The 57,671-nt window shown below is 39.5% G+C and carries 46 protein-coding genes, 3 tRNA genes, 3 rRNA genes and 1 pseudogene (2 of these 53 only partly in view); 31 read left to right on the top strand and 22 right to left on the bottom strand.

What is annotated here, in order from left to right; genetic code table 11:
* The 5 genes from DQN49_RS01785 to DQN49_RS01765 all read left to right on the top strand — a co-directional run.
* Positions 1 to 1,910: the 3' portion of a class I adenylate cyclase gene (locus tag DQN49_RS01785; RefSeq protein WP_006995371.1), read on the top strand. 622 nt of this gene lie to the left of the window's left edge; 1,910 of the gene's 2,532 nt are visible here — the last part of the coding sequence; the start codon falls outside the window, past its left edge; the stop codon is at positions 1,908 to 1,910.
* A 73-nt stretch (positions 1,911 to 1,983) separates the two neighbouring features.
* On the top strand, positions 1,984 to 2,991 hold the full coding sequence (gene gpsA / locus DQN49_RS01780) for an NAD(P)H-dependent glycerol-3-phosphate dehydrogenase (RefSeq protein ID WP_006995372.1): 1,008 nt from the start codon (positions 1,984 to 1,986) through the stop codon (positions 2,989 to 2,991).
* Positions 2,992 to 3,007: 16 nt separating this feature from the next.
* On the top strand, positions 3,008 to 3,811 hold the full coding sequence (gene cysE, locus DQN49_RS01775) for a serine O-acetyltransferase (RefSeq protein ID WP_005694542.1): 804 nt from the start codon (positions 3,008 to 3,010) through the stop codon (positions 3,809 to 3,811).
* A gap of 9 nt (positions 3,812 to 3,820) precedes the next feature.
* On the top strand, positions 3,821 to 4,636 hold the full coding sequence (locus tag DQN49_RS01770) for a shikimate 5-dehydrogenase (protein WP_006995373.1): 816 nt from the start codon (positions 3,821 to 3,823) through the stop codon (positions 4,634 to 4,636).
* Positions 4,637 to 4,774: 138 nt separating this feature from the next.
* A complete protein-coding gene (locus tag DQN49_RS01765) occupies positions 4,775 to 6,160 on the top strand; it encodes a DASS family sodium-coupled anion symporter (RefSeq protein WP_006995374.1) in 1,386 nt (461 codons plus the stop codon).
* Positions 6,161 to 6,297: 137 nt separating this feature from the next.
* Here the strand turns inward: DQN49_RS01765 and folD are convergent, their stop codons facing one another.
* Complete coding sequence (gene folD / locus DQN49_RS01760; protein ID WP_006995375.1) at positions 6,298 to 7,146, bottom strand: bifunctional methylenetetrahydrofolate dehydrogenase/methenyltetrahydrofolate cyclohydrolase FolD; 849 nt, start codon at positions 7,144 to 7,146, stop codon at positions 6,298 to 6,300.
* A gap of 181 nt (positions 7,147 to 7,327) precedes the next feature.
* On the opposite strand from folD, the gene DQN49_RS01755 reads away from it, so the two are divergent.
* Both DQN49_RS01755 and DQN49_RS01750 read left to right on the top strand, forming a co-directional pair.
* Positions 7,328 to 7,404 (top strand) — tRNA-Pro (locus DQN49_RS01755).
* A gap of 47 nt (positions 7,405 to 7,451) precedes the next feature.
* Positions 7,452 to 7,528: transfer RNA gene (locus DQN49_RS01750), tRNA-Arg, on the top strand.
* 145 nt (positions 7,529 to 7,673) lie between these two features.
* Here DQN49_RS01750 and fucP read toward each other — a convergent pair.
* The 6 genes from fucP to DQN49_RS01720 all read right to left on the bottom strand — a co-directional run bounded on the left by fucP (position 7,674) and on the right by DQN49_RS01720 (position 14,350).
* The gene (fucP, locus tag DQN49_RS01745) at positions 7,674 to 8,960 is read right to left on the bottom strand and encodes an L-fucose:H+ symporter permease (protein ID WP_005668621.1); all 1,287 of its coding nucleotides are present in this window, start codon (positions 8,958 to 8,960) and stop codon (positions 7,674 to 7,676) included.
* A gap of 38 nt (positions 8,961 to 8,998) precedes the next feature.
* Positions 8,999 to 9,649: an L-fuculose-phosphate aldolase gene (fucA, locus tag DQN49_RS01740; RefSeq protein WP_006995376.1), complete on the bottom strand. Its 651-nt coding sequence runs from the start codon at positions 9,647 to 9,649 to the stop codon at positions 8,999 to 9,001.
* 19 nt (positions 9,650 to 9,668) lie between these two features.
* Positions 9,669 to 10,103 (bottom strand): L-fucose mutarotase, encoded by a 435-nt coding sequence (gene fucU / locus DQN49_RS01735; protein WP_005648572.1) that lies wholly within the window; start codon positions 10,101 to 10,103, stop codon positions 9,669 to 9,671.
* 13 nt (positions 10,104 to 10,116) lie between these two features.
* A complete protein-coding gene (gene fucK / locus DQN49_RS01730; RefSeq protein ID WP_006995377.1) occupies positions 10,117 to 11,529 on the bottom strand; it encodes an L-fuculokinase in 1,413 nt (470 codons plus the stop codon).
* A gap of 72 nt (positions 11,530 to 11,601) precedes the next feature.
* On the bottom strand, positions 11,602 to 13,371 hold the full coding sequence (fucI, locus tag DQN49_RS01725; protein ID WP_006995378.1) for an L-fucose isomerase: 1,770 nt from the start codon (positions 13,369 to 13,371) through the stop codon (positions 11,602 to 11,604).
* Positions 13,372 to 13,600: 229 nt separating this feature from the next.
* Complete coding sequence (locus DQN49_RS01720; protein ID WP_005661551.1) at positions 13,601 to 14,350, bottom strand: DeoR/GlpR family DNA-binding transcription regulator; 750 nt, start codon at positions 14,348 to 14,350, stop codon at positions 13,601 to 13,603.
* 185 nt (positions 14,351 to 14,535) lie between these two features.
* On the opposite strand from DQN49_RS01720, the gene rapA reads away from it, so the two are divergent.
* From rapA to DQN49_RS01700, 4 genes are read left to right on the top strand one after another with little or no spacing between them, the layout of a single operon-like run.
* A complete protein-coding gene (gene rapA / locus DQN49_RS01715; protein WP_006995379.1) occupies positions 14,536 to 17,307 on the top strand; it encodes an RNA polymerase-associated protein RapA in 2,772 nt (923 codons plus the stop codon).
* A gap of 2 nt (positions 17,308 to 17,309) precedes the next feature.
* Positions 17,310 to 17,969 carry a bifunctional tRNA pseudouridine(32) synthase/23S rRNA pseudouridine(746) synthase RluA gene (gene rluA, locus DQN49_RS01710; protein WP_006995380.1) on the top strand — a complete coding sequence of 220 codons (660 nt, stop codon included), beginning with the start codon at positions 17,310 to 17,312 and terminating at the stop codon, positions 17,967 to 17,969.
* A gap of 26 nt (positions 17,970 to 17,995) precedes the next feature.
* Entirely contained in the window at positions 17,996 to 18,574 is a 579-nt protein-coding gene (locus DQN49_RS01705) for a rhomboid family intramembrane serine protease (protein WP_006995381.1), read from the top strand.
* Between the two features lie 29 nt (positions 18,575 to 18,603).
* Entirely contained in the window at positions 18,604 to 19,371 is a 768-nt protein-coding gene (locus tag DQN49_RS01700; protein WP_005672324.1) for a DeoR/GlpR family transcriptional regulator, read from the top strand.
* A 301-nt stretch (positions 19,372 to 19,672) separates the two neighbouring features.
* On the opposite strand, the gene DQN49_RS01695 is transcribed toward DQN49_RS01700, so the two are convergent.
* The 3 genes from DQN49_RS01695 to metN are packed head-to-tail and all read right to left on the bottom strand — an operon-like array spanning position 19,673 to position 22,249.
* Positions 19,673 to 20,494 (bottom strand): MetQ/NlpA family lipoprotein, encoded by an 822-nt coding sequence (locus DQN49_RS01695; RefSeq protein WP_006995383.1) that lies wholly within the window; start codon positions 20,492 to 20,494, stop codon positions 19,673 to 19,675.
* Between the two features lie 38 nt (positions 20,495 to 20,532).
* Positions 20,533 to 21,222, bottom strand: a complete 690-nt coding sequence (locus DQN49_RS01690; RefSeq protein ID WP_006995384.1) for a methionine ABC transporter permease — start codon at positions 21,220 to 21,222, stop codon at positions 20,533 to 20,535.
* The gene (metN, locus tag DQN49_RS01685; protein ID WP_013527340.1) at positions 21,212 to 22,249 is read right to left on the bottom strand and encodes a methionine ABC transporter ATP-binding protein MetN; all 1,038 of its coding nucleotides are present in this window, start codon (positions 22,247 to 22,249) and stop codon (positions 21,212 to 21,214) included. Before metN ends, DQN49_RS01690 begins: the two co-directional genes overlap by 11 nt.
* Positions 22,250 to 22,424: 175 nt before the next feature.
* Here metN and gmhB point away from each other — a divergent pair, with 175 nt between their 5' ends.
* The 9 genes from gmhB (at position 22,425) to DQN49_RS01645 (ending at position 30,558) form a co-directional block, all read left to right on the top strand.
* On the top strand, positions 22,425 to 22,979 hold the full coding sequence (gmhB, locus tag DQN49_RS01680) for a D-glycero-beta-D-manno-heptose 1,7-bisphosphate 7-phosphatase (protein ID WP_006996628.1): 555 nt from the start codon (positions 22,425 to 22,427) through the stop codon (positions 22,977 to 22,979).
* Between the two features lie 340 nt (positions 22,980 to 23,319).
* A 16S ribosomal RNA gene (locus DQN49_RS01675) occupies positions 23,320 to 24,859 on the top strand.
* A gap of 131 nt (positions 24,860 to 24,990) precedes the next feature.
* Positions 24,991 to 25,066: transfer RNA gene (locus DQN49_RS01670), tRNA-Glu, on the top strand.
* Between the two features lie 272 nt (positions 25,067 to 25,338).
* Positions 25,339 to 28,348, top strand: a 23S ribosomal RNA gene (locus tag DQN49_RS01665).
* A 242-nt stretch (positions 28,349 to 28,590) separates the two neighbouring features.
* Positions 28,591 to 28,706: ribosomal RNA gene (gene rrf / locus DQN49_RS01660) — 5S ribosomal RNA — on the top strand.
* Together the 16S, 23S and 5S rRNA genes with 1 tRNA gene alongside form the textbook arrangement of a ribosomal RNA operon.
* Before the next feature lie 249 nt (positions 28,707 to 28,955).
* Positions 28,956 to 29,129: a hypothetical protein gene (locus DQN49_RS10165; protein WP_006995386.1), complete on the top strand. Its 174-nt coding sequence runs from the start codon at positions 28,956 to 28,958 to the stop codon at positions 29,127 to 29,129.
* A gap of 32 nt (positions 29,130 to 29,161) precedes the next feature.
* Positions 29,162 to 29,440 carry a hypothetical protein gene (locus DQN49_RS01655; RefSeq protein WP_006995387.1) on the top strand — a complete coding sequence of 93 codons (279 nt, stop codon included), beginning with the start codon at positions 29,162 to 29,164 and terminating at the stop codon, positions 29,438 to 29,440.
* A 113-nt stretch (positions 29,441 to 29,553) separates the two neighbouring features.
* Positions 29,554 to 30,114 carry a Der GTPase-activating protein YihI gene (gene yihI, locus DQN49_RS01650; RefSeq protein ID WP_006995388.1) on the top strand — a complete coding sequence of 187 codons (561 nt, stop codon included), beginning with the start codon at positions 29,554 to 29,556 and terminating at the stop codon, positions 30,112 to 30,114.
* Positions 30,115 to 30,117: 3 nt separating this feature from the next.
* Positions 30,118 to 30,558 (top strand): DUF2489 domain-containing protein, encoded by a 441-nt coding sequence (locus tag DQN49_RS01645; RefSeq protein ID WP_005648547.1) that lies wholly within the window; start codon positions 30,118 to 30,120, stop codon positions 30,556 to 30,558.
* Between the two features lie 61 nt (positions 30,559 to 30,619).
* Here the strand turns inward: DQN49_RS01645 and DQN49_RS01640 are convergent, their stop codons facing one another.
* From DQN49_RS01640 to lptM, 3 genes are all read right to left on the bottom strand, one after another.
* Positions 30,620 to 31,246, bottom strand: a complete 627-nt coding sequence (locus DQN49_RS01640; RefSeq protein ID WP_005652269.1) for a response regulator — start codon at positions 31,244 to 31,246, stop codon at positions 30,620 to 30,622.
* A 205-nt stretch (positions 31,247 to 31,451) separates the two neighbouring features.
* Positions 31,452 to 32,699 (bottom strand): diaminopimelate decarboxylase, encoded by a 1,248-nt coding sequence (gene lysA / locus DQN49_RS01635; RefSeq protein WP_006995389.1) that lies wholly within the window; start codon positions 32,697 to 32,699, stop codon positions 31,452 to 31,454.
* A gap of 47 nt (positions 32,700 to 32,746) precedes the next feature.
* The gene (gene lptM / locus DQN49_RS10340; protein WP_012055197.1) at positions 32,747 to 32,863 is read right to left on the bottom strand and encodes an LPS translocon maturation chaperone LptM; all 117 of its coding nucleotides are present in this window, start codon (positions 32,861 to 32,863) and stop codon (positions 32,747 to 32,749) included.
* Between the two features lie 96 nt (positions 32,864 to 32,959).
* On the opposite strand from lptM, the gene cyaY reads away from it, so the two are divergent.
* The 3 genes from cyaY to proS all read left to right on the top strand — a co-directional run bounded on the left by cyaY (position 32,960) and on the right by proS (position 36,929).
* A complete protein-coding gene (gene cyaY / locus DQN49_RS01630; RefSeq protein ID WP_005655473.1) occupies positions 32,960 to 33,265 on the top strand; it encodes an iron donor protein CyaY in 306 nt (101 codons plus the stop codon).
* Position 33,266: 1 nt separating this feature from the next.
* On the top strand, positions 33,267 to 35,126 hold the full coding sequence (recQ, locus tag DQN49_RS01625; RefSeq protein WP_006995390.1) for a DNA helicase RecQ: 1,860 nt from the start codon (positions 33,267 to 33,269) through the stop codon (positions 35,124 to 35,126).
* A gap of 84 nt (positions 35,127 to 35,210) precedes the next feature.
* Complete coding sequence (gene proS / locus DQN49_RS01620) at positions 35,211 to 36,929, top strand: proline--tRNA ligase (RefSeq protein ID WP_006995391.1); 1,719 nt, start codon at positions 35,211 to 35,213, stop codon at positions 36,927 to 36,929.
* An 87-nt stretch (positions 36,930 to 37,016) separates the two neighbouring features.
* Here proS and lptD read toward each other — a convergent pair whose 3' ends face one another.
* From lptD to DQN49_RS01605, 3 genes are all read right to left on the bottom strand, one after another.
* Positions 37,017 to 39,365 carry an LPS assembly protein LptD gene (gene lptD / locus DQN49_RS01615; protein WP_006995392.1) on the bottom strand — a complete coding sequence of 783 codons (2,349 nt, stop codon included), beginning with the start codon at positions 39,363 to 39,365 and terminating at the stop codon, positions 37,017 to 37,019.
* A 119-nt stretch (positions 39,366 to 39,484) separates the two neighbouring features.
* Complete coding sequence (locus tag DQN49_RS01610; RefSeq protein WP_006995393.1) at positions 39,485 to 40,894, bottom strand: multicopper oxidase domain-containing protein; 1,410 nt, start codon at positions 40,892 to 40,894, stop codon at positions 39,485 to 39,487.
* 1 nt (position 40,895) lies between these two features.
* Positions 40,896 to 41,618 carry a 1-acylglycerol-3-phosphate O-acyltransferase gene (locus DQN49_RS01605; RefSeq protein WP_005652291.1) on the bottom strand — a complete coding sequence of 241 codons (723 nt, stop codon included), beginning with the start codon at positions 41,616 to 41,618 and terminating at the stop codon, positions 40,896 to 40,898.
* A gap of 85 nt (positions 41,619 to 41,703) precedes the next feature.
* Between DQN49_RS01605 and lpxH the strand changes: the two genes are divergently transcribed.
* Complete coding sequence (lpxH, locus tag DQN49_RS01600) at positions 41,704 to 42,417, top strand: UDP-2,3-diacylglucosamine diphosphatase (RefSeq protein ID WP_006995394.1); 714 nt, start codon at positions 41,704 to 41,706, stop codon at positions 42,415 to 42,417.
* A gap of 132 nt (positions 42,418 to 42,549) precedes the next feature.
* Here the strand turns inward: lpxH and DQN49_RS01595 are convergent, their stop codons facing one another.
* Both DQN49_RS01595 and DQN49_RS01590 read right to left on the bottom strand, forming a co-directional pair.
* The gene (locus tag DQN49_RS01595) at positions 42,550 to 42,645 is read right to left on the bottom strand and encodes a methionine/alanine import family NSS transporter small subunit (RefSeq protein ID WP_005648534.1); all 96 of its coding nucleotides are present in this window, start codon (positions 42,643 to 42,645) and stop codon (positions 42,550 to 42,552) included.
* A 1-nt stretch (position 42,646) separates the two neighbouring features.
* A complete protein-coding gene (locus tag DQN49_RS01590; RefSeq protein ID WP_006995395.1) occupies positions 42,647 to 44,173 on the bottom strand; it encodes a sodium-dependent transporter in 1,527 nt (508 codons plus the stop codon).
* Between the two features lie 245 nt (positions 44,174 to 44,418).
* On the opposite strand from DQN49_RS01590, the gene DQN49_RS01585 reads away from it, so the two are divergent.
* From DQN49_RS01585 to ilvA, 3 genes are all read left to right on the top strand, one after another.
* Positions 44,419 to 45,087 (top strand): ACT domain-containing protein, encoded by a 669-nt coding sequence (locus tag DQN49_RS01585; RefSeq protein ID WP_006995396.1) that lies wholly within the window; start codon positions 44,419 to 44,421, stop codon positions 45,085 to 45,087.
* 41 nt (positions 45,088 to 45,128) lie between these two features.
* A complete protein-coding gene (ilvD, locus tag DQN49_RS01580) occupies positions 45,129 to 46,967 on the top strand; it encodes a dihydroxy-acid dehydratase (RefSeq protein WP_006995397.1) in 1,839 nt (612 codons plus the stop codon).
* A 78-nt stretch (positions 46,968 to 47,045) separates the two neighbouring features.
* Positions 47,046 to 48,587 carry a threonine ammonia-lyase, biosynthetic gene (ilvA, locus tag DQN49_RS01575; RefSeq protein WP_006995398.1) on the top strand — a complete coding sequence of 514 codons (1,542 nt, stop codon included), beginning with the start codon at positions 47,046 to 47,048 and terminating at the stop codon, positions 48,585 to 48,587.
* A 38-nt stretch (positions 48,588 to 48,625) separates the two neighbouring features.
* On the opposite strand, the gene dnaE is transcribed toward ilvA, so the two are convergent.
* The gene (dnaE, locus tag DQN49_RS01570; RefSeq protein WP_006995399.1) at positions 48,626 to 52,105 is read right to left on the bottom strand and encodes a DNA polymerase III subunit alpha; all 3,480 of its coding nucleotides are present in this window, start codon (positions 52,103 to 52,105) and stop codon (positions 48,626 to 48,628) included.
* A gap of 238 nt (positions 52,106 to 52,343) precedes the next feature.
* Here dnaE and DQN49_RS01565 point away from each other — a divergent pair, with 238 nt between their 5' ends.
* Complete coding sequence (locus DQN49_RS01565) at positions 52,344 to 53,996, top strand: phospho-sugar mutase (protein ID WP_006995400.1); 1,653 nt, start codon at positions 52,344 to 52,346, stop codon at positions 53,994 to 53,996.
* A gap of 50 nt (positions 53,997 to 54,046) precedes the next feature.
* Here DQN49_RS01565 and DQN49_RS01560 read toward each other — a convergent pair.
* A pseudogene (locus DQN49_RS01560) lies at positions 54,047 to 54,193 on the bottom strand (winged helix-turn-helix transcriptional regulator); the annotation flags it as partial.
* Here DQN49_RS01560 and DQN49_RS01555 point away from each other — a divergent pair.
* Positions 54,145 to 54,474: a hypothetical protein gene (locus DQN49_RS01555; protein WP_032826253.1), complete on the top strand. Its 330-nt coding sequence runs from the start codon at positions 54,145 to 54,147 to the stop codon at positions 54,472 to 54,474. The pseudogene DQN49_RS01560 and the gene DQN49_RS01555 overlap by 49 nt on opposite strands.
* Positions 54,475 to 54,540: 66 nt before the next feature.
* Here DQN49_RS01555 and secB read toward each other — a convergent pair whose 3' ends face one another.
* On the bottom strand, positions 54,541 to 55,050 hold the full coding sequence (secB, locus tag DQN49_RS01550; RefSeq protein WP_005630575.1) for a protein-export chaperone SecB: 510 nt from the start codon (positions 55,048 to 55,050) through the stop codon (positions 54,541 to 54,543).
* 13 nt (positions 55,051 to 55,063) lie between these two features.
* On the bottom strand, positions 55,064 to 55,510 hold the full coding sequence (locus tag DQN49_RS01545; RefSeq protein ID WP_005648518.1) for a rhodanese-like domain-containing protein: 447 nt from the start codon (positions 55,508 to 55,510) through the stop codon (positions 55,064 to 55,066).
* Positions 55,511 to 55,756: 246 nt separating this feature from the next.
* Between DQN49_RS01545 and DQN49_RS01540 the strand changes: the two genes are divergently transcribed.
* Positions 55,757 to 57,079, top strand: a complete 1,323-nt coding sequence (locus DQN49_RS01540) for an anaerobic C4-dicarboxylate transporter (RefSeq protein WP_006995402.1) — start codon at positions 55,757 to 55,759, stop codon at positions 57,077 to 57,079.
* 203 nt (positions 57,080 to 57,282) lie between these two features.
* Positions 57,283 to 57,671 carry the start of an NAD(P)/FAD-dependent oxidoreductase gene (locus DQN49_RS01535; RefSeq protein ID WP_005693148.1) on the top strand. Its footprint extends 946 nt past the window's final position, so the window shows 389 of its 1,335 coding nt (coding positions 1–389); the start codon lies at positions 57,283 to 57,285; the stop codon falls past the right edge of the window.

The raw sequence follows: 57,671 nt of genomic DNA, 5'->3' as shown, positions 1-57,671 counted from the left end.
GGTTGCATTTATGGGTGGAAAATGAAAAAGACTATGAAAAAGAGGTGGCGCGTTTAATTACGGAAGGGGAAATTGATCCAAATGATTGGGTGGATTTCGGCGGTTTAGGACAATTTTCTGCAAACGAATATTTCGGGGCCAGTTTATGGCATCTTTATAAAGGGATTGATTCACCTTATAAATCTGTGCTCAAAATTTTGTTGTTGGAAGCCTATTCCAAGGAATACCCAAACACTTGCTTAATTGCCCGCACTTTTAAGCAAGATTTACTTTCAGGCAATACCAATCCTGATCACCATTTTGATCCTTACATTGCCATTCTTGCAAAAGTAACCCAATATTTAACCGCACTTTCTGAATTTAAACGTTTGGATTTTGTGCACCGTTGTTTCTATGTGAAAGCAACGGAAGATTTTGCGCGTTACCAAGCCAATAATTGGCGTATTCGTTATATGGAAATACTTGCGCAAGAATGGGGATGGTCTGCAGAAACGGTAAAACATCTCAATAAGCGTCCATTTTGGAAAATTAAGGCAGTAAAAGAAAACCACGATAACATAATGAAATTTTTAATGTTGAGTTATCGTAATTTAGTGGAATTTGCTCGAAAGCATCACATTCACTCGAGCGTCGTGCCACAAGATATCAACATTCTTTCTCGTAAACTTTATACTGCTTTTGAAGAACTTCCCGGCAAAGTGTCCTTACTCAACACACAGATATCTCACAATTTATCAGAAGCACACCTGACTTTTGTGGAAGTTCGTGGCAATAAACATTTTAAAGATGGTTGGTACCTTATCAATCAACCAATACACCATATTATGTTCTCCAAAGAACGGGTAATCGAATACGGAGAAAGCCTGAATAAATTAGTTTCTTGGGCTTATTTCAATCATTTACTCACAGAAAAAACCAAATTGTCAATTTTTAGCAAGAATGTGACTTTAAGCACATTACAACGCTTTGTCACTAACTTACGTCAGTCTTTTCCAAGCACCATTGCCAAACAACCTAAAAATAGCGATTTATTGAATCAATGTGAAATTCGTAGCTTGTTTATTGCCATAAATCTCACCACCGATCCAACATCCAAAATAGAAGAAGTATTAACGGGTATTTCATCGCGAGATTTATTTAGTTTTGGATCGCTTGAGCAAAGCCTTGTGGGCAGTATCGATTTTACTTATCGTAACGTATGGAACGAAATCCGAACGCTCCATTTTGAAGGGCAAAATGCCATTTTGCTTGCGCTAAAAGTACTTTCTAACAAAATTTATCGTGGCGTTAATCGCCCAGATTCCATCCAAGTCTATTGTTATAGTGAACGTTATCGCCAAGATTTACGTCAATTAGTGATGGGATTAGTCAATCGATGCGTTAGCATCCAAGTCGGCGATATTAAACAACCTTGCCAAACGTCACGTTTACGCGTAGCGGGTAAAAACTGGCAATTATTTTTTGAAGATCGAGGGATTAGCTTACAAGAAATCGGAAATGAATCGGTCTGTAATGAAGCTGAAAGTGCGGTGGATTTTGACGAAGTTTTACAAACCCCAATTGAAGATGGCGAGACAAACCAAGAAAGTCGTCGCTATCCACCAGAAATGGATGCCTTCGCAAGTGAAGGATTCCTACAATTCTTTTTTGAAGATAATTCTGATCACAGCTTCAATGTTTATATTTTAGATGAATCTAATCATCTCGAAATCTATCGCCACTGCGATGGTGAAAAAGATGAAAAAGTGCGGGAGATTAATCAACTTTATCAAAACGCCAAACAGGAAGGCGATAAAAATCCTTACAATATCGTTCAACATAATTTTAACTACCCTCAATTTTATCAACTACAAAATGGAAAAAATGGCATATCCATCGTGCCGTTTAAATTCCGCCAAATGAATAAGTAATATTTTCCTGTGGTTGATAGGTTACCGAAAGATATCTATACTTATTTCCTCTTTTACTAGATAAATTGTAGATATGATAACTTCGCAAACACCAATCACTGTGCTAGGTGCGGGATCTTATGGAACTGCGCTGGCAATTACCTTTTCTCGCAATGGTTCTCCCACTCACTTATGGGGGCACAATCCCGTCCATATCGCACAAATGCAGACAGAACGACAAAATTATCGTTTTTTGCCGGATGTCATCTTTCCTGAGGATCTTCATTTAGAAAGTAATCTTGCACAAGCAATGGAATATTCTCAAGATATTTTAATCGTGGTGCCAAGCCATGCTTTCGGTGAAATTCTTATAAAAATTAAACCGCACTTAAAAGCCCATCACCGATTAATTTGGGCAACAAAAGGTCTGGAACGTAACACAGGGCGTTTACTACAAACCGTAGTTGAAGAACAACTCGGAACGCAATATCCACTAGCTGTACTTTCTGGCCCAACTTTTGCAAAAGAATTAGCGCAAGGTCTACCATCAGCTATTACGCTTGCTGCCAATAACGAGCAATTCGCACGGGAATTTCAGTCTCGTATTCATTGTAGTAAAGGTTTCCGAGTTTATATAAATTCGGATATGACTGGCGTTCAACTTGGTGGAGCAATTAAAAATGTGATCGCAATTGGTGCGGGTATTTCAGACGGTATGGGATTTGGTGCAAATGCTCGCACAGCACTGATTACTCGAGGTATTGCAGAAATTACCCGCTTAGGTATCTCGCTCGGTGCAAATACCAATACATTTATGGGAATGTCTGGATTGGGCGATTTAGTGCTAACTTGCACCGATAATCAATCGCGCAATCGACGTTTTGGATTAATGCTAGGTAAAGGATTAGATGCCCAAATGGCTATGGAAAATATCGGGCAAGTCGTAGAAGGTTTTTATAATACAAAAGAAGCCTATTTGCTTGCACAAAGACAAGGTGTGGAAATGCCGATTACAGAACAAATTTATCAAATGCTGTTTTGTGGCAAAAGCGCACAAGATGTAGCCATCAGCCTTTTGGGGCGAGCATGTAAAGGCGAATAAAATAAAAGGAGAAATTATGACATTAGATGTGTGGCAACATATTCGCCAAGAAGCTAAAGAACTTGCCGAAAACGAACCTATGCTTGCCAGTTTTTTTCATTCTACGATTTTAAAACATCAAAATCTGGGCGGTGCACTAAGTTATTTATTGGCGAATAAATTAGCCAATCCTATTATGCCAGCTATTTCTCTCCGTGAAATTATCGAGGAAGCCTATCAATCTAATCCTTCGATTATTGATTGCGCTGCTTGCGATATCCAAGCTGTCCGCCACCGAGACCCTGCTGTGGAGTTATGGTCTACTCCATTGCTTTATTTAAAAGGTTTCCATGCGATTCAAAGTTATCGAATTACCCATTATTTATGGAATCAAAATCGTAAATCCCTTGCCCTTTATTTACAAAACCAAATTTCAGTAGCTTTCGATGTAGATATTCACCCAGCGGCGAAAATTGGCCACGGAATCATGTTCGACCATGCAACAGGTATTGTTGTGGGTGAAACATCTGTAATCGAAAATGATGTTTCAATTTTGCAAGGGGTAACGCTTGGCGGTACGGGAAAAGAATCAGGCGATCGTCATCCCAAAGTACGCGAGGGTGTTATGATTGGGGCGGGTGCAAAAATTCTCGGTAATATTGAAGTAGGTAAATACGCCAAAATTGGGGCAAACTCTGTTGTGCTTAACCCTGTGCCGGAATATGCCACAGCGGCTGGCGTGCCTGCTCGTATTGTAAGTCAAGATAAAGCAGCAAAACCTGCTTTTGATATGAACCAATATTTTATCGGCATTGATGATGGAATGAATTTAAATATATAAGGAGACACCATGATCAACAAAGATACCCAACTCTGCATGTCTTTATCAGGTCGTCCGAGTAATTTCGGTACTACCTTTCACAATTATTTGTACGACAAGCTAGGATTGAATTTCATTTATAAAGCATTCACCACGCAAGATATTGAGCACGCCATCAAAGGCGTTCGCGCATTAGGCATCCGTGGTTGTGCTGTTTCAATGCCATTCAAAGAAACTTGTATGCCATTTTTAGATGAAATTCATCCGTCAGCACAAGCTATTGAATCCGTAAATACCATCGTGAACGATGATGGCTTTTTGCGAGCATATAACACTGATTACATTGCCATCGTAAAATTAATTGAAAAATATCACTTAAATAAAAATGCTAAAGTCATTGTTCATGGCAGTGGTGGTATGGCAAAAGCCGTTGTGGCTGCCTTTAAAAATTCAGGTTTTGAGAAATTAAAAATTTACGCACGCAACGTAAAAACAGGTCAATATCTCGCCGCACTTTATGGCTACGCATACATCAATTCTTTAGAAAACCAACAGGCAGATATTTTAGTCAATGTTACGCCAATCGGCATGAAAGGGGGCAAGGAAGAAATGGATTTAGCCTTTCCAAAAGCGTTCATTGATAATGCTAGTGTCGCGTTTGATGTAGTGGCTATGCCTGTTGAAACGCCCTTTATTCGTTATGCTCAAGCACGAGGAAAACAAACTATTTCTGGTGCAGAAGTGATTGTACTTCAGGCTGTAGAACAATTTGAACTTTATACGCATCAACGCCCAAGCGATGAATTCATCGCTGAAGCTGCGGCGTTTGCTCGAACAAAATTTTGAAATAAAGATATGGTACATTGTGTTTTTTATTAAAATTTGTTGCTCTCGATCACATTTCTGAATATTGCTCGTTGCATCTTTATAACATTCATTTAACATTGAACCCTATTTAAGTGATAGCCTTAACGGAGGAACTTTATGGGTGAGATGGCATCTTTAAAAAGTCATAAAAATGGCATTATTTTTATTTTAGATATTGTGCTGTTTTTTGTGTTATTAAATGTATTACCTTTTGAACCAAAAGCTAATTCTGGTTTGGCATTATTAGCTTTTATCGCAGTGCTTTGGTTAAGTGAAGCATTACACGTTACTATTACTGCATTATTAGTTCCACTTTTGGCTGTGGCATTAGGATTAGTTAGCACCAAACAAGCTTTAGTTGGTTTTGCTGATCCGACAATATTTTTATTTTTTGGTGGCTTTTCCTTGGCGACGGCATTGCATATTCAAAAACTTGATAAATTGATTGCCAATAAGATTATGGCACTAGCACGCGGTAATTTATTTATCGCAGTTATTTATCTCTTTTTGATTACAGCCTTTCTTTCTATGTGGATGAGTAACACGGCAACTGCAGCTATGATGTTACCCCTCGCCATGGGTATTTTAAGCCAGCTTGATCGCAAAAAAGATCATAATACCTATGTGTTTGTGCTGTTAGGGATTGCTTATAGTGCATCAATTGGTGGTATGGGAACCCTTGTAGGAAGCCCACCAAATGCAATTGTAGCAAGTAATTTAAATTTAACTTTTTCTGATTGGTTATGGTATGGCTTACCAATAATGATTATTTTGTTGCCGTTGATGATTGGGATTCTTTATATTATTTTCAAACCAAAACTTCATCTCAATTTTGAACAGACCTTTGAAAATATTGAAATGAATCCTATGCGTATATTGACGTTTATTATTTTTTCAGTCATTGCTTTAACGTGGATATTTAGCGGTAAAATTAATCCGTTTATTTCAGGATTACTAGGATTACAAAAAAACATTGCAAGTTTTGATAGTATCGTAGCCTTATTGGCGGCAATTCTTATTTGTTCAACAGGCGTTGCAAGTTGGAAACAAATTCAATCAAATGCCGATTGGGGCGTATTAATGCTTTTCGGTGGTGGATTAACATTAAGTGCGGTGTTGAAGGATTCTGGTGCAAGTAAAATTTTAGCGGATAGTATTGTTTTTATGATTGATGGACAACATTTCTATCTTATTGGTTTATTAGTTGCGGCGTTCATTATTTTCTTAACTGAATTTACTTCTAATACAGCGAGTGCGGCGTTACTTGTACCTATCTTTATTTCTATTGCTCAATCATTGGGTATGCCAGAAATTGGTTTAGCATTAATTATTGGTATTGGTGCATCCTGTGCCTTTATGCTACCAGTAGCGACACCACCAAATGCGATTGTATTTGGCTCTGGTCAAGTAAAACAAAGTGAAATGGTCAAAGTTGGTTTCTTACTGAATTTAGTCTGTGTTGTAGTTATTGCCACTATGGGTTATATGTTCTGGCTTAAATAATATAGAATTGTTTACTTTTAATAAATGATGATTGAAGATCATAAATTTAAACGTAAGAAGTACAATAAAGCCATTTAAATAAATGGGTTAAAGCAAATGAAGCTTTAACCCATTTTTCATAACCGTTCTATACAAAGCTATTTATTGTGTTCATAAGCATAAAGCGTATTGCTCATCAACATTGCAACGGTCATTGGCCCAACGCCACCAGGGACTGGTGTAATGTAAGCCGCTTTTTCGGCTGCTTTATCAAACTCTATATCGCCTACTAATTTTCCATCTACTCGGTTAATTCCAACATCAATTACTACCGCACTTTCTTTGATCCAATCGCCAGAAATTAAATTTGGTTTACCTACCGCAACGACAAGTATATCTGCTTGGCGAACGTGGTTTTCCAAATTTTTAGTGAATCTATGTGTTACTGTGACGGTTGCCCCTGCTAATAATAATTCTAAAGACATTGGGCGGCCAACAATATTGGATGCGCCTACAATTACTGCGTGCTTGCCGTGTAAATCAATACCCGTTGTTTCTAATAGTTTCATCACACCATAAGGTGTACAAGCACGTAAAGTTGGAATACGTTGGCATAACCGCCCAACATTATAAGGATGAAAGCCATCTACATCTTTTTTAGGATCGATACGTTCAATAATAGCTTCCGCATTAATTTGTTTTGGCAAGGGGAGTTGCACCAAAATACCGTCAATATTTTTATCTGCGTTAAGTTGGTCAATAATCGCTAATAATTCATTTTGCGTGGTTGTTTCAGGGAGGTCATAAGATTTAGAGAGAATACCGACTTCCTCGCAACTTTTACGTTTATTGCCCACATAAATTTGCGAAGCAGGATCAGCACCAACTAGGATTACAGCAAGTCCTGGAGCGCGTTTTCCTTGTTCAATATAATGGGTTATTTTATCTGCTAAATTAGCTTTAATTTGTTTTGAAAGTTCAGTACCAGAGATGATTTTTGCGGCCATTGAGCTATCCTTGATATTATGTGATGAAAAAGAAAGCGTTTGCTATTTTAACGAACAATGATTTTTTTACAATGAAAAAGGGGGATATTTCTTAAAGTGGAATAATTTTGAACAATTAAGTTGAAAAATCAAAAATTTCATTGACTGAAATAAAAACAAACTTATAATTGACCGCACTTATCGGCGAGTAGCGCAGCTTGGTAGCGCAACTGGTTTGGGACCAGTGGGTCGTAGGTTCAAATCCTATCTCGCCGACCACTTCTTTCGTATTTTCTTGAAATTTTTATAAAAGAAATCCTTTGAATGCGCCCTTAGCTCAGCTGGATAGAGCAACGCCCTTCTAAGGCGTGGGTCAAAGGTTCGAATCCTTTAGGGCGTGCCATTCGTTATCTGTTTAACTAGATCCTGTTTAGTTTTTTCAAATATAAGTACTTTCAGTCTGTTAGATTTTATGCTCATAATCTGCATCATTTGAGTGAAGAAGCTTAAATACACTCTTAATGATGCAGATAAAAACAATATTTTGGCTATTTAAGTATTTTCCAAGCTCTGAAGCCATAAATGGCAATTACTACAAAACAGATTAATGGTAGGATAAAGGAGAAATTTACTGCTGGAAGTCCCATAACTTCGCCTTGGTCAATAATCATTCCTTGTAGTGGTGGCATTAATGCGCCGCCTACAATAGCCATTACTAAACCTGCAGCTCCTAATGTCGATTCCTCTTTTAAGCCATAGAGGGCAATACCATAAATGGTAGGGAACATTAAAGACATAAAACCTGAGGTTAAAATTAGGCAGTATAGACCCCATACACCGTCAATAAAGATAACTCCGAGAATACTTAAAAAACCACCAATAGCAAAGAGCATCAGCATAAATTCTGCTTTTAAATATTTCATTAATGCTGTGCTAATAAAGCGACTGCTAATAAAAATAGCCATAGCAATGATGTTAAAGTTTTGCCCTTCAGCTTTAGTAAAACCTAAACGTTCAGCGTATTGTACGATAAATGTCCAACACATGATTTGAACACCTACGTAAAAGGCTTGTGCGATCACGCCTTCACGATATTTGGCTTTTTGAGCCAGTCTACTTACTGCTGTTTTAAAGCTGATTTGTCCGGACTCTTCTATTTTTACGGCTGGCATTTTTTTCAATCCAATGATAATAAACACTGCAACCACGACAAAACCGAGTGCTATGTAAGGATCGCGAATTTCAGCTAAATCATGGGTGCGAATACTCATTTTTTCTGCTTCAGACAGGGTGTGGAAAATCAAATTACCTGCAGCATCACGTTTGTCAGATTCAAGATTAGTTAGGACTAACTGGGAAGCAACAAACATACCTGTAATTGAACCAAGTGGATTAAATGATTGTGCGAAATTTAAACGTCGAGTAGCTGTTTGAGGATCTCCCATTGCGAGAATATAAGGATTGGCAGTGGTTTCCAAAAAAGCGAGCCCAAAGGTTAAAATATAAAGAGAGACTAAAAAGAAATTAAATATTTCATATTGCGCAGCTGGCCAAAATAAAAATGCACCTATTGCATAAAGAGCAAGCCCCAGAAGAATCCCCGCTTTGTAGCTATAGCGACTGGCAAATAATGCCGCAGGAATAGCCATTGTGCCGTATCCTCCATAAAAAGCTAATTGTACCAATGCCGCTTCTGAGGCTGGAATTTCCATTACTGTTTGAAATACCGCAACCATCGGATTGGTAATGTCGTTGGCAAATCCCCAAAGAGCAAATAAGCTAGTAATAAGCACAAAGGGGACGATGAATTTCTTTTCTAAAACTTTGGCGTTCATAATGTTTTCCTCATGTAAGTGATGGGGTATAACAAGGTTTAGGATTCTTCAATACGTAATCCATAGGTGTGGAATTTACCTAACACTACCTGCATTTGCTCTTTGCTGAGCAGTGGAATTTCTAAGCCTGTAGAGAGTAATTTCAAATACCAAGACGCTAATACTTCTACTTCTTGTGCGAGCCATAAGGCTTTATCTAGGTTTTCTCCGCAAGTGATTAAACCATGGTGTGCTAGTAAAATGGCTTTGCTTTCTTTGATTCCCGTTGCGACATAACTAGCTAATTCGTGACTACCAAATGTTGCATAAGGTATACAAGGAATATGATCTGTGCCGCTTACGGCTACCATGTAATGAATTGCAGGAATAGGTTTTTCGAGAATGGATAAGCCTGCACAGTGAATGGAATGATTGTGGACAACGGCATTTGCTTCAGGGCGAGTATGATAAACACTCAAGTGAAATTGCCATTCGCTTGATGGTAATTTATTTTCTTCGTGTTTGCCATTTCCATCAACATAAACAATATTTTCTGTCTTCATTAAGTGATATGGCATACCTGTCGGGGTAATCAGCATTCCATCTTTATAACGAACACTAACGTTTCCCGCTGTGCCTTGATTTAAACCTAATTTTGTCATTTCAAGGCAAGTATCAATGATTTTTTGTGATAATTCTGCTCTGTTCATTTTGTAGTACCTCTATTGTTTATAAAATGGGAGTAACCCCTTTTTTAATGATAATGTTGCCATATTTTGCGATCTCACCACTGACAACAACAGCATAAGCCTGTTTAGCACGTGTATAAAAATCGAAGCGTTCTAGACAGGTTAAATTTGGTGTGAAACCGACCGCACTTTCAATCGCATTTAAGTAACGAGTTTCAACATTCGGATCTAAAGAATCTCCCTCAACTGCTTTCATCATCAACAGAGGGGCATCAACATAAGCGTCAAATTCGAATAAGGGAGTTATTGCTTCAAGTAAAATATCTATAGATATACCATCTGCACGTATTACATTTTTATGTAGTGAATGTGCGGGAAAATGGGCGTCAGCTAGAACTATCTCATCGCCATGCCCCATTTCGGCGAGGGTTTTTAGTAATTCAGGAGAAAGAGCTGGGTGAATACCTTTTAGCATTTTGTTGTTCCTTCTAGTTTGGGTAAATTCGTTTTCTTGTTGGTTGCATCGCTTGCTGTGCCGCGTTTACATTTTCGTAAATGCCTACGCCTGCAAAGGTAAACATTGCGGCACCAAGTACAGTACTTTCAGAAATGTCCACAACATCAATCGGTAAATTTAAGGTGTTTGCACGGATTTGATTCCACAATACATTTTTTGAACCACCCCCAACACAAATTAAGCTTTTAGCTTGGAACTGACTGACTTGATGTAGCACGGATAAACCGTTTTTGAGTTTATTTGCCATATGTTGTAATGCGCTGACATAAATTTCTCCACGAGTAGCAAACATGGAAAGTCCACTGATATTACCTTGTCCTAGTTGGCTAAAAATACCTTCAAAATTGACCGCTCTTTTTCCCGCATTAAAAGCTTTTTCTCCCTCTTTGATCATTGTGGTGTAATAGTGATCGCTGCCATAAACATCGGAAAATAATAATTTACCTAACCATTCTATGACGCCAGAACCCACCCATTGTACCGCTGGATTAAAGCAATTGGATTGTGCATCAAATTCAGTGGTTAAGCCTTGAGAAACAAACTCAAATCTAGGTTCTGCGTGCTGGGTTCTAGCCATTAAGATTTCCCAGGTGCCAGAACTTAACACAGGCTGATTCAGCCCTGCACCAGACCCAAACACAGCAAATTGAGTATCATGTCCACAAGAAATGACAGGTACGGGATTTAATCCCCATTTCTGGGCTAACGGTGTACGTAATTTTCCAACTTTTTCACCTGCATAACGCATAGGAGGGAAATGGTTATTACTTAAACCCAGCGATGCTAAAATCAATGGATCCCAATTACCGCTAGTAAGGTTTGTCATCATTGATGTTCCCGCCATTGTGTGATCTGTAGTGAATTGACCAGTTAAGCGTTGAGTGAGCATTGACGAAATAAAAACGAATTTAGCCATTTTTTGGAAAACATCTGGCCTGTGTGTTTTTAACCAATGTAATTTAAATAAAGTATTAAAACTGTATTGACCAATGCCGTTACGTTGATAAAGATATTTGATATCTAATTGATTAGATAGATTTTCCATTACTGGTATGGTTCGTGGGCATTTCCATGAAATAATCGGATAAAGTTGTTGATCATTTTCATCAAAAGGTGCGCCATCCACGCCGAAAGTGGTAACAGATATTCCTACAATATCTTTTAAATCAATACCTTGTTGCATTAATTGATTGAAGGTTTGAGTTGCACAAGAGGTTAATTTTTGCCAGATTTCTTCAATATCCCAAATATGATAATCAGATGATTCGATTCCTTGTTTTGTATTATTAGCAAGGTGATGAGAGGCAAGAATTTGTCCTTTTTCATTTATCGCAATGGTGCGTAAATTTGTTGCACCACAGTCAAAAATCAATGCGATAGCCATAAAAACTCTCCTCAGCGCGGTCAAAAATCATTATGTTTTTGACCGCACTTTTTTATAAAAACAAATTAGGGGTTATTTATAAAGCGGACCAAAGTTTTGGCAGGCACGATAATCTTGCCCTTCCTTGTCTTGACCAAATCCATTCCAAGCACTAGGGCGGAAAATATTTTTCTCTGATACATTATGCATACAGACTGGAATGCGTAACATTGAAGCAAGAGTGATTAGATCAGCCCCCACATGACCGTGAGTCGCTACACAGTGATTTGCTCCCCAATTTGCCATGACTGAATACACATCAGTAAATGCACCTTTTCCAGTTAAACGTGGAACAAACCATGTTGTTGGCCAAGTTTCATTAGTACGTTGATTTAATTTATTATGTACATCTTGAGGTAAGTCGATTGACCAGCCTTCCGCAATTTGTAAAACGGGACCTAAACCTTTAATAAGATTAATACGGTGCATTGTAAACGGTATGCCACCTTTGGTTAGGAATTGAGAAGATAAACCGCCCCCTCGAAAATATTCGTGAACAGCAGGGCACCAACGTGTGTTTTCTAAGCAGCGTTTTGCTTCTTCTTCGGTAACATCCCATGCTGGTTTTAAAGTTGGATTGCCTTGAGCATCTTGATGTTCTCCCGTTCCATCAAGTGCAGCTGAACCTGAATTGATTAAATGAATGAATCCACTTTCAGGTCGCCATCCAGTAACACGCTCAACCGAATCTTGGCTCCAATAAGTACGCACATCTGCGAAAATTTGAGCTTTGCCAGTTAATTGATGCCCAAATAACATTCCTATTGCATTTAAACTATCATTTTCCGTGGCAAGAATATAAGGTGGACGCACGCCATTCCAGTCATAAGTTGAATTGAGCATTGCCTCCATAAAATCGCCGTTTGGCAAATGATCAGTCCAATGACGCTGCCCTTGAAAACCTGCGGCAATGGCATTATGACCTAAGGCTTCTTCTGCATAATTTAATGTTGCTAATTTTGGATTTCCTACCATCAAATCACGAGTGATAATGGTCATTTTCACAACATTTTCCCAAAGTTCTGCACGCTCTTCCGCATTGAGTTGATTCTCTAGGCTATTTACATCAACCCCTTCTTTGCAATATTGTTTAACCCAACTCAAGGCTAAATCAACTTCTTCTTGATCATAAATTTTGCGGTCTAAACGGCGTTTAATTTCCATCATATCCACATATTCATTACGCATACCTAAATATTCTTGGAAGAAAGCTTGATTTACAATAGAACCTGCAATTCCCATGGAAACTGACCCAATAGATAAATAGGATTTTCCTCGAATACTTGCAACAGCAAGCCCAGCACGAGCAAAACGCAATAATTTTTCTTTTACATCTTCAGGAATGTTTGTGTCATCGGCTTCTTGAACTTCTGTGCCGTAAATGGAAAAGGCTGGTAGTCCTAATTGAGAATGACCAGCAAGGGCGGCAGCCAAGTAAACCGCACCTGGGCGTTCCGTACCGTTAAATCCCCAAATTGCTTTAGGCATGTGAGGATCCATATCAATGGTTTCTGATCCATAACACCAACAAGGGGTAACGGTAATGGTTAATCCAACGTTTTCGCGTTTAAATTTATCCGCACAGGCGGCTGCTTCGGCTACACCGCCGATAGTGCTATCTGCAACTACACATTCAACGAAAGTACCATCTGTATGACGAATATGTGTTTGTAATAATTGAGCAACAGATTGAGCCATACGTATTGTTTGGGTTTCAAGAGATTCTCGAACCCCCATTCGACGACCATCAATAGTTGGACGAATACCGATTTTTATACGATTTGATTGAGTAGCAAGAGCCATAGTTACACTCCTTTGTTTGTGCTTAAGTAAGAATGATGAAATCACTGCAGAACAAATGGTGTTTTCATTGAATTAGAGTGTGAAAGAAAAATGATAAGGAAAACAGTAAGAAATGAAATTTTGTTGCAAAACTGCGAAGCAGATCACAAAAATTGACTATATTTAAGGAAATGTATATGACCGATTCTTTCAATTTTTAGTAATTTTCGGTCAAAATGGTCATCTTTTTTTATAAAACGGTCATTATATCGTGTTGCTCACAATATTTTTGTAAGTTATCGGGAAGTGACCGATCAGAAAAAATGGTATTAATTTTGCTTAAATCGGCAAGTTGAATCAAACTTGTTTTTTCAAATTTAGAAGAATCAATTAACAAATAAGCACGTTCTGAAGCTTCCATCATTTTTCGTTTTAAAGAGGCATTCAGCTCGTTTGATTCCCAGATATTACCGTTTTTATCAATTCCTGAACAAGAAAACACTGAAAAATTAATATGTAATCGTTGTAATAAGTACTCAGATAAGGGACCGTAAAATGCTTCATATTTTGCTGAATAAACTCCGCCAGTAACAATAGTTTTAACATTGGATTTATTAACTAGGGCATTAATGTTAAACATTGAATTGGTTACTACTGTACAAGGGATATCGGGCATTAAATAAGCAAAATACCAACTTGTTGAGCTTGCATCTAAACCTATAACGGCATTTTCATATAGCAAATCCAAGGCTTTTTGGGCAATATGTCGTTTAGCTGTTGCATTAATATGTTTTCGAGTTTGGAAAAATGAACCTAAATCTTTGGTTTTATTACTCACTGCTCCTCCGTGGGTTCGGTGCAATAAGCCTTTGTTCGCTAATTTGTTCAAATCGCGACGAATGGTTTCCACCGAAATATCACAATGCTGTGCAAGTTCTATTACGCTGGCTTTTCCTTGTTGATTTACCCATTGTAAAATTAATTCATCACGATAATTCATCTCTTTTCCCTATACGGTGGATTTAGTCGAGATTCTAGTTTACGCTTGAGCATATTGAAAATCCAAGGAGGGTGACGTATATCTTCCTAAAAGTGCGGTCAATTTTTTGTGAGTTTCTTTTCAAGAGTATGCAAGCTACAATACGCCCCCAAGTTTTATCAATGTAAATCAGAAAGAGAATAATTATGCCCTTTGCTATTGGTCAGCGTTGGTTAAGTGAAAGTGAAAACGCTTTAGGATTAGGTATCATTACCGCATTAGATCAACGAACCGTCACGATTTATTTCCCTGCGGCGGATGAAACGCGTATATATGCTGCTGCACAAGCGCCTTTAAGCCGAATTGTATTTAGTAAAGGTGAAACCTTATCCCATCAAGCTGGCTGGCAAGGCGAGATTTTAGACGTTCAAAATATGAACGGTTTGCTATTTTATTTAGTTAAAAATCCACAAGGTGAAGATGTTATTGTGCAAGAACGTGATATTTCACCGATTATTTCTTTTAGCCAAGCAAAAGATCGCCTCTTTTCAGCGCAAATTGATCGCAGCACTCATTTTGCATTGCGTTATCGCACGCTTTGTCATCAGCAAGCACAATTTAAATCGCCATTGCGTGGTTTACGCGGAACGCGTGCAAGTTTAATTCCCCATCAGCTTCATATTGCAGCTGAAGTCGGTAATCGAGTTAATCCTCGCGTGTTATTGGCGGATGAGGTTGGTTTAGGGAAAACCATTGAAGCAGGAATGATTTTGCAAAATCAACTTTTTGCTGAGAAAGTGCAACGTGTTCTTATTATCGTGCCAGAAACCTTGCAACATCAATGGCTGGTAGAAATGCTTCGTCGTTTTAATTTGCATTTTGCACTTTTTGATGAAGAACGTTGCAACGATTTTGATCTTGATGCCGTTAATCCGTTTACAACTGAAAGCTTAATTATTTGTTCGCTGAATTGGTTAGAAACTCATCCAAACCGAGTAGAGCAGGTGCTCAATGCTCAATTTGATTGCTTAATTGTGGACGAAGCCCATCATTTGGTGTGGTCTGAAACCTCGCCAAGTACTGCTTATTTATTAGTTGAACAGCTTGCTCGTATCATTCCATCCGTCTTGTTACTCACTGCAACTCCAGAGCAACTTGGGCAAGAAAGTCATTTTGCTCGTTTGCACTTACTGGATCCAGAACGTTTCTTTGATTATCAAACCTTTGTGAAAGAGCAGGAACGCTATCAACCTGTGGTTAATGCCGTTGAATCTTTGTTGGCAAATAAGGCATTAAGTGCGGTCGAAAAAAATCATATTTCTGATTTATTGCTTGAACAAGATGTCGAGCCACTTTTTAAAGCAATTGCATCAAATAATGATGAAGAACAACAGCGTGCCCGTCAGGAATTGATTCAAGCCTTAATTGATCGTCACGGCACGGGGCGAATGTTATTCCGCAATACACGTCAAGGCGTGAAAGGTTTTCCGCACCGTGTTTATCATCAAATTACTCTCTCTGAAGAGAATGATAAAATTGATTGGCTGATTGATTTCCTCAAACTACATCGCGATGAAAAAATCTTTGTGATTTGCCAGACGGCGGCAACTGCGATTCAGTTAGAACAAATTTTACGTGAACGTGAGGCGATTCGCGCCGCAGTGTTTCACGAAAAAATGTCGATTATCGAACGGGATAGAGCCGCAGCTTATTTTGCGGATTTAGAAAACGGCGCACAGGTTTTACTGAGTTCAAGTATTGGCTCGGAAGGGCGTAACTTCCAATTCGCAGCAAATTTAGTGTTATTTGATTTACCGACAAATCCTGATTTATTGGAACAATGTATTGGCCGATTAGATCGTATTGGACAAAAACGTGATGTGCAAATTTATGTGCCTTGTGCGAAAGATTCGCCTCAAAGTCGTTTAGCACGTTGGTACAATGAGGGATTGAATGCTTTTGAACAAACTTGTCCAATGGGAATGGCATTATTTTCTCAGTTTGCCGATGAGTTGGAAAAAGTGCGGTCAAATTCTACCGCACTTTCAGAGAATGAATTTTCCGAATTATTAAAACAAACTAAAACCGTTCGGGAAAAACTCAAGATTGAGTTAGAAAAAGGTCGCGATCGTTTATTAGAGCTAAATTCTCATGGCGGTGAGCAAGCACAAGCATTAGCGGATCAAATTGCTGATGAAGATAATTCGCCAGAGCTTGTGAATTTTGCTTTAAAATTATTTGATATTATTGGCGTAGAGCAAGAAGATCTTGGGGCTAATAGTATTGTAATTAGTCCAACTGGGACAATGCTTGTGCCCGACTTTCCAGGTTTAAAAGAAGAAGGTGTGACGGTTACCTTTGATCGAGAACTTGCCCTTGCCCGCGAAGAAATGGAATTCTTGACTTGGGATCATCCTATGATTCGTCAAGGTATTGATCTTGTTGCTTCGGGTGATATTGGCAAAGCCGCAATGGCATTGCTTGTGAATAAACAACTGCCCGCTGGAACCTTATTAATTGAATTGATTTATGTGGTGGAAAGCCAATCGCCAAAAGGATTACAGCTCAATCGTTTCTTGCCGCCAACGCCTATTCGTCTGCTGCTTGATAACAAAGGAAATAACATGGGTGAGCAGGTTGCCTTTGAAACCTTGCATAGCAAATTGAAACCACTTGGTAAAAATATTGCTAATCAAATGGTAAAAATGGCACGTGCCAATATTGAAGCCTTGATTACACGAGGCGATCAACTCGTAAAATCTTTGGCAGAATCGATTATTGCTGAAGCTAAAAATCAAGCAGATCAACAATTAAGCGCAGAAATTAACCGTTTGCAGGCTTTGCGAGCAGTGAATAAAAATATTCGCCAAAGCGAAATTGATATTTTGGAACAACAACGAACACAATCACTGGATGAGCTTTCTAAAGCAAATTGGCGTTTGGATTGTTTGCGTGTCATTGTGACGAACAAGGAATAAAAATGGCATTGATTGAATACAATCCGCCTCTTGAACCTTATTTGGATATTATTTATCAAGATAATCATTTGTGCGTGGTGAACAAACCGAGCGGTTTGCTTTCTGTGCCGGGTAATCAACCACAATATTACGATAGCGTAATGAGTCGAGTAAAAGAAAAATTCGGCTTTTGTGAGCCTGCTCATCGTTTGGATATGGCAACGAGTGGCATCATTGTGTTTGCTTTAAGTAAGGCGGCGGATCGTGAATTAAAACGTCAATTTCGCGAACGTGAACCGAAAAAACACTATCAAGCGATTGTTTGGGGGCATTTGGAGAACGATTATGGCGAGGTAAATTTGCCAATGATTTGTGATTGGGAAAATCGACCTCGCCAACGTTTGGATTTCGTTTTAGGAAAAAGAGCGGTCACAAAATTCGAAGTTTTAGCACGTTTGCCGAATAACAGTACTCGCGTGAAACTGACGCCCGTGACAGGCAGATCTCATCAATTACGCTTGCACATGTTAGCATTGGGGCATCCAATTCTAGGCGATAAATTTTACTCTCATCCTCAGGCTAAAGCTATGTCGCCAAGATTATGTTTGCACGCAGAAGAATTGACGATTACCCACCCCATTACAGGGGAAACAATGACTTTTAATGCGAAGTCCGATTTTTAAATTTGCGCATAAGCACGAGATCACGAATGAAAAACTTTTTAGCTCAACAAGGAAAAATCACGCTAATTCTCACCGCACTTTGTGTGCTCATTTATCTTGCTCAACAGCTGGGGTTTGAAGACGATATTATGTATTTGATGCATTATCCCGCTTACGAAGAGCAAGATAGCGAAGTGTGGCGTTATATCTCACATACATTGGTACATTTATCTAATTTTCATATTTTGTTTAATCTGTCTTGGTTTTTTATTTTCGGTGGAATGATTGAACGCACTTTTGGCTCGGTCAAATTATTGATATTGTATGTTGTAGCATCTGGCATAACAGGATATGTGCAAAATTATGTGTCTGACCCCGCTTTTTTTGGGCTTTCTGGTGTTGTATATGCGGTTCTAGGTTATGTATTTATACGTGATAAATTGAATCATCATTTATTTGATCTGCCAGAAGGTTTTTTCACAATGTTATTGGTGGGGATCGCATTAGGTTTTATTAGCCCCTTATTTGGTGTTGAAATGGGAAATGCAGCGCATATATCAGGCTTGATTGTCGGCTTGATTTGGGGATTTATTGATAGCAAATTGCGCAAAAATTCGCTAGAGTAAGCCCGTTTAATTTGGATAAAGGATTCGCTATGAAACAATCGTTACGCCATCAAAAAATTATTAAACTGGTGGGACAATCTGGCTATTTAAGCACGGAAGAATTGGTTGCAGCCTTAGATGTTAGCCCTCAAACGATTCGCCGTGATTTGAATATTTTGGCGGAGTTGGATTTAATCCGTCGCCATCACGGTGGCGCAGCATCACCATCTTCTGCAGAAAATTCTGATTACGTGGATCGTAAAAAATTCTTTTCATTACAAAAAAATAATATTGCACAAGAAGTTGCGAAGTTGATTCCTAACGGTGCATCGTTGTTTATTGATATTGGTACCACGCCTGAGGCTGTCGCCAATGCATTGCTTGGCCACGAAAAACTCCGAATTGTGACGAACAATCTGAATGCCGCTCATCTTTTACGCCAAAATGAAAGTTTTGATATTGTTATGGCGGGCGGATCATTACGAATGGATGGTGGAATTATTGGCGAAGCTACGGTAAATTTTATTTCTCAATTTCGCCTAGATTTCGGGATTTTAGGGATTAGCGCGATCGATGCTGATGGTTCATTATTGGATTACGATTACCATGAAGTACAAGTAAAGCGAGCGATTATTGAAAGTTCACGTCAGACCTTATTAGTGACCGATCACTCTAAATTTTCGCGCCAAGCGATTGTTCGCTTGGGCGAATTAAGTGATGTAGAATATTTGTTTACGGATGATGTTCCCGAAGGAATTGTTAATTATCTGAAAGCTCAGAAAACGAAATTGGTTTTATGTAATGGTAAAGTGCGGTAAAAATATCTTTGATTTTCTTATTAATTTATCGATAAAAGAAGCTATTACTCTTAATTTTTGATTTAATTGAACGTTATCTAAAAGTAATCTAAATATTCTCTCGCTGAATTATTGTCTTTTCTATAATTAAACATTTCCAAGCGTAAAAGTATCTTGCTTTTTTAATCAATTAAAGAAATTTCATATTTCTGTATTATCTAATTATTTTTAGCTATCAATATTCTTTAAAACATTCCGAGCTTAGATAAGAAAATCCCTTGCTGGGCAAGGGATTTAGTAATGAGTTAAAGTGCGGTAGAAATTACCAACCTTTTACAACACCATCTTTAAAGTGTTTTTGAGCTTCTTGGTAAACTTCTTCTGTTTGGTAAGATTTTACGAAATCTTGAACAGCTTTGCTGTCTTTGTTATCGGTACGAGAAACGATAATGTTCACATATGGCGAATCTTTATCTTCTACAAATACACCGTCATCTTGAGCATTTAAGCCTACTTGACCCGCATAAGTATTGTTTACTACAGCTAAATCAACGTCGTCTAATGCACGTGCCGCAACAGAAGTATCTACTTCAGTGATGTTTAATTTTTTCGGATTTTCAACAATATCTAATACAGTTGAAAGAAGGTTATTTGCATCTTTTAATTTGATTAAGCCTTGTTTTTCAAGAAGAATTAATGCACGACCACGGTTTGTTGGATCGTTAGGAACAACAACTTTAGCACCGTCTTGTAATTTATTCACATTTTTGATTTTTTTAGAATAACCCGCTAATGGATAGACGAAAGTATTACCCACGATAACTAAGTTATTTAAATTTTTCGCTTTTGCATCTTCATCTAAATAAGGTTTATGTTGCATTGCGTTTGCATCTAAATCACCTTTAGATACAGCTTCATTTGGTAATGCGTAGTCATTGAATTCAACGAATTGAACGTCTAAACCATATTTTTCTTTAGCGACTTTTGCTGCAATTTCTGCAACTTGATGCTCAGGGCCAGACATCACGCCTACTTTGATTTTAAGCGGTGCTGCTGCAGCTTCAGGTTTTTTGTCTTCTTTACAGCCTGTTAAAACGAGAGCTGATGCGATTGCAGTGATTGCAAAAAGTTGTTTTAATTTCATAGGATTTCCTTCCTGTTTAAGTTAAGAGTTGCGTTTAATTAACGATGATCCACTTTTCTAGCCAGTGTATCGCCGAGTTTTTGGCTAATCATAACGAATAGCACAATAATAATGGTTGCCACCCAAGTGACATAAGGCATATTGCGATATACGCCGTAGTTGATAGCGAGACTACCTAAACCACCGCCCCCTTGTGTCCCCGCCATTGCTGAGTAACCAACTAAAGTGACTAGCGTAAGAGTAACGCCATTAATTAGCGTAGGTAGAGCTTCTGACAAATAGAATTTACGAACAATTTGCCATTTAGTAGCCCCCATTGCTTGAGCTGCTTCGGTTAAGCCATTTGGAATTTCCATTAGTGCATTAGCAGTTAAGCGAGCCACGAATGGCATTGCACAAATACTCAATGGAATAATTGCTGCTGTTGTACCTAATACGGTTCCCACGATGAAACGAGTTACAGGTAATAAGATTAAGAGCAAAATAATAAATGGAATGGAACGCCCGATATTAATAATCGTGTTTAACACAAAATGGGTGCGGTTATTTTGTAAAATCTCATTTTTTCCAGTTAAAAAAGTCCATACACCCACAGGCACGCCGACTAGTACAGAAAGTAGGGTAGATGCAAAACTGATATAAACAGTTTCATAAGTTGCGGTTGCGACAACACCCCACATTTGAGGTGTTAATTGCTGGCTGAATGTTGCCAAGAAATCATTGAACATAACCAAGCACCTCCACGCGCACGTTGTTTTCCATTAAATAAACTTTGGTTTGCGTAATGGCATCTTCATCGCCTTCTACTTCAGCAATGGTATAACCAAATTTCACGCCTCCAGCATAATCAATTTGTGAGGTTAAGATACTGAGCTCCACGCCAAATTTTTTTGATGCTTGAGAAAGTAACGGTGCATCGACTGAGCGACCCGTAAACTCAAATTTGATGATTGGATACGCTTTGCTATGTTTCGGCGTATCAGTAAGATTTTCCAAATATTCATCAGGTAGACTGATGTGGAAGGTCGAACGAATAAACTCTTGTGCTAATTCTGTTTTAGGGTTTGCAAAAATTTCACCGACAGTACCTTGTTCAACTAGGCGACCTTGATCAATGACAGCAACTTGATCACAAATCTGTTTAACAACTTCCATTTCATGGGTAATCAACAAAATTGTAATACCTAAAGTGCGGTTAATTTCTTTTAATAATTGCAGAATAGATTGCGTCGTTGCAGGATCTAATGCGCTAGTTGCTTCATCACATAATAAGACTTTAGGATCGCTCGCTAAGGCACGTGCAATGGCTACGCGTTGTTTTTGCCCGCCAGAAAGATTGCTTGGGTAAGCATCACGTTTTTCACTTAAACCAACAAGATCTAAAAGTGCGGTAATTTTTTCTTGGATTTTTGCTTTTGACTCACTTTCCAATTCTAAGGGTAATGTCACGTTTTCAAATACGGTGCGAGAACTTAGTAAATTGAAATGCTGAAAAATCATTCCAATTTGACGACGAGCAAGTACTAATTCGCGATCAGAAAGTTTTGTTAATTCTACGCCATCAACAATAACGGAACCACTTGTCGGTTTTTCTAATAAGTTTACACAGCGAATTAATGTACTTTTTCCTGCACCAGATGCACCAATTACGCCACAGATTTGACCTTTTTCGATATTCAACGAAACATTATCAAGCGCAGTCAATTTTTTGTTCGGTAGCTCAAAAATTTTCGTAATATTATTTAGCTTAATCATATAAGCCCTTTTTATTTATTGTTTTTAAATCTGTTTTGGTATTCTAGATGTCTAGATTGCTATGTCAATATGTCAGATTATCTTTTTTAGACAGATTAGTTATGGCTTATATTTGCTAATTGCTTGGATTAAATAGATAATTTTTGTCAATTTGACATGTATAAAAGGTAAGAGAATGAATAAGGCTATTTTTTTAGATCGCGATGGCACGTTAAATATTGATTATGGTTATGTACACGAAATTGATAACTTTAAATTTATTGATGGTGCGATTGATGCATTGCGAGAATTAAAGAAAATGGGATATATGTTGGTATTAGTGACCAACCAGTCGGGCATTGCACGTGGTTATTTTTCTGAGGATCAGTTTTTACAATTAACAGAATGGATGGATTGGTCGTTAGCTGAACAAGATGTGGATTTGGATGGTATTTACTATTGTCCACATCATCCTGAGGGAAAGGGCGAATATAAAGAAGATTGTGATTGTCGGAAGCCTAAATCGGGAATGTTATTGCAAGCGATCAAAGAATTAAAGATCGATCCTACGCAATCTATTATGGTTGGAGATAAAGTTGAAGACCTAAAAGCGGGGACTGGTGCGAAGGTAAAAATGAACGTATTAGTTCGTACTGGTAAACCAGTAACAGGGGAAGGAGAAGGAATAGCGGATTATGTGTTAGATTCTATCGTAGATCTTCCGAGAATTTTAAAACGCTTAAAAAAATAGCCAAAAAGATCTATATTTTGCTCTAATCGCTTGTACTTTAATCAAAAGAACATTTTTTTAAATATTTTTACAAAAAAGTACTTGCAAGGGCTTTGAAAATCCCTATAATCCACGGCACACAACGACGCACTGTTGTGAAGTTTTTTAAGTTTCCAAGTGCGTCGTTATTTTTTGCTCTTTAACAATATATCAGACAATCTGTGTGGGCACTTGTTGATTGACTTGTTTTAAAACTATTTTTAATTTTGAAGTCTTAATAGGTGCTTAACTGAAAATTCATCATTACTTTTTTAAGTAGTGTTTTATTTATAGCTAAGCAGTTTATTGAGCGATTGAACTTGAATTGAAGAGTTTGATCATGGCTCAGATTAAACGCTGGCGGCAGGCTTAACACATGCAAGTCGAACGGTAGCAGGAGAAAGCTTGCTTTCTTGCTGACGAGTGGCGGACGGGTGAGTAATGCTTGGGAATCTGGCTTATGGAGGGGGATAACGACGGGAAACTGTCGCTAATACCGCGTAGTGTCGAGAGACGAAAGTGCGGGACTGAGAGGCCGCATGCCATAGGATGAGCCCAAGTGGGATTAGGTAGTTGGTGGGGTAAAGGTCTACCAAGCCTGCGATCTCTAGCTGGTCTGAGAGGATGACCAGCCACACTGGAACTGAGACACGGTCCAGACTCCTACGGGAGGCAGCAGTGGGGAATATTGCGCAATGGGGGGAACCCTGACGCAGCCATGCCGCGTGAATGAAGAAGGCCTTCGGGTTGTAAAGTTCTTTCGGTATTGAGGAAGGTTGATGTGTTAATAGCACATCAAATTGACGTTAAATACAGAAGAAGCACCGGCTAACTCCGTGCCAGCAGCCGCGGTAATACGGAGGGTGCGAGCGTTAATCGGAATAACTGGGCGTAAAGGGCACGCAGGCGGTTATTTAAGTGAGGTGTGAAAGCCCTGGGCTTAACCTAGGAATTGCATTTCAGACTGGGTAACTAGAGTACTTTAGGGAGGGGTAGAATTCCACGTGTAGCGGTGAAATGCGTAGAGATGTGGAGGAATACCGAAGGCGAAGGCAGCCCCTTGGGAATGTACTGACGCTCATGTGCGAAAGCGTGGGGAGCAAACAGGATTAGATACCCTGGTAGTCCACGCTGTAAACGCTGTCGATTTGGGGGTTGGGGTTTAACTCTGGCGCCCGTAGCTAACGTGATAAATCGACCGCCTGGGGAGTACGGCCGCAAGGTTAAAACTCAAATGAATTGACGGGGGCCCGCACAAGCGGTGGAGCATGTGGTTTAATTCGATGCAACGCGAAGAACCTTACCTACTCTTGACATCCTAAGAAGAGCTCAGAGATGAGCTTGTGCCTTCGGGAACTTAGAGACAGGTGCTGCATGGCTGTCGTCAGCTCGTGTTGTGAAATGTTGGGTTAAGTCCCGCAACGAGCGCAACCCTTATCCTTTGTTGCCAGCGACTTGGTCGGGAACTCAAAGGAGACTGCCAGTGATAAACTGGAGGAAGGTGGGGATGACGTCAAGTCATCATGGCCCTTACGAGTAGGGCTACACACGTGCTACAATGGCGTATACAGAGGGAAGCGAAGCTGCGAGGTGGAGCGAATCTCATAAAGTACGTCTAAGTCCGGATTGGAGTCTGCAACTCGACTCCATGAAGTCGGAATCGCTAGTAATCGCGAATCAGAATGTCGCGGTGAATACGTTCCCGGGCCTTGTACACACCGCCCGTCACACCATGGGAGTGGGTTGTACCAGAAGTAGATAGCTTAACCTTTTGGAGGGCGTTTACCACGGTATGATTCATGACTGGGGTGAAGTCGTAACAAGGTAACCGTAGGGGAACCTGCGGTTGGATCACCTCCTTACCCAAGACGAGAGACAGCGAGTGCTCACACAGATTGGCTGATAGTTGTAGACAAGATTAAAAACGAAGCGAAAGCAACGTTGAAAAATAAACGTTAAAAGATAAAAAGAAAATAGAGTATCTTTAATTGATGTCCCCATCGTCTAGAGGCCTAGGACATCGCCCTTTCACGGCGGTAACCGGGGTTCGAATCCCCGTGGGGACGCCAATTAAAGATAACTTTATTAGATTGTCTTACTGTTCTTTAAAAAATTGGAAACAAGCTGAAAACAAGAGATTTTCGAGAGAAAGTCTGAGTAGGCAAGACAGGAAAGTGAAAAGAGGGAACTGAGAAGGAAACTCTAAAAACAAACCTGTTTTGTAAAAAAATCTTGATTGAACAAAAGTAATCAAGTGTTTAGTTGAATTAATGAGGCTGAAAGTGCAGTCAAAGCACGGTATCTATTTTATATTGAGTTTTGAAAACATTTGAGGTTGTATAGTTAAGTGACTAAGCGTACAAGGTGGATGCCTTGGCAATCAGAGGCGAAGAAGGACGTGCTAATCTGCGAAAAGCTTGGATGAGTCGATAAGAGGCGTTTAATCCAAGATATCCGAATGGGGAAACCCAGTAGATGAAGAATCTACTATCAACAAGTGAATTCATAGCTTGTTGAGGCAAACCGGGAGAACTGAAACATCTAAGTACCCCGAGGAAAAGAAATCAACCGAGATTTCGTCAGTAGCGGCGAGCGAAAGCGAAAGAGCCAGTAAGTGATAGCAATATAGTTAGGAGAATGTGTTGGGAAGCACAATCAAAGAGGGTGATAATCCCGTATCTAAAAACCATATTGTGGTACTAAGCTAACGAGAAGTAGGGCGGGACACGTGATATCCTGTTTGAAGAAGGGGGGACCATCCTCCAAGGCTAAATACTCCTGATTGACCGATAGTGAACCAGTACTGTGAAGGAAAGGCGAAAAGAACCCCGGTGAGGGGAGTGAAATAGAACCTGAAACCTTGTACGTACAAGCAGTGGGAGCCCCATCACTTAATCCGATTGGAAGGTGATGAAAAGCAACCGCACTTAAACAATGGTAAGAGGAGCGAAGCGAGTCAAACCACCCAAAAGAAGCAGTGGGATTAAGTGATGGGGTGACTGCGTACCTTTTGTATAATGGGTCAGCGACTTATATTTTGTAGCGAGGTTAACCGAATAGGGGAGCCGAAGGGAAACCGAGTCTTAACTGGGCGTTGAGTTGCAGGGTATAGACCCGAAACCCGGTGATCTAGCCATGGGCAGGTTGAAGGTTGGGTAACACTAACTGGAGGACCGAACCGACTAATGTTGAAAAATTAGCGGATGACTTGTGGCTGGGGGTGAAAGGCCAATCAAACCGGGAGATAGCTGGTTCTCCCCGAAATCTATTTAGGTAGAGCCTTGAGGTGACACCTTTGGGGGTAGAGCACTGTTTCGGCTAGGGGTCCATCCCGGATTACCAACCCGATGCAAACTACGAATACCAAAGAGTGATACTCAGGAGACACACGGCGGGTGCTAACGTCCGTCGTGGAGAGGGAAACAACCCAGACCGCCAGCTAAGGTCCCCAAGTCTATATTAAGTGGGAAACGAAGTGGGAAGGCTTAGACAGCTAGGATGTTGGCTTAGAAGCAGCCATCATTTAAAGAAAGCGTAATAGCTCACTAGTCGAGTCGGTCTGCGCGGAAGATGTAACGGGGCTGAAATATAGCACCGAAGCTGCGGCATCAGGCGTATCACTAATACGCCTGTTGGGTAGGGGAGCGTTGTGTAAGCGGATGAAGGTTCATCGAGAGGTGGGCTGGACGTATCACAAGTGCGAATGCTGACATAAGTAACGATAAAACGGGTGAAAAACCCGTTCGCCGGAAGACCAAGGGTTCCTGTCCAACGTTAATCGGGGCAGGGTAAGTCGGCTCCTAAGGCGAGGCTGAAAAGCGTAGTCGATGGGAAACAGGTTAATATTCCTGTACTTGGTAAAGCTGCGATGTGGGGACGGAGTAGGTTAGGTTATCGCACTGTTGGATATGTGCGTTTAAGTTGGTAGGTGGGAAGTTTAGGCAAATCCGGACTTCCTTAACACAGAGAGATGATGACGAGGCTCTACGGAGCTGAAGTAACTGATACCACACTTCCAGGAAAAGCCACTAAGCGAAAGGCTTTACTAAACCGTACTGAAAACCGACACAGGTGGTCAGGTAGAGAATACTCAGGCGCTTGAGAGAACTCGGGTGAAGGAACTAGGCAAAATAGCACCGTAACTTCGGGAGAAGGTGCGCCGGCGTAGATTGTAAGGGCTAGCCCCTGAAGGTTGAACCGGTCGAAGTGACCAGCTGGCTGCAACTGTTTATTAAAAACACAGCACTCTGCAAACACGAAAGTGGAGGTATAGGGTGTGATGCCTGCCCGGTGCTGGAAGGTTAATTGATGGTGTCATCGCAAGAGAAGCACCTGATCGAAGCCCCAGTAAACGGCGGCCGTAACTATAACGGTCCTAAGGTAGCGAAATTCCTTGTCGGGTAAGTTCCGACCTGCACGAATGGCATAATGATGGCCAGGCTGTCTCCACCCGAGACTCAGTGAAATTGAAATCGCCGTGAAGATGCGGTGTACCCGCGGCTAGACGGAAAGACCCCGTGAACCTTTACTATAGCTTGACACTGAACATTGAATTTTGATGTGTAGGATAGGTGGGAGACTAAGAAGATGATACGCCAGTATTGTTGGAGTCGACCTTGAAATACCACCCTTTAACGTTTGATGTTCTAACGAAGATTGCGGAACGTGGTCTCGGACAGTGTCTGGTGGGTAGTTTGACTGGGGCGGTCTCCTCCCAAAGCGTAACGGAGGAGCACGAAGGTTTGCTAATCACGGTCGGACATCGTGAGGTTAGTGCAATGGTATAAGCAAGCTTAACTGCGAGACAGACAAGTCGAGCAGGTACGAAAGTAGGTCATAGTGATCCGGTGGTTCTGAATGGAAGGGCCATCGCTCAACGGATAAAAGGTACTCCGGGGATAACAGGCTGATACCGCCCAAGAGTTCATATCGACGGCGGTGTTTGGCACCTCGATGTCGGCTCATCACATCCTGGGGCTGAAGTAGGTCCCAAGGGTATGGCTGTTCGCCATTTAAAGTGGTACGCGAGCTGGGTTTAGAACGTCGTGAGACAGTTCGGTCCCTATCTGCCGTGGGCGTAGGAGAATTGGTTGGGGCTGCTCCTAGTACGAGAGGACCGGAGTGGACGCACCACTGGTGTTCCGGTTGTGTCGCCAGACGCATTGCCGGGTAGCTAAGTGCGGAAGAGATAAGTGCTGAAAGCATCTAAGCACGAAACTTGCCAAGAGATGAGTTCTCCCAATCTAAGAGATAGTAAGGGTTGTTGTAGACTACGACGTAGATAGGTCAGGTGTGTAAGTGTAGTGATACATTGAGCTAACAGATACTAATTGCCCGAGAGGCTTAACTATACAACGCTCAAGTGTTTTTGGGAGCTAAGTGAAGTAAGAGATGAAAAGCGAAGCAAATAAAAGTAGAGCGGAAACCGAAGTAAAAGACTAAACAAAGAAAAGTAAATATAGAAGACTTAATAGAAAGGAAATTGAGTTCAGCTTGTGACCAATAAGAACGAGTGAAAGGTAGAGTAAAGACTGAGTAACGAGAGATAAAAGAGACGAGAGATAAAAGAGAAGACGAGTTATCAAAGAATTATCCTGGCGGCGATAGTGCGGTGGACCCACCTGAGACCATACCGAACTCAGAAGTGAAACGCTGTAATGCCGATGGTAGTGTGGGGTTTCCCCATGTGAGAGTAGGGCACCGCCAGGTTAGCAAATAAAAAATCTAAATATAAATCTATCCATTAAGGTAATTAAGATAGATAAAATTAAGTAAAAACAGAATTAAACAAATTAGATAAAGAATAAATATAGAACCCCAGTTTAAGGACTGGGGTTTTTATTTTTCCAAAGCTTTATATTCTTAATAATCATTCCTAGATCTTAAAAGAAGTATACTCCTTTTACTCCTATTGACATAGGAAGTAAAGGATATCTTGAATAAAATTAAGGAGTTAGAATGAAAAGCACATTTTCTAAATTTTTGTTAGTGTCTGTTATGCTGGGATTGTCTGGGTCAGTGATTTCTACTAATGCTTTTGCTACAGAACCAGCTAAAACTTTTACCGCACAAATGAAATCAAAATATACATTATCTGAAATTTCAGATATTTTAAAGAAAGATATGCTGTAGAATCAATAAAAGGTAAAGTGCTCTCTTTTAAGATGGAAGGCGATAAATTTATTGCAGTAACCTATAATAATGGCGATATTAAATTTGTAAGTTCATATGCTCCGTCGGATCGCTTTTCATTAAGAAAATTAAATAAACTGAATAGTGATAGCCGTTTAGGTAAATATATTTTGAATGATGACGGTGGAATGCGTATTGAAGTTACTATTCGTAGTAATAATAAAGGTCTGACTATAGCTCAAATTATTCAAGGAGTAAAAGATATTAAATTGTTAGATCGCTATGCGATAAATGAGTTTTCAGATAAATAATTTAAAGCCCTACTCGGTGCTTTTTCTTTTCTTCTCCTCTCACAATTAATTAGTGAGAAAATCCCCTACCAATGTTACAATCCACCTAATTTTTCTCAAAAGGATAACCTTAAATGGCTCGTAAGAAAAAAACACGTCGAATTACAGATATTATGCCAATTCGCAAAGCAGATAAAAAAATAGATATAATAAAAGCACGCTCTGGTAAAAAGCTTACTCGTTATGAATTGGATGCTAAAGCTCGTGAAGATAAGAAAAAACGTAAGCATAAAGGTTTAGCTTCAGGATCTCGTCATAGTGCGGTTGAAGAAAAAGCGAATAAACTTCAAAATGAAATTAAAGATCCAAAAATTGGTAGTAAGAAAAAGATACCGTTGGTTGTTGAATTTGTTAATAAGCCTGAAAAAGGTCAAGTAATTCCTGTAATAAAACAGGTGAAAAAACAAGATCCAATGAAAGAGCTTGAAAATCTGGAAAATAATGAAATTCTTAATGAATTATTGGATGCTTTAGATGCGGGTAAAACTATTAGTAAATCAGATCAACAATTTGTAGATGAATGCTTAGATCGAATTTCTGAGTTAATGGAAGAACTTGGCATTGAAGACGAAGATGAAAGCGAAGATGATTTATACCGCACTTTCGAGCGTATGGATATTAATCAATTTAGGTAATCTATGATTTGGATATTTTTTGTCATCGCACTTTTCTTGGTAACTGGATTGACTCTATATGCAATCCGTTTATTAAAGCAGTTAAAAGTTCAAAAGGAATTGATTGCTAAAGCTAAGAATAATCGGGTTATACGATTAAAAGAGAGCATTGATATTATTGCTCGTGCAATGCAGTCTGGAGAATGTAATCTTTCTGAAGGCGTAATTCGTCTTACAATGCTATTAAGGCCTTTTGGTAAGAATTTATCATCTTATCCTGCGATGGCTAATTTATATGAAGTGGTGCGTGATATGCCTACACATGATGACCGTAAACTACTTGAGAAAAGAGAAAGAATGCGTCTGGATTTAGCTCGAGAAAGTGCAGAAGCACAGTTTGAAAAAAATATTAAACAAGAATTGTATATTTTATTAGAAGATATTAAATCTATTGAGCTAATTTAAATATTATAATTTTAAAGAAAAATGCGCTAAGTCTCTCCTAGCGCATTTTTTATGATTATTTTTAACGATTTTGTTCAAAAAATAATACCGTTGCTGCAACACGAGAATGAACATTTAATTTACGTAATAAATTACGGATATGTACTTTTACGGTTTCTTCTGAAATAAACAGTTGTGCTGCAATTTGTTTGTTTGATAAGCCAGTTGCAATTTGACGAAGTACGCCCATTTCGCGATCCGTTAAGCTGTCTAACGGATTATCTTCATGAGTACGTTCTAATAATAAATTTTTAATAGAATCACTCAGAATGACTTCGCCTTGTGCTATGCGCTTGATTTGCTCTAGCAAAGTATCTGGTTCAGTATCTTTTAACAAATAACCATCTGCACCAGCATCAATTAGAGTATAAATATCATTTTTTGCATCAGACACTGTTAAAATTAAAATTCGCGCATCAACGCCTTCTGCACGTAATCCTTTGAGCGTATCTAACCCAGAAAGTCCTTTCATGTTGAGATCTAAAATGATCACATCAGGTGATGTTTGTAATGCCACAGAAATCCCTTCTGTGCCGCTGCTTACGTCAGCCACTACTTCAAAGTTATCGTCTAATTCTACAAGTTGTTTAATGCCACGACGCATTAACGGATGGTCGTCAATCAATAAAACTTTTAGCTTATCCTGCATAATTTCTCCTTTAGTGGTTAGAAGTCCACTTTAAAAAGCATAGCATTTTATAAAGAATTCAATTCTATGCCAATCTAGAATAGAAAAAAATTTGATTTATATCACAAACTTACTATTTGAGGTAGGTTTATTGATGGATAAAAATAGAAAAAGTGCGGTAGAAAAATAGATAATTTTTTACCGCTCTTTTTTAAGATAAGAAATATTAAATGGTCGATTCTAATGCCCAAAGTTCCTGTAAGGTTTCTCGGCGACGAATTAGATAGGATTGATCGCCATCTACTAAAACTTCTGCAGTGCGGGCTCTTGAGTTATAGTTTGATGACATGCTTGCTCCATAGGCACCAGCAGAACATTGAGCTATATAATCCCCTTCGGCAATTGAAAGTTCCCGTTGTTTGCCTAAGAAATCAGACGTTTCGCAAACAGGCCCTACAACATCATAAATGGCTTTTTCTCTTTCTAAAGTGCGGTCAATTTCGACGATGTTCATGTAAGCCTCATACAATGCTGGGCGGATCATATCGTTCATTCCTGTGTCGGTAATGGCGAAATTACGGCTTTCATTACTTTTTAAGTATTGTACTTTTGCTACTAGAATTCCTGCATTTGCAGAAATTGCTCTGCCTGGTTCAAGAATAATTTCAAGTTCGGGATAATTTTTTAGTTTTTCTAATAACGCATTTGCGTAATCGCTTGGATGCGGAGGCGTTTCATCCGTATAAGTCACGCCTAAACCACCGCCCAGATCGAGATGTTTTAATGTAATTCCATCTTCTTTTAATTGTTCCATTAGGACAATTAAGCGATCTGTTGCATCTAAGAATGGTTGTAATTCGGTGAGCTGTGAGCCTATGTGGCAATCCATCCCTGTTATTTTTATGTTTGGTAGCGTTGAGGCTAATTTATACACTTCTCGAGCTTCATTTACGCTTACACCAAATTTATTTTCTTTTAATCCTGTTGAAATATAAGGGTGTGTATGTGCATCAACATCTGGATTTACACGTAAAGAAATAGGTGCGATTTTACCCATTTCTCCTGCGATTTGGTTAATGTGCTTGAGTTCAGAAACTGATTCCACATTAAAGCAACGGATTCCAACTTCTAATGCGCGCATAATTTCTTCTCGAGATTTCGCAACGCCAGAAAAGACCACTTTTGACGCATCGCCACCTGCTGCCAGTACACGCTCAAGTTCGCCTTGTGAGACAATATCGAAACCTGAACCAAGTTTTGCCATAATATTTAACACGCCAATATTTGAGCAAGATTTCACGGCAAAGCAAATTAAGTGAGGACGCTTACCGAAAGCTGAGTCAAAAGCATGCCAATGGCGTTCAAGTGTCGCGCGAGAATATACATAAAGAGGTGTACCGAATTGTTCAGCAAGTTGTTGAATCGGAATATCTTCAGCATAAAGTTTGTTATGTTTATATTGGAAGAAATTCATGTTGTGTGCCTGTTTTAGTTATTTTGGGAATGATATTAGATAATAGATTATTGAGTTTGTTGAGCTTGATCTTTTTCAGGAAAATATAAAGAACCTTTTACGCCACATCCTGTAGCGAATATACAAGCTGAACTAAGTACTAAAATTAATAGTAATTTTTTCATTTTTTCTTTCTCACTTATCGGTAAATCCGCCTTTCACAAGCTTGAGAAAGGCTTTATAATTTGCCGCATTTTATCAGATTTAAACAGGAAAATTTTATGAATATTGCAGAATTTCACCAAAATATTGAACAAGTTTGGCAAAAAATTGAAGAAGAATTGGAAAACCAAGGCGCAGATGTAGATTGCGAAACGCAAGGTTCAGTATTTACAATCACCTTTGATAATCGCACACAAATAGTGATTAACAAGCAAGAACCATTACTTGAGCTTTGGATTGCAAGTAAATTAGGTGGTTTCCATTTTGCTTTTAAAAATGGCGACTGGGTTTCTAATGACGGACAACGTTTTTGGGATTGTTTCGTTGAAGCCTGTGCTGCACATGGCGAGAACGTGCAGTTCTAAAATGCTGGATTCTCCTTTACCATCAAAAATAATAGAAAAACCGACCGCACTTTCTGTTTTGAAATCGGTTTTTGGTTATCAATCTTTCCGTAAAGGGCAGGAAGAAGTTATTAATGCTGCTTTAAATGGACAAGATGCGTTGGTGGTAATGGCAACGGGGAATGGCAAATCGCTTTGTTACCAAATTCCCGCACTTTGTTTTGATGGTTTAACTTTAGTGATTTCTCCGCTGATTTCCTTGATGAAAGATCAAGTGGATCAGCTGCAAGCTAATGGAATTGAGGCGGATTTTCTTAATTCTAGTCAGACTTTAGAACAGCAGCAACAAGTACAAAATAAGCTTATTTCTGGGCAACTTAAACTACTTTATGTGTCGCCAGAAAAAGTGATGACGAACAGTTTCTTTCAACTTATTTCTTATAGCAAAGTCTGCTTTATTGCGATTGATGAAGCACATTGTATTTCTCAATGGGGGCATGACTTTCGCCCTGAATATACCCAGCTTGGCGGTTTAAAAGCCAGTTTCCCTGATGCGCCGATTATGGCACTTACGGCAACGGCAGATTATGCGACTCAACAAGATATTCTGCGGCATCTTAATCTGAAAAATCTGCACAAATACATTGGTAGTTTTGATCGACCAAATATTCGTTATACCTTGGAAGAAAAATACAAACCTATGGAGCAACTGACACGTTTTGTGTTGGCTCAAAAGGGTAAGAGTGGGATTATTTATTGCAACAGCAGAAATAAGGTTGAGCGAATTGCGGAAAGTTTACGCAATAAAGGTGTCTCTGCTGCTGCTTACCATGCGGGAATGGAAACGGCAATTCGTGAACGTGTGCAACAGGATTTTCAGCGTGATAATGTTCAAGTAGTAGTCGCAACCATTGCTTTTGGAATGGGGATTAATAAATCCAATGTGCGCTTTGTTGCCCATTTTGATTTACCACGTAGCATTGAATCTTACTATCAAGAAACAGGTCGAGCAGGACGCGATGATTTACCCGCAGAGGCGGTTTTGTTTTATGAACCAGCTGATTATGCTTGGTTACAAAAAATTCTCTTCGAAAAACCAGAAACGCCACAGCGTCAGATTGAGCAACATAAATTAGAAGCTATTGGGGAATTTGCGGAAAGCCAGACTTGTCGTCGTTTAGTTCTTCTCAATTATTTTGGTGAGCATCGACAAACACCATGCAATAACTGTGATATTTGCCTTGATCCTCCTAAAAAATATGATGGTTTAGTCGATGCGCAAAAAGTAATGTCTACTATTTATCGAGTGGGACAATGTTTTGGTGCACATTATGTGATTGCGATGTTGCGTGGCATGCACAATCAGAAAATTATTGAACGCCAACACCATAAACTTTCAGTATATGGCATTGGAAAAGATAAAAGCAAAGAGCATTGGCAGTCTGTTATTCGTCAACTTATTCATTTGGGTTTTGTGCAACAGGTTATTAGTGAATTAAATCCAACGTTGCAACTTACTGAAAGTGCGAAAGTGATTTTGAAAGGCGAAGAACCGTTAGAATTGGCAATGCCTCGTATTTCTGCAATCAGTAAGATTGCCCATAATCCACAACGTCAAGGTGTTGCAAATTACGATAAGGATTTATTTGCACGCTTGCGTTTCTTACGCAAACAAATTGCCGATAAAGAAAATATTCCGCCGTACATTGTCTTTAATGATGCGACTTTGCAAGAAATGGCACAATATATGCCAACAAGCAATATTGAAATGTTGCAAATTAATGGCGTGGGCTCTATCAAATTAGAGCGGTTTGGGCAGCCGTTTATGGCATTGATTCAAGAACATAAGGCAATTTTGGCGAATGCGCAAAATAATGACTAAGTGTTAAAAGTGCGGTTAAAAATGACCGCACTTTTTGTTATACTTGCGCCAATTTTTTCAGTTCTTAGAATTTAAGGTTAAACAATGCGTACAAGTCAATATTTATTTTCCACCCTAAAAGAAACGCCAAATGATGCTCAGGTTGTGAGCCACCAATTAATGTTGCGTGCAGGTATGATTCGCCCAATGGCATCAGGTTTATATAACTGGCTACCGACGGGTATTCGCGTATTGAAAAAAGTGGAAAAAGTTGTTCGCGAAGAGATGAACAAAGGTGGTGCCATTGAGGTATTAATGCCAGTTGTGCAACCTGCGGAATTATGGGAAGAGTCTGGTCGTTGGGATCAATATGGCCCTGAATTGCTTCGTTTTGAAGACCGCGGAAACCGTAACTTTGTACTTGGGCCAACTCACGAGGAAGTGATTACAGATTTAGTCCGCCGTGAAGTTTCTTCATACAAACAACTCCCACTTAATTTATACCAAATTCAAACTAAATTCCGTGATGAAGTGCGCCCTCGTTTTGGTGTAATGCGTTCGCGTGAATTTATTATGAAAGATGCGTATTCATTTCACACGACACAAGAAAGTTTGCAAGCAACCTATGATGTGATGTATCAAGTATACAGTAACATTTTTAACCGTTTAGGCTTAGATTTCCGTGCGGTGCAAGCGGATACAGGTTCAATCGGGGGTTCAGCTTCTCACGAATTCCAAGTGTTAGCTTCAAGCGGGGAAGATGATGTTGTGTTCTCAACGGAATCGGATTTTGCCGCGAATATTGAGCTTGCAGAAGCAATTGCTATAGGCGAACGCCAAGCTCCAACCGCTGAAATGTGTTTAGTTGATACACCAAATGTGAAAACTATTGCGGAGTTGGTGGAGCAATTCAATTTACCAATCGAGAAAACCGTAAAAACTTTGATTGTGAAAGGTGCAGACGAAAATCAACCGCTTGTTGCGTTGATTATTCGCGGCGACCATGAATTAAACGAGATCAAAGCACAAAAACACCCGTTAGTGGCAGATCCTCTTGAGTTTGCGGACGAAACTGAAATCAAAGCGAAAATTGGTGCGGGCGTGGGATCGTTAGGCGCGGTAAATCTTAATATTCCAGCAATTATTGACCGCACTGTGGCCTTAATGTCTGATTTTAGTTGTGGTGCGAATATCAATGGAAAACATTATTTCAATGTGAACTGGGAGCGCGATGTAGCAATGCCTGAAGTATTTGATTTACGTAACGTAGTAGAAGGCGATCCTAGTCCAGATGGTAAAGGCACGCTTCAAATCAAGCGTGGTATTGAAGTGGGACATATTTTCCAACTGGGTAAAAAATACTCTGAAGCGATGAAAGCGACCGTTCAAGGCGAAGATGGTAAACCTCTTGTGATGACGATGGGTTGCTACGGTATTGGTGTAACTCGTGTGGTGGCTTCAGCGATTGAACAGCATCATGATGATCGCGGTATCATCTGGCCATCAGACGAAATCGCCCCATTCACTGTGGCGATTGTGCCAATGAACATGCACAAATCTGAAGCCGTGCAAAAATACGCTGAAGAACTTTACCGCACTTTACAATCGCAAGGCGTAGATGTGATTTTTGATGATCGTAAAGAACGCCCAGGCGTGATGTTTGCAGACATGGAACTTGTCGGTGTACCGCATATGGTGGTAATCGGTGAGAAAAACCTAGACAACGGTGAAATTGAATATAAGAATCGTCGTACCGGTGAAAAAGAAATGATTAGTAAAGATAAATTACTCAGTGTTTTAAACGAAAAGTTAGGTAATCTCTAATCAGTATTTTATTTTGTATATTGTGACAAAAGAGCGGTTAAAAATAGCCGCTCTTTTTGTTGATCTAACGTTTATATTGAATAATGTTTAATCCAAACTAAATGCTCGAATATAAGGTAGTTTTCCTTTTTCTAACATCTCTTGAATACCGCTTTGATGGTCATTGCTGCCTAACCCCCTTAATTCTAAGGTTATGCCAATGCTATTATCATAAACAATTTCATTACGTGTTTGGTTTTGGTGGTTTGTGACATTGCGTTTTACACCAACACTTGCAGCCCAACAGCAACTGTTATATTGAACGCCTAGATATTGTTCTACTGGTTTTTGTAAGGCGAGATCTTGATAATAGCGTCCTACTACAGCCCAATTATTGGCAATTTCCCAGCCTACAACTAATCCCACTTGTTGGATATCTTGTTGATAGGCGTTAGCCGATTTACCTAAGTTTTGGTCAATATATTCTTGGTTCACATATCGATAATTTAACTGAATTAAATTATTTTTTTCAGGATTATATTCTAGTGATGTATTCGCTAATGATGTTGAATTGGTATGAGTATCAAATTGATAGCTACCACGCCAATACCATTTATTACTTATTTTCCAATTAGATTCTAATGCCCAAGCAGATGATGAAGTTGGTGTTTTATTCGCAGGGTTTTCATCAATACGAGAATTATTTAAGTAATAAATTTGACCTGCAGATAAATTAAATCGTTCTTCGCCAGCAATATCATAAAAACGCGTTGTGCCACCCAAGGTAACTTGATTTGCCGATGAAATTCGATCTAAACCACTATAACGGCGATCACGGAATAGCGAATAGTAATCTTGCTGTACTAATGCTGAATCGTAACCAAATCCCAAATAATCATTATTAAGTGTTGAACCAATATTGCTTTGATTTCGGTAAGGACGATATAAATACTGCACGTGCGGTTCGAAGGTTTGTGTATACTCTTTTAAGAACGTTATATCGCGTGCTAATACACTTTGTAAATCAACTTTAAATTGTGGAATAACTCGATTTACCGTTTTTTGCACGTCCTCTGCATTTTTTCCTGAACCTTTTTTCTGCTCGTAACGAGTCGCATAAAGTTTCGTTTCAATATTCAAACTGCCGTATTTATTTGACATTAAAGAATTTAGACTAGGTTCTGCATGGAAACGCCATGCAGTTGGCATCAATTTACTGTCATTATCAAAACGAACTGCTTGTGAATGTAATTTGAAATTTAACCATCCATTCGCTAAATCATATTTGTGATAGTTGAAATCTAATTGTGGTACTGCACGGTAAGGGCCGATGTTTACAATATCATCAAAAATTTGGAACTGATGTGCAGAAAGAGAAAAATTATAATTTGGTTGATAATAAGCTATGCGAGCATATTGGTTCGCATAACCATCGGTACTGCGTCCATAAATAGAATCAAAGTCGTTGAAATAACGTTTATCGCTTACTCGGGTGTAATTAATATTTAGACGCCAATTTTGTAAAAAGCTAGAATTGTGATTCCAATAGAACAAATGACGTTTTCGATTATCACTAGCATATTCAGAGTAACGATCCTTACCTAAATATTCTCCTGCCACTTTACCTTCGCCAATAGAGGTTAAATAGCGAAATTCCCCATTTGCTTGCCAACCACGGCGAGACATATATTTCGGGGTGAAAGTAAGATCATAATTAGGCGCGATATTCCAATAAATTGGTTGTGCATACCAAAGACCATCTCGGTTAGATGTTCCCGCGCTTGGAATCAATAAACCAGAACGACGACGATCTCCAATGGGTAATTGTAAGTAAGGGGTATAAAAGACGGGAACACCGTGTATTTTAAAGCGAGCATGCCACATTTCAGCATATTCTTCTTTCACGTATTGACGAATTTCTGACGCATCTACAGCCCAAGCATTGTCGCCGTGCAAACATGACGTAAAGGTTGCATTCTTCATTACACGATAATTATTATGCAGTTTTATATTATCAGCTTTACCACGTCCTTGACGACCGACAAATTCATATTCTGAATTTGTTAAATTACCATCGTGACTATCTAAATTAAACTCTGCATCTTTACCCAACATATTGATCTGATTATCTTTATAATCAAATCCATTGCGGACATAAGCCATGCGTAAAGGTGTTGATTGGTTTCCAGATTGTTTGACCTGCACGGATTGTGCTAACAAATGGCGATTGCCTTGTTTCAAATCTACATTACCTTGATAGGTCGCATCATTTGGCTGATTAATTTCTGCGTTATCCGCTTCAATATAGACAGGCAGAGAATTCACATCACCCGTCACGACTTCACCGCTAAATTTTGGCACGCCCATTAAACATTGTTCATGCAAATCTGCCAAACTTTGTTGGCTATAAAGTGCGGTCAAAATAGCAAGTGAAATTAAAGTGTGTTTTTTATTCATCGTCTTGTTTTAATTTGTCAGAAAATTGGTCAGATTATACTGGAAAAAGTGCAAGGCTAGTAATATTTTTCAAGAAGTGATTAATAGAATATCCACTGGGTTATGATTAAATTTTTTGTCTATTGAACCATCAATACGCCAAGACAGCCCATATCTTCTAACATTAAATTCGATACCCCAAATAAGAATGGGTAGTTGCCAGAAGATGCTTGATCAAATTTCACTAAAATTTGAGTTTTGTTTTTTACCCAAACGGTATCTTTCCAAGCTAATTCTTCAGCTTGTAATTGATGTTCTCCTTGGCTTTCCACCACAAATTTGGCACCTTGAATAGTAAATCCAACAGGTAAACTTGCATTTAAAATCCAGCGTTCAATGGTGCCTTTACGAGCCATAACATCAACCTTGCGTGGGTCAAAACGTCTTTGATTAATTAAACCGTTTGTGACATCAATATTAAATTCTCGAGTTTGTGCAACGGCTTGTTGTAATATTGCTGGCGCATCCGTTTCGAAAGTTAGATTCGGTTGTTTGTTAAATGCTGACATTTCTCCCTTGGCGCGCAATTCAAGGACGGTGTTATTAGCGAGTTCATCGCCTGAGAACAACATATTTTTTATTTTTTCGTACAAGCTACGTTTACTTCCGCTAATGAGAGATACGTTGTCAATTTCATTCATATTAACCAGTATTTCTGCACGTTCTCCAGGCGAGAGAACCAAAGATTTGACTGATTTCGCTTTGGGTAAGAAACTTAAATCTTGTGCAATAAGTAGCATTTCTTGATCATTATCCAAGCGTAAATCATAAGCACGCGCTAATGAGGCATTGAGCAAACGTAAACGAATCCAACCCCGTGCAACATCTAAATATGGTGCTTCAATACCATTTACTAATAAGCGATTGCCTACAAAGTGCGGTTGATTTTGTTTGAATAATTGGAGACCATCATTGTTAAATTCCATATCTTGTAAAATCAATGGAATATCATCTACGCCGTATTTATTGGGAAGATTAGCTTTTAGGCTTTGCTCATCTTCAATTAACCACATTCCAGCTAAGCCACGATAGGTTTGATAGGCTGAGTTGGCTAATGTCGCGGAACGATACCAACAGCTTGCTGCAGGTTGTTCAATAGGCACGATGGGTGCCCAAGATTCGCCTTTTTTGAGAACTCGAGCTGCCCCGCCAAACAGTTCGCCTGATGCTTGTAAACCTTGAATAGATAAAGCAACTGATTGTGGTAAATTGTTATGATAATTAAGTTTGGCAAAGCTCCCTGATTTGATTTTAATGGTTGGGCCAAGATAATTACCGTTGAATCCCCATACCGTCACATTGTGTGAGCCATCTAACGGATAATTCGTTTCCTGCATGGTTAATACAATCGGGCGACCGCGACGAACTTCAATTAGTGGCGGCACAACTAGTTTTTCACGGCTTGCCGCTAACAATGGTGCTGGCACTATGGAAAGTGCGGTAGAAATCGCAGCTGTTTTTAATAATTGACGGCGGGAAAGGCGTGGCATTTTAGTTTCCTTTTGCTATCTCTTCATCAAGTTCGGCAATGCGTTTTTCCATTAGATCATGACAATAAGCCGCAAGATCGCGAACGTTGTCTTTGGTATAGCCTGAAACATCGATTGGATCCATTATTTCGCAAATCACTTTGCCATTATCCCAACGATTTAAATTAATTTTGTTATGCGTGGTTGAACACACCACTGGAATAATTGGTACACCTGCTGAAATCGCCGCATGGAATGCACCCGTTTTAAAGGGTAATAAACCGCGACCGCGATTACGAGTGCCTTCTGGGAACATCCAAATTGATAAATTATCTTCATTAATTCGTCGTGCAAGCTGTGACATCGTATTATGCGCTTTTGTGCGGTTTTCTCTATCTAAGAAAATATTACCCGTTACCCAATACAGAATGCCGAAGAAGGGTATCCAAATTAAGCTTTTTTTACCCACGCTTACTGTGCGAGGTTGCACCATATAAGAGATTGTTACCATATCATAATTATTTTGATGATTACCGATATAAATGGCGCGGCTAATTTGCTTCTGATCTTGAGGAATACGATGTTCTACCTTTAAGCCAAAAAGTGGATATAAACGCCCAAACCAACGTGCAACAATGCCTACGTTGCTTGGATTTTTAAAGCGGATAAAAGAATAAATCGTACCCAGTATACAAATTAGAATACAGCAGATTAATACGAGGAAAATTCGAAGTAGTTTTAACATAAGGATGTCCTATATAAAATTTCCTTGAAGTATAACAAATTCGATCTCAATATGTGCTAATCTAAACAAAAATCGTGGAATTTTTATGAAACATAGCTATTTTATTTCTGATTTGCATTTAAGCGAAACTCAGCCAGAATTGACCGCACTTTTTGTCGATTTTATGCAGAATCTTGCCCCACAGGCTGAACGGCTTTACATTTTAGGTGATCTTTTTGATTTTTGGATTGGTGATGACGAGCAGTCTACATTGATTCAACAAGTTAAAGATTTAATTAAGTCTGTAAGCGAGCAAGGTGTGCAATGTTATTTCCAGCACGGTAACCGTGATTTCTTAATTGGTGAACGTTTTTCAAAAGAAACGGGAGCTCAGCTTTTACCTGATTATCAATTGATTACACTTTATGATAAAAAAATCTTACTTTGTCATGGCGATACGCTTTGTATTGATGACGTGGCTTATCAACAATTTCGCCGTAGAGTGCATCAAAAATGGCTGCAACGTTTGTTTTTGTGCTTGCCATTAAAAGTTCGGGTGATAATTGCGGAGAAAATTCGAGCAAAGAGTAATCAAGATAAACAAGCGAAATCACAGGAAATTATGGATGTAAACCAAGCCTTCACGGCAGAAAAAGTACAAGAATTTGGTGTAAATTTATTAATTCACGGACACACACACCGTGAGGCGATTCATCAACAAGAAGAATTTACCCGAATTGTATTAGGGGATTGGCGAAAAAATTACGCATCAATTTTAAAAATGGATGAAAGCGGAGAATTTGGTTTTATTAAAGATTAGAAGTGCGGTAAAGCAAAAACTCGTTATTTTACTTAATGATACTAGAATAATACTTATCCATAAAATCGTACCTAAAAGCTGGTAGATAAGCCCAACTTTTAGATACAGATAGAAGTGCGGTTAATTTTAGGATTAGTTTTCTTTCGGTAAGCGAAGCAACGCGTAAATTAATCCTCCCCACAATAAAGTAAGGGCTATGATCATCATAATAATTGCGCCAGTAGTCATTTTATTCTCCTTTAGTTTCATCAATCGTTAATTTGGTTTCGCTTTTCCATTTTAAGCGAGAAAGGAAAAATGCCACGACAAGTAAGCTAATCGACATTCCCCAACCAAAGGTATTTACAAACCAGTTTGGATAACCTTCGTAACCTTCAGAGAAGACTTTTGCCCCTTCGCTGAAAAGCATAAATGCTAAAACACCACTCGTTAATACAATGCATAAACGCCAGAAGAAACCCACTTTGAAAGATGACGTTTCATTTAAATGATTACCTAATAAACCGAGTTTTTCATTTGCTACAATCGCAATTAAAGACGCAAATGCTACGGCAACAATACCGAAATAGTTCACAAATTTATCGAACACATCTAACATCGGTAAGCCAGTTGTTGTGCCGAATAAGATGACAGAAACTAGCATCATTGGTACACCCACGATGAATGTCACTTTTCCACGGCTAATGCGAATTTTATCCTGAATTGCGGAAATAATTACTTCGATAACTGAGATGAATGAAGTCAATGCGGCAAAGGTTAATGAACCAAAGAATAACATGCCGAGCACTTCGCCAAATGGTGCTTTGTTGATGATGGTTGGGAACGCAAAAAATGCTAAACCAATTCCACCTTTTGCCACTTCGCTGACTTCTTGACCTTGCGCTGTTGCAATAAAGCCTAATGCTGCAAATACGCCGATACCTGCTAACACTTCAAAGCTACTGTTAGCAAAACCTACAACCAAGCCACTACCAGTCAAATCGGATTCTTTTTTAAGATAAGAGGCGTAAGTCACCATAATCCCAAAGCCGATTGAAAGAGAAAAGAAGATTTGCCCATAGGCCGCAATCCACACACTTGGATTAGAAAGTTTTGACCAATCTGGCGTAAATAATGCATCTAAACCTTTTGCCGCACCTGGTAAGAATAAGGAATAAATCACAATCACCATAAACATCACGACGAGCACTGGCATTAATACGGAAGAGACCTTAGCAATTCCTTTTTGAACACCCATAGAAAGCACGCCTAAGGCAACAATCCACATCGCAATTAATGGTGCGGTTACCATACCAACAAATTCAAAGCTGATACCGTTTTTAATATCGCCCATTTTTAAAAATTCGCCGATGAAGAAATCAATGGGTTTATCGCCCCACGCACCAGTGAAAGAAAAATATGTGTAGCTTGCTGCCCAGCCTAATACTACAGCGTAATATAATCCGATGATGACATTCACCATCATTTGCCACCAGCCAAACACTTCAAAGTGCGGGCTAACACGACGATAAGAAAGTGGCGCACCACCACGATGACGGTGCCCAATGGCATAATCTAGGAATAAAAGAGGAATCCCTGCCGTTAATAATGCAATAAGGTAAGGGATAATAAATGCGCCACCACCATTTTCATAAGTGGTATAAGGGAAACGCCAAATATTACCAAGACCAACGGCAGAACCAATTGCTGCCAGAATAAATGCGCGACGACCAGAAAAAGTCTCACGCTTTTGCGCTTTTTGGGCTGAATTCGCCATAAATTATCCTATGTAAAAAAATAAAAAGAGTTTCAATATAATGAAATCTAATCATCAGTCAATAAATAAGCCAAAAGAGCGGTAAAAATTAACAAATTTTTTAATAAAAAGAATATAAACACTCAAAAAAAGCCTATTTTCACCGCACTTTTTTCGTTTTTTTCGCCCCAAACCCTACCAATGACTCGAAATTTCGCTACAATGCTGAACTTATCCCAAAATAAAAACAACAGGACGCAAACACAATGACAGGTGCACAACTTATCATGGCGTGCTTGAAAGCACACCATGTCACGACTCTTTTCGGTTATCCCGGTGGCGCAATTATGCCAACCTACGATGACCTTTATGATGCAGGCTTAGATCACTTACTTTGTCGTAATGAACAAGGGGCTGCAATGGCTGCGATTGGCTATGCTCGCTCCACAGGAAAAATGGGCGTCTGTATTGCAACATCAGGCCCTGGCGCAACCAATTTAGTCACAGGATTAGGCGATGCCATGATGGACTCCATTCCAGTTGTCGCCATTACTGGTCAAGTCGCCTCTCCATTAATCGGCACAGATGCTATTGAACCTTGGCGTGAACAAATCAGAGATTTAAAAGCAAAATTAGATTTCACTTATATTGAAAATCAAGGCAATCGCCCGATTGATCCTTGGGCATTACTCAACAGCCTATCTAATCGTAAACCAAATAATGCGGTGATTTGTATCGATGTGGGGCAGCATAAAATGTGGTCAGCGCAACACATGTTACGCGTAGCACGTCACTGCGGATTTACCGTTACAACAATGGAAATGACACTCATTGAAACCCAAGTGCGGTTAAAAATCACTGTAAAATCTGACCGCACTTTAGATCTATTAGTGAATCAGTTGGTTAAGCTGCCGGATGTTTTAATGGTTAATTAATCATACAAACGAACCCTAAATTTTACTCGGAGAGATTATTTATGCCCAAACTACGTTCAGCGACCAGCACACAAGGTCGTAATATGGCAGGCGCACGTGCCTTATGGCGTGCAACAGGAATGAAAGAAAATGACTTTGGTAAACCGATTATTGCGGTGGTGAACTCTTTCACGCAATTCGTACCAGGGCATGTGCATTTAAAAGATATGGGACAGCTTGTTGCCACAGAAATTGAAAAAGCGGGCGGCGTAGCAAAAGAATTTAACACCATTGCGGTGGATGATGGTATCGCAATGGGTCACGGTGGAATGCTTTATTCTTTACCAAGCCGTGATTTAATCGCTGATAGCGTGGAATATATGGTCAATGCGCACTGTGCTGATGCGATGGTGTGTATTTCCAACTGTGACAAGATCACTCCAGGAATGTTAATGGCGGCAATGCGTTTAAATATTCCGACAATTTTTGTTTCAGGCGGTCCGATGGAAGCAGGTAAAACTAAACTTTCTGATCAATTAATCCGCTTAGATTTAGTAGATGCGATGATTGAGGCAGCCGATCCGAATATATCAGATGAACGTATTGATGCCATCGAACGTAGCGCTTGCCCAACTTGTGGTTCTTGCTCTGGCATGTTTACCGCTAACTCAATGAACTGCTTAACTGAAGCCTTAGGTTTATCTTTACCTGGCAACGGTTCCATGTTAGCCACTCACGCAGACCGTAAAGAATTATTCTTAAAAGCAGGTCGTCAAATTGTCGAGCTTTGCAAACGTTATTACGAACAAGATGATGCAAGCGTATTGCCTCGTTCAATCGGTACTTTTGATGCCTTTGAAAATGCAATGAGCCTCGATATCGCAATGGGTGGTTCAAGTAACACTGTTTTACACTTATTAGCGGCAGCACAAGAAGCAGGCGTGGATTTTAAAATGGAAGATATTGACCGTTTATCGCGCAAAGTGCCTTGTTTAAGCAAAATTGCACCAAACACCAATAAATATCATATGGAAGACGTACACCGTGCAGGCGGTATTATGGGATTGTTGGGTGAATTAGATCGTGCTGGATTAATTCATAAAAATACACACACCGTGCTTGGAATGAGCATGGGAGAACAACTAGACCAATACGATATTATTCGCAATCAAGATGAAGAATTACATAAATTCTTCCGTGCAGGCCCTGCAGGTATCCGCACAACTCAAGCATTCTCACAAGATTGCCGCTGGGATACCGTTGATAATGATCGTGTAAACGGTTGTATTCGCAACAAAGAAAATGCGATTTCACAAGAAGGTGGCTTAGCCGTATTATTCGGTAATCTCGCTGAAGACGGATGTATCGTTAAAACCGCTGGTGTAGATGAATCTATTTGGAAATTCACTGGCACAGCAATCGTATTTGAAAGCCAAGAAGATGCGGTTGCAGGTATTTTAGGTGGCAAAGTCAAAGAAGGTCATGTTGTTGTTATCCGTTACGAAGGGCCTAAAGGCGGACCAGGTATGCAAGAAATGTTATACCCAACCAGTTACTTAAAATCGATGGGCTTGGGCAAAAAATGCGCTTTATTAACGGATGGTCGCTTCTCTGGCGGTACATCAGGCTTGTCTATTGGACATGCTTCACCAGAAGCTGCTTCTGGCGGTGCAATCGGCTTAGTACGCGATGGCGATATTATTAACATTGATATTCCAAACCGTGCAATTAACTTAGAAATCAGTAATGAAGAACTCGCAACACGCAGAGCCGAACAAGATCAAAAAGGTTGGCAGCCAGCTCACCGTGAGCGTGAAGTCTCTTTCGCATTGAAAGTATTCGGCCACTTTGCGACCTCAGCGGACAAAGGGGCGGTACGCGATAAAACATTATTAAAATAATTTAACGGTTCCCCTCTTTCATAAGAGGGGGATAAACAAAGGAAAAACTAACCGCACTTTATCATCAAAACAAACACTATGAAAAACCTACTCACCAATCCTCAACCTTCTCAATCAGATTATATCAATGCCATTGTTAAACTTGGTTCGCGCGTATATGAAGCTGCGCAAGTGACCCCTTTACAAAAAATGGGAAAACTTTCTGAACGACTGCACAATAATATCTGGATTAAGCGAGAAGACCGTCAGCCAGTAAATAGCTTTAAACTACGCGGCGCTTACGCAATGATTTCTAGCCTTTCAGAGGAACAAAAAGCAGCAGGCGTAATAGCGGCATCTGCAGGTAACCATGCACAAGGCGTGGCATTATCAGCGAAACAATTAGGCTTAAAAGCATTAATTGTTATGCCACAAAACACCCCAAGCATTAAAGTGGATGCAGTGCGTGGTTTTGGTGGTGAGGTGTTGTTGCATGGTGCTAATTTCGATGAAGCCAAAGCAAAAGCCATCGAGCTTTCAAAAGAAAAAAACATGACATTTATTCCACCATTCGATCATCCATTAGTGATCGCTGGACAAGGCACGTTAGCGATGGAAATGTTACAACAAGTGGCAGATTTGGATTATGTGTTTGTACAAGTTGGCGGTGGTGGCTTAGCTGCAGGTGTGGCAATTTTGCTTAAGCAATTTATGCCGGAAATTAAAATCATCGGTGTAGAATCAAAGGATTCTGCATGCTTAAAAGTCGCTCTCGATAAAGGCGAACCAACAGATTTAACCCATGTTGGATTATTTGCCGATGGCGTTGCCGTAAAACGCATTGGCGACGAAACATTCCGCCTATGCCAACAATATCTTGATGATATGGTATTGGTCGATAGTGACGAAGTGTGTGCAGCAATGAAAGATTTGTTTGAGAACGTTCGTGCTGTTGCAGAACCATCAGGTGCGTTAGGTTTAGCCGGTTTGAAAAAATATGCGAAACAAAACCATATTGAAGGCAAAAATATGGCAGCAATTTTGTCTGGCGCGAACTTGAATTTCCACACATTACGTTATGTATCTGAACGTTGTGAAATTGGTGAAAATCGAGAAGCTTTATTAGCCGTGACCATGCCTGAACAACCCGGTAGTTTCTTAAAATTTGCTTATGTATTAGGTAACCGAGCTGTAACCGAATTCAGTTATCGTTATGCAGATGATAAACGCGCTTGTGTGTTTGTTGGGGTAAGGACGACAAATGAGCAAGAAAAAGCAGATATTATTGCAGACCTCACTAAAAATGGTTTTGATGTTGAGGATATGTCTGATGATGATATTGCGAAAACGCATGTTCGCTATTTAATGGGGGGGCGCGCATCAAATGATAACGAACGTTTATATACCTTCGAATTTCCAGAGCAAAAAGGTGCCTTATTGAAATTTCTAGAAACCTTGCAAAATCGTTGGAATATTTCATTATTCCACTATCGTGCCCACGGCGCGGACTATGGAAATATCCTTGCTGGGTTCCAAATTGAAGAACGCGAACAAGCAGAATTTGAACAGGCACTTGCCCAACTCAATTATGTTTTTGAAGATGTAACAGAAAGCAAATCTTATCGTTATTTCTTACGTTAATCCTATAAAAAAGGCGTGATATTTTTCACGCCTTTGTCTTATTCAAACTCTAATTCCACTGCACTTTCGCCGAGTAAATTCACCAATTCCGTCAGAATTTCATCTGTTGGAATGATCGACCATTGCACGCCTAAACGTAACAACGCACGACCTTTCGGACTTTGATAATACACGTTAATAGGCAATGTTCCACCACTCACTGGCTCAAGTAATGCTTTAAATTGTTTAATGAAACTTGGTGTAATTTGATGCTCAGAAAGACTAATAGCCAAGGATTTGACATAACGAGAACGAGCCTCATCTAAGGTCATTAACTCGCGCACCGTCATTTTCAAGCCACCAGAGAAATCATCAAAGCTGACCTGCCCTGAAGCAACAATCACCGTATCTTTTTGTAATTTCTCACCAAATTGTTCTAGGCTTTCACCAAATAATGTTAAATCTAAGCGACCTGAACGATCGTCCAATGTTGCAATACCTAGACGATTGCCTTTTTTCGTCATCGCAATTCTCGATGCCACGACTAGCCCCGCCACAGTGCTAATTTGTCCACGGCGATTTGGTGCGAGATCTTTCAACCGCGTTGATGTGTAATGAGAAAGTTCTTTCAAATAACGGCTAACAGGATGGCTACTTAAATAAAGCCCCAAGGTTTCTCGTTCGCCATCAAGGATTTGTTTTTCGGTATAAGGCGGTGTATTAGCATAGGCATTTTCCACGTCTTCATGGGTTTCAGTCAGCACACCGAACATATCCGTTTGTCCCATTGCTTCATCTTTCGCATGCTGATCGGAAGCTCTAAGTGCATCTTCCAAATTCTTAGAAAGTGCGGCGCGATGTGGGCCTAATTTATCAAAGGCACCCGACATAATTAGGCTTTCAAAAGTACGGCGGTTAATTTTTTTCAAATCTACACGAGCGCATAAATCGAATAAATCTTTGAAAATCCCCCCTTCATTTCTTGCCGTCACAAGTGCTTCAATCGGGCCTTCCCCCACGCCTTTAATCGCGCCAATCCCATACACAATTTCGCCTTGTTCATTGACGCTAAAATGGTGTTTTCCGATATTAATATCTGGTGGCGTCACTTTTAAGCCCATACGCAAACATTCGTCGTACAAACCTACGATTTTATCCGTATTATCCATTTCAGATGTCATCACTGCAGCCATAAATTCTGCAGGGAAATGAGTTTTAAGCCAAAGAGTTTGGTAAGACACCAAGGCATAAGCAGCAGAGTGAGATTTATTAAAACCATAGCCAGCAAATTTTTCCACCAAGTCGAAAATCTTCATAGATAGCTCGCCATCAATACCGTTTTTCTCAGCCCCCTCTTTAAACACTAAACGCTGTTTTGCCATTTCTTCTGGTTTCTTTTTACCCATTGCTCGACGCAATAAGTCAGCCCCACCCAGCGTATAGCCAGCCAACACCTGCGCAATTTGCATCACTTGTTCTTGATACAAAATAATGCCGTAAGTCGGCTCAAGAATAGGTTTCAAACTTGCATGTTGATATTCTGCGTCAGGGTAAGATACTTCTTCTCTCCCATGTTTACGGTCGATAAAGTTATCTACCATACCCGATTGTAACGGACCCGGACGGAACAATGCTACCAATGCGATAATATCTTCAAAACAGTCAGGTTGCAGGCGTTTGATCAAATCTTTCATACCTCGTGATTCCAACTGGAACACAGCGGTGGTTTCGGAACGTTTAAGTAATTCAAAAGATTCAGGATCATCAAGTGGAATGGCGGCAATATCTACTCGAGGCTTGCCTTCACGCACCATACGAACATTAATCATATCCAATGCCCATTTAATGATAGTGAGAGTACGCAAGCCTAGGAAGTCAAATTTCACAAGCCCTGCATATTCCACATCATTTTTATCAAAGTGAGTAACCGGATGTAAGCCTTCATTATCACAATAGAGCGGTGCAAAATCAGTAATTAAGGTTGGCGAAATGACCACGCCACCTGCATGTTTACCTGCATTACGTGTCACACCTTCCAGCTTGCGCGCCATGTTAATCAATGCTCGCACTTCTTCATCGCTATCGTAGGCAGTCTGTAATTGCGGCTCGGCCTCAAACGCTTTGGCAAGCGTCATACCTGGATCGGGAGGAATCAATTTCGAAATACGATCAACGAAACCATACGGATGCCCCAGCACTCGCCCTACATCTCGAATAACCGCTTTCGCCGCCATTGTACCAAAGGTAATAATTTGTGATACCGCGCCACGGCCATAGGTTTCTGCAACGTGCTCAATCACGCGATCGCGACCGTCCATACAGAAATCCACGTCGAAATCGGGCATAGACACACGTTCTGGATTTAAGAAACGTTCAAATAGCAAATCAAACTCTAACGGATCTAAATCAGTGATTTTTAATGCATAAGCCACTAATGAACCCGCACCAGAACCACGACCTGGCCCTACTGGAATATCGTTATCCTTAGACCATTGAATAAATTCCATTACGATCAAGAAATAACCTGGGAACCCCATTTGGTTAATTACATCTAGCTCAACTTGCAAGCGTTCATCATATTTTGGTCGTTTTTCTAACCGCACTTTTTCATCAGGGAATAAAAAAGCTAAACGTTCTTCCAAGCCCTCTTTGGATTTTTGCACTAAGAAATCTTCTGTACTTAAATCGCCAGTTGGAAATTGAGGTAAGAAATATTGACCAAGGCGCAAAGTCACACTACAACGTTGCGCAATTAATAAGGTATTTTCGAGAGCGGAAGGAATGTCTGCAAATAGCTTACACATATCTTCTTCACTACGAAAATATTGCTGTGAGGTATAACATTTCGGACGTTTAGGATCGTCTAAAGTATAGCCATCGTGAATCGCTACGCGAATTTCGTGGGCTTCAAAATCCTCTGCATTCAAAAACATCACATCATTAGTTGCGACCAATGGTAAATCACAACGTTCTGCTAATTTCAACGCTGCTTGAATGTAACGTTCTTGATTTGGGCGACCTGTACGACTTAATGCTAAATAAAAATGATCGGCAAAAAATTCTTGGTAAAAAGCGACCGCACTTTCAATTTCGGCTACGTTTTCTTTCAACAATTTTTTACCTACATCGCCTTGCGTTCCCCCTGATAAAATAATCACGCCGTCGCGATGTTCAATTAACCAATCTTGATCAATATAAGGTAAATCGTTATAACCGCGTTGATAAGCCTTTGATAACAATAAAGTAATATTTCTATAGCCTTCATTATTTTTAGCTAGCAAAGTAAGATCAAAGTATTCATCGCCACATAATGGGCTTTTTACTTTTACATCTGCCCCGATAATAGGCTTCATACCCGAAGAAAGCATTTCGTCATAAAAACGCACCACACCACAAAAATTAGTAAAATCCGTTAATCCCATAGCAACCATTTCATTGGCAGCACAAGCTTTCACAAGAGGTTTCACTTTGACGATACTGTCAATCATCGAAAAATCTGTGTGTGTGCGAAGATGGACGAAGCGAGGTTGGGATGACATTGAAAATCCTTAAAGTGCGGTTAAATTTTGCCGTAAATATTAAAGCGGTATTATAGCGAATTTTTCAAATAAATGCTTATGCTACAAATAGTGTTCCCAAATTGGCTCGGATAACCGATTGCGTGAATAAAAAATGTTAAGTAGATCAAAAAATTGATAATTAGCCGTTTTCATTTTGTTAGATTTCCGCTAGTCTAACGGCAATTTTTTATTTATTTCAACGAATAAGGATAACGCTATGACAACACTTTTTGAGGTTGCACAACATTGGTTAAACCAAGATCCTGACACAGAAACTCGTGCAGAATTAACCGCACTTTTAGATGCAGCAAAAGGCGGAGATAAAGCGGCAGAAGCAGAATTACATGCGCGTTTTGATGGTCGTTTACAATTTGGTACGGCAGGTTTACGTGGTCGTTTACAAGCTGGCTCAATGGGGATGAACCGAGTTTTAGTTTCTCAAGCTGCTGGTGGTTTAGCGGAATATTTAAAAGGTTACGATAAAGAACCATCAATCGTCATTGGTTACGATGGCCGTAAAAACTCTGATGTTTTTGCCCGTGACACCGCTGAAATTATGGCGGGTGCAGGCGTAAAAGCTTATTTATTACCACGCAAATTACCTACGCCAGTTTTAGCCTATGCTATCCAATATTTTGATACCACTGCAGGTGTAATGGTAACAGCAAGCCATAACCCACCAGAAGATAATGGCTACAAAGTGTATTTAGGTAAAGCAAATGGTGGCGGTCAAATCGTTTCACCGGCAGATAAAGACATCGCAGCATTAATTGATAAAGTTGCGGCTGGCAATATCCAAGATTTACCACGTAGCGATAATTATGTGGTGTTAAATGATGAAGTAGTAGATGCGTACATTACAAAAACTGCATCATTAGCTAAAGAACCCGCTTGCGACATTAACTATGTTTATACCGCTATGCATGGTGTTGGCTATGAGGTTTTAAGTAAAACACTGGCAAAAGCAGGATTACCACAACCCCACGTAGTAGCAGATCAAGTTTGGCCAGATGGCACATTCCCAACGGTGAATTTCCCAAATCCAGAAGAAAAAGGCGCATTGGATTTAGCAATTAAAGTGGCAAAAGAAAAGAACGCTGAATTTATCATTGCTAATGACCCAGATGCAGACCGTTTAGCCGTTGCTGTGCCTGATGCACAAGGCAACTGGAAATCACTACACGGTAACGTGGTTGGCTGTTTCTTAGGGTGGTATTTGGCAAAACAATATCAAGGTGAACAAGGCACATTGGCTTGCTCACTTGTTTCTTCCCCAGCTCTTGCTGAAATTGCGAAAAAATACGGTTTCCAATCAGAAGAAACCTTAACCGGTTTCAAATATATCGGTAAAGTATCTGGCTTATTGTTCGGTTTTGAAGAGGCATTGGGCTATCTAGTGGACCCAGACAAAGTACGCGATAAAGACGGTATTTCTGCAGCAATCGTGTTCTTAGATCTTGTGCGTAACTTGAAAAAACAAGGCAAAACTTTAGCAGATTATGCTGATGAATTTACCAAAGAATTTGGTGCTTATGTGAGTGGACAAATCTCTATTCGAGTCAGCGATCTTTCAGAAATTGGAAAATTAATGACCGCACTCCGTAACAATCCACCAGCAGAAATCTCTGGCGTGAAAGTGGCACAATTTATCGACCATATTAAAACAGATCGTCAAAGCGATATCCTTGTATTTAACTTGGAAAATGGCGGACGCTTAATTGCTCGTCCTTCAGGTACTGAACCAAAAATTAAATTCTACTTAGATGCGCGCGGTAAAGATCCAAAAGATGCAGATCGCGTATTAGCAGAATTTGATGAAGGTGTGCGTCATATTCTTCGCCAAGATACTTATGGCAAACAAGACTGCTAATTGCAAAATAGTAAGAAAAGACATCGCTTGTAAAAGCGGTGTTTTTGCATTTAAGCACTTTTGCTGTTTAAAATTTTCCCTAAATTCGTTTCCAACCAATCCACCAACTCAAACATCTTATTAGATGCCTCTCTCCCAAATTCTGTTAATGTGTCATCTACTTGTGGCGGAACAGTGTTGTAGGATTTGCGAATTACGTAATGGTTGGTATACAGAAAACTACACTGAATCAGTTCCAACTACATTAGCAAACAATGCTTTCTATGGTTCAGCAGAAAACGGAAAAATTTCATCCGCACTTCGTGCAGAACTTGCTGAAGCTGCAGCGGATTATGCCGTAGCACTTGTACAAGCAGGATTAGATGAAGGCTTTGCAGGCTTAATTGCACAATGGGATGTGGATACGTCAAACGGTGCATTGACTTGTTGTTTGCAAAGGGAGTGGTATTTGGTCATAAAAAATCTGCACCTTAGTTAGTTGGTTATTTAATCCAGCTTTTGGGGTGCAGATCATTTCTAGCTTACCTTTTGTTTTACCATTTAATTAATGTTTAGTTTGTTCTTCCTCAGATTTTTCTTCTGCATTTTCTGCTTGTTGGCGATTCATATATTCAACAAACAATGCATCAAAGTTTACTGGAGATAAGTTTAATGCAGGGAACGTACCGCGATTTACTAAGTTAGACACTAATTCACGTGCATAAGGGAAAAGCATATTCGGGCATTGAGAAGTTAAACAATGCGCCATTTGAACATCTTCTAAACCGCTAATAGTGAATACGCCCGCTTGTTTTACTTCACAAATAAATGCGACATCACCACTATCTTCAAGTGTAGTTTCAACAGAAATGTTTAATACCACTTCATATAAGTCATCGCCAACTTGGGTTGTTTCGGTGCTTAAATCAAAACCAAGTTTTGGTTTCCATTCTTGTTGGAAAATATGTGGAAGATTTGGAGCTTCAAAAGACACATCTTTCACATAAATACGTTGAATTTGGAGAACGGGTTGTTGTTCTTCTGTTGCTGCAACGTCTTGTTTTTGTTCTGACATTTTCTATTCCTTATTATTTATGTTTTTTAACTAAAGGTAAATTTGCTGCTACCCACGCGGAAAGGCCTTCTTTCAATACAAATACAGAATTAAAACCTTGTTTGGTTAAAAATACTGCAGAAGCAGAGGCTGAAGTACCATTTGTATCGACTAATATAAGAGCTTTCTCTTTATGCGACTCTAATTTTCCGATATTTTGATTTTTAATTTCGCTTGGAAGCACATTAATACTATTAATGATATGTCCACGTTGAAATTCTTCAAGACTACGTAAATCTACCACAATGGCTTCATCGGAATTTATTAACCGAATAACTTCATTGTGCGTAATTACTTTAAATTTACTCGTTGCGCCTTTGTAGAATGTATAAATTACCATTACGAAAATCGCAAACCAAGAAACCGCTAAAAGCGTATGTTTTTGAGCAAACTCTGTTGCCATTGAGATAAATTCTTGCATTGTTTTCTCTACTGATTAAGTACGTCAAAATAGGGCTCAAGTATAACCGCACTTGGGTTATCTTTCAAAAAAATATTCAAAATATAGAATACATTAAATTATCTTTATTTCAGTTGATGGAAAATAACAGAAATTTTCAACATTATTTATTGATCCAAGTTATGGAATCTCTACCTATTTGTTGCTATATTACACGCCGTTTCAACAAATAAAATAAAGTGTTTTTTTATTAACTTAGGGGGCAGTATGTCTGCAATGTTTTTACTACAATTTGCCATCGTATTATTGTGTATCTTTGTGGGTGCGCGTGTAGGTGGTATCGGTTTAGGTGTATTTGGTGGTTTAGGTATTGCCATTCTTTCTTTTGGCTTTGGCTTGAAACCAGCAGGTTTACCTATTGATGTTATGTTTATGATTATGGCTGTAGTGGCAGCCGCGGCAGCAATGCAAGCAGCTGGCGGTTTAGACTACATGATCAAAATCGCAACCAAAATCTTACGTCGTAATCCTAAACACATTACGTTTATTGCGCCAGCAGTAACTTGGTTATTCACTCTCTTAGCGGGTACTGGTCACGTGGCATATTCTGTATTGCCAGTTATCGCTGAAGTGAGCCGTCAAAACGGTATCCGTCCTGAACGCCCAATGTCAATGGCGGTAATTGCATCACAATTTGCTATCGTAGCAAGCCCAATCGCTGCAGCGGTGGTGGCTGTGGTTGCTTACCTTGAGCCACAAGGCATTCATCTTGGCGATGTTTTAATGGTAACCATTCCTTCAACTATTCTAGGACTTTTCCTTGCTTGCTTATTTGTTAATAAAATGGGTAAAGAATTAAAAGATGATCCAGAATATCAACGTCGTTTGAATGATCCAAAATATGCAGATATTTTTGCTTCTACCACTTCAGTCAAAGAAGTAGAAGTGAGCAAAACAGCTAAAATTTCCGTTTCTTTATTCTTATTTGGTGCTTTACTTGTCGTGTTAATGGGTGCAGCTCCTTCTATTCGACCTGTTTTTGATGGAAAACCAATGGGAATGGCACATACCATTGAAATTATTATGCTTTCTATTGGTGCATTGATTATCTTAACTTGTAAACCAGATGGCACAGCGATTACCAAAGGTTCTGTATTCCATGCAGGTATGCGCGCAGTAATCGCAATCTTCGGTATTGCTTGGTTAGGCGACACTTTAATGCAGGCACACATTACTGAAGTAAAAGAAATGGTGAAAGGCTTAGTTGAAACTGCACCATGGGCATTTGCTTTCGCGCTATTTGTACTTTCAGTATTAGTAAACAGCCAAGGTGCAACAGTAGCGACATTGTTCCCTCTTGGTATCGCATTAGGTATCCCCGCACCTGTATTAATCGGTGTATTTGTTGCTGTAAATGGTTACTTCTTCATCCCTAACTATGGTCCAATCATTGCATCTCTTGACTTCGATACCACAGGTACAACCAAAATCGGTAAATACATTTTAAACCACAGCTTTATGCTTCCAGGTTTATTGAGCATGTTTTTCTGCTTATTAATCGGTTTAGGTCTTTCTCACGTTATTCTTTAAAATGTGATTCGATAACAAAGAACGGTGCTGAAATAGCACCGTTTTTGTTGTTCTAATATCAACTTAAAATAACTCAAAAAAATAACCGCACTTTGATATATAAGTGCGGTTATTTTTATGAAAGTTTTCCGCCCTGTTTCGTTGTTATGTTATCATTACATTAATGTAACATTTTTAACAATTTAAACTTTTAGGAGAGCTTTATGAAAAACGTCGTGATCGTTGGTGGGGGTGCTGGCGGTATTGAATTAGCAACATTTTTGGGTAATAAATTAGGTCGTCAAAAACAAGCTAAAGTAACGCTGGTTGATCGCAATGCCACCCATTTATGGAAACCCTTATTGCATGAAATTGCAACAGGCGTAATGGATGATGGCGTTGATTCTTTAAGTTATCGTGCGCACGGTAAAAATCATTTTTTCAGTTTTGAGCAAGGTTCAATTATACGTATTAATCGCGAGCAAAAATATGTTGAACTTGCACCTGTTTATGGACAAGAGGGCGATATGCTTGTCATTGCTCGTCGAATTCCTTACGATTATTTAGTGATTGCCATTGGCAGTAAATCTAATGATTTCAACACAAAAGGGGT

Source organism: Haemophilus aegyptius (assembly GCF_900475885.1).
Taxonomy (GTDB): domain Bacteria; phylum Pseudomonadota; class Gammaproteobacteria; order Enterobacterales; family Pasteurellaceae; genus Haemophilus; species Haemophilus influenzae.
The sequence above is the reverse complement of the archived record's forward strand: the minus strand, read 5'-3'. Positions and strand labels throughout refer to the sequence as shown.

Coding starts and splice junctions, on each gene's coding strand:
- DQN49_RS01705 (WP_006995381.1), top strand. CDS start 17,996: ATGAAAAACTTTTTAGCTCAACAAGGAAAAATCACGCTAATTCTCACC.
- fucI (WP_006995378.1), bottom strand. CDS start 13,371: ATGGCTCTTGCTACTCAATCAAATCGTATAAAAATCGGTATTCGTCCA.
- lptD (WP_006995392.1), bottom strand. CDS start 39,365: ATGAATAAAAAACACACTTTAATTTCACTTGCTATTTTGACCGCACTT.
- DQN49_RS01640 (WP_005652269.1), bottom strand. CDS start 31,246: ATGCAGGATAAGCTAAAAGTTTTATTGATTGACGACCATCCGTTAATG.
- DQN49_RS01720 (WP_005661551.1), bottom strand. CDS start 14,350: ATGAATTATCGTGATGAATTAATTTTACAATGGGTAAATCAACAAGGA.
- DQN49_RS01565 (WP_006995400.1), top strand. CDS start 52,344: ATGACAACACTTTTTGAGGTTGCACAACATTGGTTAAACCAAGATCCT.
- recQ (WP_006995390.1), top strand. CDS start 33,267: ATGCTGGATTCTCCTTTACCATCAAAAATAATAGAAAAACCGACCGCA.
- gmhB (WP_006996628.1), top strand. CDS start 22,425: ATGAATAAGGCTATTTTTTTAGATCGCGATGGCACGTTAAATATTGAT.
- gpsA (WP_006995372.1), top strand. CDS start 1,984: ATGATAACTTCGCAAACACCAATCACTGTGCTAGGTGCGGGATCTTAT.
- lysA (WP_006995389.1), bottom strand. CDS start 32,699: ATGAATTTCTTCCAATATAAACATAACAAACTTTATGCTGAAGATATT.
- DQN49_RS01645 (WP_005648547.1), top strand. CDS start 30,118: ATGATTTGGATATTTTTTGTCATCGCACTTTTCTTGGTAACTGGATTG.
- fucK (WP_006995377.1), bottom strand. CDS start 11,529: ATGGCTATCGCATTGATTTTTGACTGTGGTGCAACAAATTTACGCACC.
- DQN49_RS01690 (WP_006995384.1), bottom strand. CDS start 21,222: ATGTTCAATGATTTCTTGGCAACATTCAGCCAGCAATTAACACCTCAA.
- fucU (WP_005648572.1), bottom strand. CDS start 10,103: ATGCTAAAAGGTATTCACCCAGCTCTTTCTCCTGAATTACTAAAAACC.
- lptM (WP_012055197.1), bottom strand. CDS start 32,863: ATGAAAAAATTACTATTAATTTTAGTACTTAGTTCAGCTTGTATATTC.
- DQN49_RS01540 (WP_006995402.1), top strand. CDS start 55,757: ATGTCTGCAATGTTTTTACTACAATTTGCCATCGTATTATTGTGTATC.
- DQN49_RS01585 (WP_006995396.1), top strand. CDS start 44,419: ATGACAGGTGCACAACTTATCATGGCGTGCTTGAAAGCACACCATGTC.
- DQN49_RS01555 (WP_032826253.1), top strand. CDS start 54,145: ATGTGTCATCTACTTGTGGCGGAACAGTGTTGTAGGATTTGCGAATTA.
- yihI (WP_006995388.1), top strand. CDS start 29,554: ATGGCTCGTAAGAAAAAAACACGTCGAATTACAGATATTATGCCAATT.
- DQN49_RS01610 (WP_006995393.1), bottom strand. CDS start 40,894: ATGCCACGCCTTTCCCGCCGTCAATTATTAAAAACAGCTGCGATTTCT.
- lpxH (WP_006995394.1), top strand. CDS start 41,704: ATGAAACATAGCTATTTTATTTCTGATTTGCATTTAAGCGAAACTCAG.
- DQN49_RS01765 (WP_006995374.1), top strand. CDS start 4,775: ATGGGTGAGATGGCATCTTTAAAAAGTCATAAAAATGGCATTATTTTT.
- DQN49_RS01655 (WP_006995387.1), top strand. CDS start 29,162: ATGGAAGGCGATAAATTTATTGCAGTAACCTATAATAATGGCGATATT.
- proS (WP_006995391.1), top strand. CDS start 35,211: ATGCGTACAAGTCAATATTTATTTTCCACCCTAAAAGAAACGCCAAAT.
- cyaY (WP_005655473.1), top strand. CDS start 32,960: ATGAATATTGCAGAATTTCACCAAAATATTGAACAAGTTTGGCAAAAA.
- DQN49_RS01700 (WP_005672324.1), top strand. CDS start 18,604: ATGAAACAATCGTTACGCCATCAAAAAATTATTAAACTGGTGGGACAA.
- ilvD (WP_006995397.1), top strand. CDS start 45,129: ATGCCCAAACTACGTTCAGCGACCAGCACACAAGGTCGTAATATGGCA.
- ilvA (WP_006995398.1), top strand. CDS start 47,046: ATGAAAAACCTACTCACCAATCCTCAACCTTCTCAATCAGATTATATC.
- secB (WP_005630575.1), bottom strand. CDS start 55,050: ATGTCAGAACAAAAACAAGACGTTGCAGCAACAGAAGAACAACAACCC.
- DQN49_RS01590 (WP_006995395.1), bottom strand. CDS start 44,173: ATGGCGAATTCAGCCCAAAAAGCGCAAAAGCGTGAGACTTTTTCTGGT.
- metN (WP_013527340.1), bottom strand. CDS start 22,249: ATGATTAAGCTAAATAATATTACGAAAATTTTTGAGCTACCGAACAAA.
- rapA (WP_006995379.1), top strand. CDS start 14,536: ATGCCCTTTGCTATTGGTCAGCGTTGGTTAAGTGAAAGTGAAAACGCT.
- DQN49_RS01770 (WP_006995373.1), top strand. CDS start 3,821: ATGATCAACAAAGATACCCAACTCTGCATGTCTTTATCAGGTCGTCCG.
- fucA (WP_006995376.1), bottom strand. CDS start 9,649: ATGAACAGAGCAGAATTATCACAAAAAATCATTGATACTTGCCTTGAA.
- DQN49_RS01545 (WP_005648518.1), bottom strand. CDS start 55,510: ATGCAAGAATTTATCTCAATGGCAACAGAGTTTGCTCAAAAACATACG.
- rluA (WP_006995380.1), top strand. CDS start 17,310: ATGGCATTGATTGAATACAATCCGCCTCTTGAACCTTATTTGGATATT.
- cysE (WP_005694542.1), top strand. CDS start 3,008: ATGACATTAGATGTGTGGCAACATATTCGCCAAGAAGCTAAAGAACTT.
- DQN49_RS01605 (WP_005652291.1), bottom strand. CDS start 41,618: ATGTTAAAACTACTTCGAATTTTCCTCGTATTAATCTGCTGTATTCTA.
- dnaE (WP_006995399.1), bottom strand. CDS start 52,105: ATGTCATCCCAACCTCGCTTCGTCCATCTTCGCACACACACAGATTTT.
- folD (WP_006995375.1), bottom strand. CDS start 7,146: ATGGCCGCAAAAATCATCTCTGGTACTGAACTTTCAAAACAAATTAAA.
- DQN49_RS01595 (WP_005648534.1), bottom strand. CDS start 42,645: ATGACTACTGGCGCAATTATTATGATGATCATAGCCCTTACTTTATTG.
- DQN49_RS01695 (WP_006995383.1), bottom strand. CDS start 20,494: ATGAAATTAAAACAACTTTTTGCAATCACTGCAATCGCATCAGCTCTC.
- DQN49_RS10165 (WP_006995386.1), top strand. CDS start 28,956: ATGAAAAGCACATTTTCTAAATTTTTGTTAGTGTCTGTTATGCTGGGA.
- fucP (WP_005668621.1), bottom strand. CDS start 8,960: ATGAACGCCAAAGTTTTAGAAAAGAAATTCATCGTCCCCTTTGTGCTT.